At 37.5% G+C, this 57,671-nt stretch carries 50 protein-coding genes and 1 tRNA gene (2 of these 51 cut by a window edge); 17 read left to right on the top strand and 34 right to left on the bottom strand.

Annotation, left to right across the window (positions count from 1 at the left end):
• On the top strand, positions 1-228 hold the 3' end of the coding sequence (locus AC27GZ_RS15550; protein ID WP_487096285.1) for a glycosyltransferase family 4 protein. It extends 987 nt beyond the left edge of the window; the window shows 228 of its 1,215 coding nt (coding positions 988-1,215); its start codon lies beyond the left edge, outside the window; it ends in the stop codon at positions 226-228.
• Positions 221-1,174: a glycosyltransferase family 2 protein gene (locus AC27GZ_RS15545; protein ID WP_487096284.1), complete on the top strand. Its 954-nt coding sequence runs from the start codon at positions 221-223 to the stop codon at positions 1,172-1,174. Before AC27GZ_RS15550 ends, AC27GZ_RS15545 begins: the two co-directional genes overlap by 8 nt.
• Here AC27GZ_RS15545 and AC27GZ_RS15540 read toward each other — a convergent pair whose 3' ends face one another.
• The 15 genes from AC27GZ_RS15540 to AC27GZ_RS15470 form a co-directional block, all read right to left on the bottom strand.
• Positions 1,175-2,086: a sulfotransferase family protein gene (locus AC27GZ_RS15540; RefSeq protein ID WP_487096283.1), complete on the bottom strand. Its 912-nt coding sequence runs from the start codon at positions 2,084-2,086 to the stop codon at positions 1,175-1,177.
• Positions 2,087-2,245: 159 nt separating this feature from the next.
• On the bottom strand, positions 2,246-3,394 hold the full coding sequence (locus AC27GZ_RS15535) for a sulfotransferase family protein (RefSeq protein ID WP_487096282.1): 1,149 nt from the start codon (positions 3,392-3,394) through the stop codon (positions 2,246-2,248).
• Positions 3,395-3,425: 31 nt separating this feature from the next.
• On the bottom strand, positions 3,426-4,493 hold the full coding sequence (locus AC27GZ_RS15530) for a glycosyltransferase family 4 protein (RefSeq protein ID WP_487096281.1): 1,068 nt from the start codon (positions 4,491-4,493) through the stop codon (positions 3,426-3,428).
• Entirely contained in the window at positions 4,493-5,716 is a 1,224-nt protein-coding gene (locus AC27GZ_RS15525; protein WP_487096280.1) for a glycosyltransferase, read from the bottom strand. The genes AC27GZ_RS15530 and AC27GZ_RS15525 overlap by 1 nt, the downstream gene beginning before the upstream one ends.
• Complete coding sequence (locus tag AC27GZ_RS15520; RefSeq protein WP_487096279.1) at positions 5,717-6,670, bottom strand: polysaccharide deacetylase family protein; 954 nt, start codon at positions 6,668-6,670, stop codon at positions 5,717-5,719.
• A gap of 19 nt (positions 6,671-6,689) precedes the next feature.
• Positions 6,690-8,009 carry a putative O-glycosylation ligase, exosortase A system-associated gene (locus AC27GZ_RS15515; protein ID WP_487096278.1) on the bottom strand — a complete coding sequence of 440 codons (1,320 nt, stop codon included), beginning with the start codon at positions 8,007-8,009 and terminating at the stop codon, positions 6,690-6,692.
• Between the two features lie 78 nt (positions 8,010-8,087).
• Positions 8,088-9,245, bottom strand: coding sequence for a glycosyltransferase family 4 protein (locus tag AC27GZ_RS15510; RefSeq protein WP_487096277.1), 1,158 nt, complete (start codon positions 9,243-9,245; stop codon positions 8,088-8,090).
• A complete protein-coding gene (locus AC27GZ_RS15505) occupies positions 9,245-10,423 on the bottom strand; it encodes a glycosyltransferase family 4 protein (RefSeq protein ID WP_487096276.1) in 1,179 nt (392 codons plus the stop codon). The genes AC27GZ_RS15510 and AC27GZ_RS15505 overlap by 1 nt, the downstream gene beginning before the upstream one ends.
• Positions 10,420-12,321, bottom strand: a complete 1,902-nt coding sequence (locus AC27GZ_RS15500; RefSeq protein WP_487096275.1) for an XrtA/PEP-CTERM system amidotransferase — start codon at positions 12,319-12,321, stop codon at positions 10,420-10,422. Before AC27GZ_RS15500 ends, AC27GZ_RS15505 begins: the two co-directional genes overlap by 4 nt.
• The gene (locus AC27GZ_RS15495) at positions 12,321-13,454 is read right to left on the bottom strand and encodes a TIGR03088 family PEP-CTERM/XrtA system glycosyltransferase (RefSeq protein WP_487096274.1); all 1,134 of its coding nucleotides are present in this window, start codon (positions 13,452-13,454) and stop codon (positions 12,321-12,323) included. The genes AC27GZ_RS15500 and AC27GZ_RS15495 overlap by 1 nt, the downstream gene beginning before the upstream one ends.
• Complete coding sequence (gene xrtA, locus AC27GZ_RS15490; protein WP_487096273.1) at positions 13,455-14,900, bottom strand: exosortase A; 1,446 nt, start codon at positions 14,898-14,900, stop codon at positions 13,455-13,457.
• Positions 14,900-16,126, bottom strand: a complete 1,227-nt coding sequence (locus tag AC27GZ_RS15485) for a TIGR03087 family PEP-CTERM/XrtA system glycosyltransferase (RefSeq protein WP_487096272.1) — start codon at positions 16,124-16,126, stop codon at positions 14,900-14,902. The genes xrtA and AC27GZ_RS15485 overlap by 1 nt, the downstream gene beginning before the upstream one ends.
• A gap of 2 nt (positions 16,127-16,128) precedes the next feature.
• The gene (locus AC27GZ_RS15480) at positions 16,129-17,196 is read right to left on the bottom strand and encodes a FemAB family XrtA/PEP-CTERM system-associated protein (protein ID WP_487096271.1); all 1,068 of its coding nucleotides are present in this window, start codon (positions 17,194-17,196) and stop codon (positions 16,129-16,131) included.
• A gap of 55 nt (positions 17,197-17,251) precedes the next feature.
• A complete protein-coding gene (locus tag AC27GZ_RS15475; RefSeq protein ID WP_487096270.1) occupies positions 17,252-18,106 on the bottom strand; it encodes an XrtA system polysaccharide deacetylase in 855 nt (284 codons plus the stop codon).
• Positions 18,107-18,163: 57 nt separating this feature from the next.
• Positions 18,164-19,567 carry a TIGR03013 family XrtA/PEP-CTERM system glycosyltransferase gene (locus AC27GZ_RS15470; protein WP_487096269.1) on the bottom strand — a complete coding sequence of 468 codons (1,404 nt, stop codon included), beginning with the start codon at positions 19,565-19,567 and terminating at the stop codon, positions 18,164-18,166.
• A gap of 280 nt (positions 19,568-19,847) precedes the next feature.
• Here AC27GZ_RS15470 and AC27GZ_RS15465 point away from each other — a divergent pair, with 280 nt between their 5' ends.
• From AC27GZ_RS15465 to AC27GZ_RS15445, 5 genes are all read left to right on the top strand, one after another.
• The gene (locus AC27GZ_RS15465; RefSeq protein ID WP_487096268.1) at positions 19,848-20,489 is read left to right on the top strand and encodes an XrtA/PEP-CTERM system exopolysaccharide export protein; all 642 of its coding nucleotides are present in this window, start codon (positions 19,848-19,850) and stop codon (positions 20,487-20,489) included.
• Positions 20,490-20,609: 120 nt separating this feature from the next.
• Complete coding sequence (locus tag AC27GZ_RS15460) at positions 20,610-22,196, top strand: XrtA system polysaccharide chain length determinant (RefSeq protein WP_487096267.1); 1,587 nt, start codon at positions 20,610-20,612, stop codon at positions 22,194-22,196.
• 3 nt (positions 22,197-22,199) lie between these two features.
• The gene (locus AC27GZ_RS15455) at positions 22,200-23,096 is read left to right on the top strand and encodes an XrtA-associated tyrosine autokinase (RefSeq protein ID WP_487096266.1); all 897 of its coding nucleotides are present in this window, start codon (positions 22,200-22,202) and stop codon (positions 23,094-23,096) included.
• Complete coding sequence (locus AC27GZ_RS15450; protein WP_487096265.1) at positions 23,056-24,660, top strand: TIGR03016 family PEP-CTERM system-associated outer membrane protein; 1,605 nt, start codon at positions 23,056-23,058, stop codon at positions 24,658-24,660. The genes AC27GZ_RS15455 and AC27GZ_RS15450 overlap by 41 nt, the downstream gene beginning before the upstream one ends.
• Before the next feature lies 1 nt (position 24,661).
• The gene (locus AC27GZ_RS15445) at positions 24,662-25,702 is read left to right on the top strand and encodes an XrtA/PEP-CTERM system-associated ATPase (RefSeq protein ID WP_487096264.1); all 1,041 of its coding nucleotides are present in this window, start codon (positions 24,662-24,664) and stop codon (positions 25,700-25,702) included.
• Between the two features lie 140 nt (positions 25,703-25,842).
• Here the strand turns inward: AC27GZ_RS15445 and prsR are convergent, their stop codons facing one another.
• Together prsR and prsK are read right to left on the bottom strand one after the other, a co-directional pair.
• Positions 25,843-27,192: a PEP-CTERM-box response regulator transcription factor gene (gene prsR, locus AC27GZ_RS15440; protein WP_487096263.1), complete on the bottom strand. Its 1,350-nt coding sequence runs from the start codon at positions 27,190-27,192 to the stop codon at positions 25,843-25,845.
• A 39-nt stretch (positions 27,193-27,231) separates the two neighbouring features.
• Positions 27,232-29,256 carry an XrtA/PEP-CTERM system histidine kinase PrsK gene (gene prsK, locus AC27GZ_RS15435; protein WP_487096262.1) on the bottom strand — a complete coding sequence of 675 codons (2,025 nt, stop codon included), beginning with the start codon at positions 29,254-29,256 and terminating at the stop codon, positions 27,232-27,234.
• Between the two features lie 275 nt (positions 29,257-29,531).
• Between prsK and AC27GZ_RS15430 the strand changes: the two genes are divergently transcribed.
• From AC27GZ_RS15430 to AC27GZ_RS15415, 4 genes are read left to right on the top strand one after another with little or no spacing between them, the layout of a single operon-like run.
• Positions 29,532-30,173, top strand: a complete 642-nt coding sequence (locus AC27GZ_RS15430) for a hypothetical protein (RefSeq protein ID WP_487096261.1) — start codon at positions 29,532-29,534, stop codon at positions 30,171-30,173.
• 9 nt (positions 30,174-30,182) lie between these two features.
• Positions 30,183-30,455, top strand: coding sequence for an HPr-rel-A system PqqD family peptide chaperone (locus AC27GZ_RS15425; protein ID WP_487096260.1), 273 nt, complete (start codon positions 30,183-30,185; stop codon positions 30,453-30,455).
• A gap of 38 nt (positions 30,456-30,493) precedes the next feature.
• The gene (locus AC27GZ_RS15420; RefSeq protein WP_487096259.1) at positions 30,494-31,411 is read left to right on the top strand and encodes an HprK-related kinase A; all 918 of its coding nucleotides are present in this window, start codon (positions 30,494-30,496) and stop codon (positions 31,409-31,411) included.
• 1 nt (position 31,412) lies between these two features.
• Positions 31,413-32,576, top strand: a complete 1,164-nt coding sequence (locus tag AC27GZ_RS15415; RefSeq protein WP_487096258.1) for a nucleotidyltransferase family protein — start codon at positions 31,413-31,415, stop codon at positions 32,574-32,576.
• Positions 32,577-32,605: 29 nt separating this feature from the next.
• Here the strand turns inward: AC27GZ_RS15415 and AC27GZ_RS15410 are convergent, their stop codons facing one another.
• The 8 genes from AC27GZ_RS15410 to AC27GZ_RS15375 form a co-directional block, all read right to left on the bottom strand.
• Positions 32,606-35,671 carry an efflux RND transporter permease subunit gene (locus AC27GZ_RS15410; RefSeq protein ID WP_487096257.1) on the bottom strand — a complete coding sequence of 1,022 codons (3,066 nt, stop codon included), beginning with the start codon at positions 35,669-35,671 and terminating at the stop codon, positions 32,606-32,608.
• A 6-nt stretch (positions 35,672-35,677) separates the two neighbouring features.
• Positions 35,678-36,622, bottom strand: coding sequence for an efflux RND transporter periplasmic adaptor subunit (locus tag AC27GZ_RS15405; protein ID WP_487096256.1), 945 nt, complete (start codon positions 36,620-36,622; stop codon positions 35,678-35,680).
• Between the two features lie 288 nt (positions 36,623-36,910).
• The gene (locus AC27GZ_RS15400; RefSeq protein ID WP_487096255.1) at positions 36,911-38,125 is read right to left on the bottom strand and encodes a carbohydrate porin; all 1,215 of its coding nucleotides are present in this window, start codon (positions 38,123-38,125) and stop codon (positions 36,911-36,913) included.
• A gap of 77 nt (positions 38,126-38,202) precedes the next feature.
• On the bottom strand, positions 38,203-39,483 hold the full coding sequence (locus AC27GZ_RS15395; protein ID WP_487096254.1) for a carbohydrate porin: 1,281 nt from the start codon (positions 39,481-39,483) through the stop codon (positions 38,203-38,205).
• 11 nt (positions 39,484-39,494) lie between these two features.
• Entirely contained in the window at positions 39,495-40,694 is a 1,200-nt protein-coding gene (locus AC27GZ_RS15390; RefSeq protein WP_487096253.1) for a hypothetical protein, read from the bottom strand.
• 142 nt (positions 40,695-40,836) lie between these two features.
• Positions 40,837-41,820 carry a metallophosphoesterase family protein gene (locus AC27GZ_RS15385; RefSeq protein WP_487096252.1) on the bottom strand — a complete coding sequence of 328 codons (984 nt, stop codon included), beginning with the start codon at positions 41,818-41,820 and terminating at the stop codon, positions 40,837-40,839.
• 51 nt (positions 41,821-41,871) lie between these two features.
• A complete protein-coding gene (locus AC27GZ_RS15380) occupies positions 41,872-43,206 on the bottom strand; it encodes a metal-dependent hydrolase family protein (RefSeq protein ID WP_487096251.1) in 1,335 nt (444 codons plus the stop codon).
• Between the two features lie 93 nt (positions 43,207-43,299).
• The gene (locus AC27GZ_RS15375; protein WP_487096250.1) at positions 43,300-44,655 is read right to left on the bottom strand and encodes a metal-dependent hydrolase family protein; all 1,356 of its coding nucleotides are present in this window, start codon (positions 44,653-44,655) and stop codon (positions 43,300-43,302) included.
• Between the two features lie 231 nt (positions 44,656-44,886).
• On the opposite strand from AC27GZ_RS15375, the gene AC27GZ_RS15370 reads away from it, so the two are divergent.
• The gene (locus AC27GZ_RS15370) at positions 44,887-45,909 is read left to right on the top strand and encodes an AraC family transcriptional regulator (RefSeq protein WP_487096249.1); all 1,023 of its coding nucleotides are present in this window, start codon (positions 44,887-44,889) and stop codon (positions 45,907-45,909) included.
• Here AC27GZ_RS15370 and AC27GZ_RS15365 read toward each other — a convergent pair.
• The 7 genes from AC27GZ_RS15365 to lptM form a co-directional block, all read right to left on the bottom strand.
• A tRNA-Arg gene (locus AC27GZ_RS15365) sits at positions 45,910-45,984 on the bottom strand.
• Between the two features lie 86 nt (positions 45,985-46,070).
• Positions 46,071-47,324 carry a diguanylate cyclase gene (locus AC27GZ_RS15360; protein WP_487096248.1) on the bottom strand — a complete coding sequence of 418 codons (1,254 nt, stop codon included), beginning with the start codon at positions 47,322-47,324 and terminating at the stop codon, positions 46,071-46,073.
• Between the two features lie 34 nt (positions 47,325-47,358).
• Positions 47,359-49,533, bottom strand: a complete 2,175-nt coding sequence (uvrD, locus tag AC27GZ_RS15355) for a DNA helicase II (RefSeq protein ID WP_487096247.1) — start codon at positions 49,531-49,533, stop codon at positions 47,359-47,361.
• A 112-nt stretch (positions 49,534-49,645) separates the two neighbouring features.
• Complete coding sequence (locus AC27GZ_RS15350) at positions 49,646-50,383, bottom strand: HAD-IA family hydrolase (RefSeq protein WP_487096246.1); 738 nt, start codon at positions 50,381-50,383, stop codon at positions 49,646-49,648.
• 38 nt (positions 50,384-50,421) lie between these two features.
• Positions 50,422-51,108, bottom strand: coding sequence for a DUF484 family protein (locus AC27GZ_RS15345; RefSeq protein ID WP_487096245.1), 687 nt, complete (start codon positions 51,106-51,108; stop codon positions 50,422-50,424).
• Positions 51,109-51,141: 33 nt separating this feature from the next.
• Positions 51,142-51,972, bottom strand: a complete 831-nt coding sequence (dapF, locus tag AC27GZ_RS15340) for a diaminopimelate epimerase (protein WP_487096244.1) — start codon at positions 51,970-51,972, stop codon at positions 51,142-51,144.
• Positions 51,972-52,157, bottom strand: a complete 186-nt coding sequence (gene lptM / locus AC27GZ_RS15335; protein WP_487096243.1) for an LPS translocon maturation chaperone LptM — start codon at positions 52,155-52,157, stop codon at positions 51,972-51,974. Before lptM ends, dapF begins: the two co-directional genes overlap by 1 nt.
• Before the next feature lie 125 nt (positions 52,158-52,282).
• Between lptM and cyaY the strand changes: the two genes are divergently transcribed.
• The 5 genes from cyaY to AC27GZ_RS15310 are packed head-to-tail and all read left to right on the top strand — an operon-like array spanning position 52,283 to position 56,832.
• Positions 52,283-52,603 carry an iron donor protein CyaY gene (gene cyaY, locus AC27GZ_RS15330; protein WP_487096242.1) on the top strand — a complete coding sequence of 107 codons (321 nt, stop codon included), beginning with the start codon at positions 52,283-52,285 and terminating at the stop codon, positions 52,601-52,603.
• 23 nt (positions 52,604-52,626) lie between these two features.
• Positions 52,627-53,562 (top strand): hydroxymethylbilane synthase, encoded by a 936-nt coding sequence (hemC, locus tag AC27GZ_RS15325; protein WP_487096241.1) that lies wholly within the window; start codon positions 52,627-52,629, stop codon positions 53,560-53,562.
• 15 nt (positions 53,563-53,577) lie between these two features.
• Entirely contained in the window at positions 53,578-54,333 is a 756-nt protein-coding gene (locus tag AC27GZ_RS15320; protein ID WP_487096240.1) for a uroporphyrinogen-III synthase, read from the top strand.
• A 43-nt stretch (positions 54,334-54,376) separates the two neighbouring features.
• Positions 54,377-55,624 (top strand): uroporphyrinogen-III C-methyltransferase, encoded by a 1,248-nt coding sequence (locus AC27GZ_RS15315; protein WP_487096239.1) that lies wholly within the window; start codon positions 54,377-54,379, stop codon positions 55,622-55,624.
• A complete protein-coding gene (locus AC27GZ_RS15310; protein WP_487096238.1) occupies positions 55,621-56,832 on the top strand; it encodes a heme biosynthesis HemY N-terminal domain-containing protein in 1,212 nt (403 codons plus the stop codon). Before AC27GZ_RS15315 ends, AC27GZ_RS15310 begins: the two co-directional genes overlap by 4 nt.
• A 14-nt stretch (positions 56,833-56,846) precedes the next feature.
• Here AC27GZ_RS15310 and AC27GZ_RS15305 read toward each other — a convergent pair whose 3' ends face one another.
• Both AC27GZ_RS15305 and fre read right to left on the bottom strand, forming a co-directional pair.
• A complete protein-coding gene (locus AC27GZ_RS15305; RefSeq protein WP_487096237.1) occupies positions 56,847-57,314 on the bottom strand; it encodes a GNAT family N-acetyltransferase in 468 nt (155 codons plus the stop codon).
• Positions 57,315-57,412: 98 nt separating this feature from the next.
• Positions 57,413-57,671: the 3' portion of an NAD(P)H-flavin reductase gene (gene fre / locus AC27GZ_RS15300; protein ID WP_487096236.1), read on the bottom strand. It continues 449 nt past the right edge of the window; the window shows 259 of its 708 coding nt (coding positions 450-708); the start codon falls outside the window, past its right edge — the gene reads right to left on this strand; it ends in the stop codon at positions 57,413-57,415.

The following is a 57,671-nucleotide window of genomic DNA, read 5'->3' as shown; positions in this document are numbered from 1 at the left end:
CATGTTGATGTTATCAATGAAGGAGTTAATGGGTTCTATTTTGATCATGAAAGTGAAGACGCTTTGGTTAAATTAATCAACAATTTGCTTCAAGATAAGGACAAGTTAACTGCAATGTCTGATGATTGTCGAAATACCATTGAGCAATTTAAACTATCTGATAAATTATCTACCTATAGTGATAAATACCAATCATTTCTAAAAACAAGATCCAATCAATATGCTTAATCCACCACTTATAAGTATTTGCATACCCGTTTATAATGCTGAAAAGTTTCTTGCTCAAGCAATAGAAAGCTGTTTACAGCAAACTTACCCTAACATTGAAATAATATGCGTTAATGATGGCTCTACAGATAATTCGCTAGCTATTTTAGAGTCTTTTAAAGACAAGGTTATTATCATAGATGGCGAGAACAATGGAGCTCAAGCTGCGAGGAATAAAGCTTTCGCACATAGTAAAGGTGAATTTATCAACTTTTTTGATGCTGATAATAAGCTCATGCCAACTAAGCTTGCCATACAAGCTGAATTTTTAATTAATGACAAAGCAGACTTGGTTTTTGCCAAGCGGGCAATCGAAGATCAACAGGGTAAAATGCATTATTTGCCTTCACTTCCGTCCCCCGATGGAATTGATCCATTCATTTATTGTTTACAATTTAATTCTCCTGGCGATCGTGTAGCAATTGATACAGATGTGGCTTTACATCGCCGAAGCTTCATCGAGAAAATAGCTGGTTTTCGTGAAGGCGTAGTGAGAGGACAAGATAAAGATCTCGCTTTTAGAATGGCTGCTTCTGGGGCTCGCTTTGCATACATTGATGAGTTTCTAACGTATTATCGAGATCATGAAGGCCCTAGAATTAGTGATATCAAAAAGCAAGGCAACTTTAACGTTAACTATTTTATTAGTTTAACTCAAGCCATACTCCAAGGTGATTGCTATAGTTTATCACCTGCTGCCAAACAAGAATTATGCTCTAAACTTGTTATTACGTCTAAAGAAGCATATCGTTCTGGCTTTAAAAATGAAGCTATAGCAGGCTTCAAACTCGCAATAAATATCGATAGAAATGGAGGAAGAAACGAAAGCTTTCCATATAAAATATTAAGAAAAGTTATTGGCTATCCTGCTACTGAACACTTGGCCACACTACTTATACGGAAGTGATTATTTATATATTTTTCTATAATTTTTTAATGCTACCCAACGAATAATACTTTTTTCAATTAAAGGCAGATCCTCACTTTTAGCTGTAGAACCTACTTTTTTCTTTAAAATACTTGCATCTAAATTAATGTCTAAATATTCATTAATTTCTTGTAATTTCCTTTTATTTTTTCCAGTTATATCTTCATATTTGATAAAAATTCCTTCAACAGAGTCTTTTACATTTAAAAATTCAGACACTAATCTATTCCAATGTTTAACAAATCGATAAGAATTATAAACAGGGTTTAAAGGCCAAATTGAAAACCATGTAGTACTAATCGCTTTAAAAGACTTAAACGATTTGAAAGGATCTCTCACTAAAAAAATGAATTTAGCATTTGGATACAGCCATTTAAGGTACTTAGCTTCCCTTTCACCCCACCTAACTTCCTTTACCCCCCACCTAATTTTTTTATTATCAACTTTATATTCAAATAAGGTATCAAAGAAAATACGATGCGATGCTCTAAGAGCACTTTTTTGAGGGTATAGATTGGCAATCCAGTCATTAGAAATTTGACTTACATCCTTCCCCTTTAAATAATATGACTCTGGGGGCCAATAATCAGATAAAGGAACAATTGATTCAGACATAGAACCTACTATGTTTGATTTGTCATAAGGTTCCCCCCAAATCAAAACATCTTCAGATGATAAAATCAATCGTTGTAGTAAAGTAGACCCTGACCGCCAGCCTGCTGAAAAGATAAAAATTGGCGCCTCTTTATCATTCAATTGGGTATTAGCGTCACTTTGTAAATAACATAGATTCTTATTCTTTTCAGCCCAATCTCTTTCTTTGGCCAAGAGTGCTCTAGATTTCCAAGAACCAAAAAACATACGGAGTATTTCTTTTACTTTAGCTTTCATATATTTTAATTAGCCATAATCTTTTAAATATAACGTTTATTTGAAACAGCGATGCTACTTATGTGTATAAACCACATTTATGTTTCAATATTTAGCACACTCGCACACTATATTTACAGCAATTTTATTTACTTTCTTACTAAAACAAATCAATTAAATTCACTTTTGATAAGAAAAACTAAAAAGTTTAATAAATTCAATGAGTATCCTATTAAAAAAGCTGTATTCTTTAATACAATGATAATTAATATAATAATATTTTTGGGTTTGTAATTTAGATATGATGGTTCGTAATAATAGGCGAATTAAATAACTCGCATCATTTTTAAACACCACTAAATAGCCAAGCAACTCTTCTTTAGGATAATTATGATCAATACTTTCTGTAGGTAATACTTGAGTACTAATCATTAGGTCCCTTAACTCTGTAGATAAACCATTAACTTCCAATTGATTTTCTTGATATGTACTTAATTCATAATTGAAGGTATTAATTGTATTGCTACACAACTGAGATATTAGTGACGAAACCCTACCAGTCATATTTCTTTTCCATACATAACATCTACTTGCATCAAGCTTTCCCGAAACAGATTTTTTCCATATTTCATTTTCGCTCGATACTCGTGAACCACTTTCTTTGGTATTAAGTAAGTCGGGATTATATTCTTCACCTATAAAATGACATAACTTTGCTATTTCTTTCTCTGGATTATCAATTATGTTTTCATAAATAACAGTATATGAGTGGTTATCATTTTGAAAAAAATGTTCGCTAACTTGATACCGTTCTTCAATAAGCATAGCATTTTCAAAAATAGACTTAGAAGCCCAAGGCAACTTACACATAGAAACGGCTGAATCCCGTGGATCTCTGACAATTCGTATAATAGGTGACCCTGGGTATAGCTGACGGATATGATCAATATTTAATATGTGGCTTGGAGTTTTTTCAATCCATCTTTTTTTACCATTTTGTATACAGTGTGTCTCTGTGAGTACTTCTAACATTGCCTGGATGCTTGGTGACTTGCTTTTCAAGTTATCATATAATTCGCTTTCTTTAAGCCCGAACAAAGTAATAACTAGCTTCGATGATAGCGTTAATTCTGAAATTAACTTTGTTGCTATAATTGGCCAGTTTTTATCCTCAATCGCTAACTCAAGAGATTCTTTAGGTATTTTTGCAAAGAACTGAGTTTCAGGTCCAGCATCAATATTATGATGACTGCTTAAGATAGCCGTCAACAAGGTGGTTCCAGACCTAGGCGCACCAACGATAAAAATAGGTAAAGAATTTTCTTTCATTTGATATTTTCTAAATCATGCCATTTAAAAACTAACTATATACATCATTTGTTCGCTTACCCACTTTATCCCAAGTCATAGTGGCCGCTTGTTGAGCATTATAGTCTCCCATAGTGTTCAACTCACCTTGCTCCATCTGACTAATAAGGTGAGTAAGCTCGGCTGACGAATGAAAATATTTAACACCTTTATCGGGTATACAACCAAAGACTTTCGCAGTTTCTGGAACAACTAACGCCTTCCCTTGAGTCATAGCAAGAATAGTTGAGCCTGACGTCAAGGTGTCACTAAAGGGCAAAACAACCGCATCTGCAATTGTTAGGTAATCAATAAGATCTTGATCTGGTAAAAAGCGTATATCCATTTTGATATTCGTATTATTATCAGCCAGTATTGTTAAGTCTCTTAAGTAATTCTCATTTTTAGATGCGCCAGCTATTAAGAGTTTTACTTTACTATTATCCGCACTATTAAAACTCTTAATTAAGGTTTCAAGCCCTTTATAAGGGCGAATTAAACCAAAATACAAAATTATAATATCACCTTGTTGATAATTAAATTTTTTTCGTAATACATCAATGTCATCAGAAGCCTCAGGGTAACAATCTTGATAATTACCATGAAAGATTACTTGTGTGCTTTTTGATATATCACTTTGATATAACTCGCTAATTTTTTCTAATGCTTGCTGGCTGTGGATTATATTTTGGCTAGTACACTTAGCGAGTACTTTACGGATAAGCAGCTCCCTTTTAGCATCAAATTGTTGGTGAGCAAATTTATTGTGAATAGTCCAAACAATTTTAATCCCCCTAGCTCTCACCCTCAGACAGTCAACAACTAGCAATAAAAGCTTGTAACAGAATTTAAATCTACTTGGAGAGTCGGTTATACGCTTAACAAGGTCCGTTATCCAATGAACATGAAGTACATCAATTCCCTTATGTTGCTTAGTTAACAATGAAAAAGGCATATGATTATAAGTAAAATGATCAAACGCTGTCTGCCATCCTTGATTTTTTAGTGCCTTAGCTAGTAGCCGTTGATAAGGATTTCCTTGGCTATAATCAGGTACCATTAATACTTTCTTAGTTGACATTATTTTACTACCTCACACAGTTGTTCTAGTAAAGTAGCAAGCTCTTGCGTTTTAGCATACCGAGAATATTTCATCACATCTCCCCTCGAGGGAAAGCTTTCGCTCATCAATTGCTTTATGCCTGCGGCTATTTCATCTACCGTTATCGCTAAAATACTATTCTGAGCGCTTTCGAGTAACTCCCCTGTTGCGCTCATACTATGGGTTAACCCTAATATAGGTTTATTAGTACGAATATATTCATAGGCTTTCCCCGGTATCTGGTTTTCAAATAATGAACCTTGAATCAATAATAAGGCATCAATTGACATCATCTCTTGTAGAGACTCTCTGTAAGATAACATGGGACGAAATTCGACTAATTCACTGATATTAAACTCTGCTAGCCGCTTATCATACTGGCCATTATTAGTAACACCGCGAAATGCAACAACAAAGTTAGAAGCATCCACAATGTTTTCACGCTTCAGTTGCTGCAAGGCTGCAAACAAAAGAGTAGGATCTCGGCCATTTTCATAAACTGAACCACTATGTAATAAAACAAATTTACTTTCCTGTTGTGGCTTAGCTACCAGCCCTTTAAAGTTTGCTTCATCAAAACCGTTCTCAATGACTTGAAACTTTTTCAATAATTCATCAGGATACAGTCGATGATAAAGTTGTGCCGCCCTAGAAGTGGTATACACAGCTTTTGAGCAGTTTTCGATAGTTTTCTTTTCTATCCACTTAGCTACTGAACTGTATTGCTGTACATTTTTATCATACCGACACTGTAGAGGATCTCGATAATCAGCAACCCAAGGCAACTTGCTATGTTTTTGTAATTTATAAGCAATATAATGCGCAGTAGAGATAGGGTAAGTTGACCAAATAACGTCTGGCTGATATTTATTGATTAACTTTTTCCCTAAAGGTATCGCCGTTATTGCCCAGCTCCACCACTTGTCTGGCACTTTACTCCAAGCAAAATACTTCCCTTTAATAGCAAGATCTCGAGAAGCATCTAATGCAGAAGAGCGATAAACTTTAATATTGTCATCAATAAGCTGTTCTTGATCTACCCTTTGGTGAACATCCTCATTCACGGTTAATACAATAGGTTGCCAACCTAATGTACTTAAATATTCAGCAAACTTTAACGTGCGCTGAACCCCCGCACTTTGACAGGGAGGGAAGTCTAGCGCAACCATTAGAATTGTTTTATTGTGATCAGCTTCTCTCATCTAATTCTTAGCCTTAACCATAAGACTATAGGCTAGCCTCAATACAAACTTCACTTCTTGATGATCCCAAGGTGATAAACGTTTTAATACGAATCTATTATCAGCGAGTTCGCTAATATTCCCCGTGTCTGTTGAAAATGCTGCTTTATAGCCTGAAGCTTCTGCCATTCTCTGGTGAGATAAAGTAAAGTCTTTTACTGACTTACCATTAGGGTAAGCTAAAAAGTCTACAGGTGAATTAATAATGGCTTCTAACCTTTCTTTACAACGAGAAATCTCTTTTAGAGCTATGGTATCACTTTCCATTTTAAGGATAGGGTGATTAACCGTATGCGCTCCGATAGTCATACCTGCCTTTTTCATTTCGATTATTTGTTTGTCATTTAAAAATTGTGGTTCTAACTTAGGCACACCTGTTACGCTCAATAATTCTTGAATCAAGATTTTACGTTCTTCCAAAGTATTATATTTTATAATTTCCAGGACCGCTTTTAAACAGCGTAGCTTCTCGTTATAGGTTGTTAACTTGTATGTTTTATCTTGAAAAACTATCGACTCTTTATCGATAGATATTTGCATAATAGCTTCAGAAACTAGCTCGTCCCATAAGTAGCCTTCCTCAAAGCCAGAAGTAGAAATAAAGAAGCTAGCCAATAGGCCATGTGATTTTAATAATGGGAATATATTTTCATAACTATCTACATAACCATCATCAATGGTTATAACAACGGCTAATTGGGGTAGTTTATTTTCTTCAAGTAATCTTATAGCCTCACCTAAATCTAAGACATTAAAATACTCTGCTAACCAAGAAAGCTGCTTTTCAAACAGTACTTCATCAGTAAATAGTTGATTCTTTATATTATTAATATTTCCGACACGGTGATACGTTAAAACACCTAAGTTTGTTTTACTCGAACACAGCAACAAAACCTTTAAGATGCTCTTCAGCATAAATTTAAAAATCAACTACTTATACTCCATTATGATAGTTTTTCCTTAAATTGTTCGGCGCTTTCGTTAGTTCATCTCTAGCAACAATACTGCCCAAACAGTGTGTTAACGCATAGAGTGCAAAAGACAAATCAAAATAAGGTAAACTCAGTGCCGCTCCGCCGGCACAATAAGCGACTAATGACACTTTTAGCATCCTAGCTAAACCAATAGCCCATTCATCTTGCGAATACTTAACAACCCAAGACAATTTTCTAAACGTTAAGAATAATATAAACAAGAAGATAAATAAGCCAACAACCCCATGATCCCCTAACACTTGAAAATAAATACTATGGGCGGCCTTAGCAAATGGTGCCACATAGTCACTAGTATCAACAATAAAGTCTAACTTTGAAAAATCTGGCTCATAGAGCTTCCACAGGTAATAATTCTGGCCTGCTTTGAAGCCAGCTCCAAATATTGGGTTATCTGCTGCCATTAATACAGCCTGTTTCCAAGCAGCTATACGCCCTAAGAAAGAGTCATCCTCAGTCATATTCTCAATCGTATCCATACGATCAAACCAACGATCAGGAGCAAAAGTGGCCGCGCCTGCAACCGTGATAGATAATAAGAAAACAACTAACAATTTCTTTTTGCTTTGCCAAAAGAAATAACCACCAACCACAATAAGCCCAAGAAGCCCCCCTCGAGAGAAGGAGCCTATAATTGCGATTGTGCTAAAAGCAATTGCACCTATAAGCCCTATCCTTAACATTTTATGCTTGGTTTGGCTTAACAAGAAAATCAAAAGTGGAATTGCCATATTTATCGCTAGAGCAAGCTCGTTGCGATCTTCTAAACGGCTGCCTTCAATACCTTGAAGTACATGACCACCAGCACTTAAAACATATTTAACTCCTTCGCTAGCGCCAAAGTACGACGCCGAAAGAGCGATAGCCCACAAAAAGACATTAACATGATGTTTCTTTTTGATAGTGAGAACACAAAAAATATAGAACACAACTATTTTCATAAATAAGTTCCATTCTCGCCAAACAACATCAGGGTTTGAAAGCGTTATTACACTCGATATAGTCGCCCAAATAAAAAACAAAACGATAGTTATCGTTATTCCTGAGACATCCGTTTTTAATTTATCTTTTTGTATAAGGAATGAAATGATAGTTGCTAAGGCAATCAATAAGTTATATCTAAGGCTAGACGCTATTCCCCAGACCCAGCCATTAGGGAAAAACATACCACTCCATATCCACAAAGAAACCCCTATATAGGGGCGTCTCAAAATAAAGTAGAGCAATATAGGGAAAACGATTAGCATGAATATATCGCGCATTACTTGTCTTCCTCATCATTTTTCACTGCCCAATAGCATAGGTAGGAAATAGAAATTAAATTAACTAAAAAGAGTAAACTATCCACGGTAGCCTTTTGCCTTCATTAATTTTTCAAATTGATTAACAATTTTTATTGCGTTAGCTTCCCACAATAAACCTTGTTGTTGAATTGAATTGAACGAATTTTCACTAATAGTTTCACTTAATGTTGGTGCTTCTATTAAGTGCTCTAGCTTATTGACCATATCTAACAAGTCATTTGAACTAAATAACAAGCCATTCTTCTGATCTTCTATTAGCTCTTTAATATTATCTGAGTCTGGTGCAACTATAGCTAAACCTTTAGCAAAATATTCCATCATTTTTAACGGTGAAGCCCATGGTGTTACCGCAGGCTGTAAGGCGATATCGATTTGATCAAGCCAATAGGGCATTTCAGCTCGTTTCACTAACCCAGTTGATTCAAACTGATTATCAAAGCCTAAACTTATGGCTTGCTGCTTTAGTTCGCCTATTACAGGTCCATCTCCAACCACCAAAAAGAATAAATCATCACGCTTTGTGCTTGCGAGTAGCTGCATAACTTTATCTAACTGATGCCATTCTCGGCAAAAGCCAACAAAGCCAATGACAAGCTTATCTTTATATTTATCGTCACGGTTATCGAGGTTTTTTGTTTTAAATACGTCCGTATCAACACCATTATGTGTGACTGATATTTTCTCTGGTGCTACACCCGCATCTATTAAATAGCCAGCAAGTACTTGAGTTACAGGTAAGGTTAAGTCTGCTTGCTGCCAAACATAGTGCTCACTCCACTTTGCGAGCCAATTAATAGAAATACCCGTATAGGTTGAACGTTCGATATATAAGGGAGAATTCACTTCGAGGATAAAGGGTAAGTTAAACAGTTTTTTTACCCAAATGCCTGACGGTAAATACAAGTTACAGCGCTCGTAAATACAGTCTGGCTTATGTTTTACAATTGCTTTTACCAATTTGAAAAAGTCATAAAAGCAATAAGCAAACTCTAGTAACTCAGAAATAAATGCGGGTAGCTTACTGCGCAATTTGGACACCCAGCCACCATCACTACCAAAATCACTGGTTTGAGCAATATTTGGGGCAACCATCACAATCTCATGTCCTTGCTTTATGAGTTGTTTAGTAATTTCTTCAATATGTACATATTGCCCATCTTTTGAAGCAATGCGGTGATGATATAAAATTTTCATTATGAGTTAATAATCCGCTGAAATATTTCGTACTGACCAACAGAAGTTGAGTGCCAATCAAATTGTTCAGCATATTTTCTCGTTGCAACTCGACTTGGTAAGTTTTCTAATAATTGTTCAATACCTGCTTTAATTCCTACTACATTTCGTTCAACTAAAACACCGGCATCATCGCTTGCTACCACTTCAGGCGTTCCCCAAACTTTCGTCGCCACAACTGGTGTACCTGAAGACATAGACTCTAAAAGTACATTAGCCCAACCTTCTCGACTAGAAGCCAAAACGGTTATATCAGCAGCTCTAAACCACTGATTTAATTCTACTTGCGATAATGCGCCTAAAAATATAACTCGTTCTTCTAAACCAAGCTTTGTTACTTGCTCTTGTAATTTTTTAGCATCGGGGCCATTGCCAGCAATGGCTAAAGTAACATAATTAAGTGATTTAATTGCCTCAATAATTAAGTGGTGCCCTTTGCGTTCAATTAACCAGCCAACAGACATTACAAGTTGGCCACTTATATTTAGCTCACTTTTGAGTTTCCGCTGCTCTTCATTATTCGATGGCTGAAACAATTTAAGATCGACACCATTTCTCAATACCGTAATACTTGAGCTCTTCGCACCTAAGGTCAGCATTTCATCTTTTAATGCCTGGCATACTGTCATCATATGTGCCGCTTGCTTGAAAACTGACTGTATCATACCCTTTGCTTTTGGCTTTTCTGGAATCAGATTAATATCAGTGCCTCTGGCAGTACAGGTAAAAGGTATATTATTTTTTTTGGCAACTTTTGCTATAGAAACACCGTCAGGATAAAAGTAATGACCATCAATGAGATCAAACTGCTTACCTTGAGCTTTGAGTTTTCTCATTGTTTTAGCAATAGCTAAACTCATGAAAAAAGGGGTTAAATACATACCTATTTTCGGAATAACCAGATATTTAGGATGGTGAATTTTAATGTCATGTCTGACTTCTTCTAAGTTAACACCGGCAAATTTTGCATACTCACCAAATTTTGATGATGAAAAGGGAAACCAAGGTACGGGTGCTATCACTGTTGGTTTTATGTCAGGATAGTCGGCAACTAAATTACGTAATCGCGTTTCAATAAAAATACCATGTTTAGGATCTTTATTATTAGGATATAAACTTGAGATTGTCAGTATATTCACTTTAAAGACTCTCTCTCAATAAACTGCCCTAACATCATTAATGTCCACAATGAAGAGGCATGATCTTTTACGCCAGAAACGTGCTCTGTTATCATTTTTTCAATGCGATTATTGTTAAATATGTTCATATCAACAAAAGCCTTTGAGGTGAGCAAATGCTGCATTTTCGCTTTAAGTGGGCCTCTTAACCATTGCGCCAACGGAATACTAAAACCCATTTTTTTACGATACAAGTTATCGTGAGGTACATGTGGTTCAAGTTGCTGTTTAAAGGTTGCTTTCCCCTCGCCTTTTTGTAAATTCATTGACGAAGGTACCTTGAATGCCCACTCTATAAATTTATGATCGAGAATAGGAACTCTAACCTCTAAACCATGCGCCATACTAGCTCTGTCTACCTTGGTATTGATATCGCCTGTTATCCAAGTTTTATAATCTAAATATTGCGCTTCTTTTAACGGATCATTAAAGGTTTTGTCCTGTAATATCTCCTCAAAAACCTGTTTTGAATTATAACCATTAAGCTTGGCAGTAAATGCTTCACTATAGAGTTTTTCCCTTTCATCTACTCTTAACTTACTCATACTGTTTAAGTATGCTTCGCTACTCGATAGTGCTAATGATTGAAAAGTGGTTTTTGCGCGTAAAAACTGTGGCGCCCAATCCAGTTTCGGGTAAACCTTTCCTAATAAGCCAAACACGGGCTTGCGAAAGCTTAACGGCAACTTATCACGTAACTTTTGCTCTGCCATATGTAATTTATATCGCCTATAGCCCGCAAAAAGCTCATCCCCACCATCACCTGAAAGGGCAACTGTGACATGTTTTCTTGCTAACTCGCATACTCTATATGTAGGTAAAGCCGAACTATCAGAGTATGGTTCATCATAAATTTCAGTTAATTGGTCAATTAACTCAAAATCTTCATGGTTCACTGTTTCAACACTATGGTTCGTCTTATATCGGTCAGCAACTAACTTGGCAAAATCTGTTTCATTAAACTGTGGCACATCGAAGCCAATAGAACATGTATTAACCGGTTCGCTTTGTAGTTGTGACATCATGGCAACAATTGCACCTGAGTCAACACCACCCGATAAGAATGCACCTAAGGGCACTTCCGCTTCCATTCTTATATCAACCGCGTCTTTCAAACGTTCTATGAGTTCAGCCTCAACCTCTTCATTGCTTAGCATTTCACTCGCCTGCCAAGGCAGATCCCAATACTGAGTGGACACTAATTTTTGAGGTGTAACACCCTGTTTTAAATGTAGATAATGACCTGCCTCTAGCTTATAAACATTAGCGAATATAGTTTTAGGATCAGGTACATAACCAAAGGTTAAGTAATCTTCAATGGCTTGTGGGTTGATTGTATTTGAACAAAGAGGGTGTTCACGTAACACTTTTAATTCTGATCCAAAAATAACGCTACCATCAGATAACAGACTGTAATGCAGAGGCTTAATGCCAAGTCGGTCTCGAGCAACTAATAACTCTTTTTTATTTTCATCCCATAGAATAAACGCAAACATGCCACGAAAATGGTGTACGCAATCAACACCCCACTCTTCCCAAGCATGGACAATAGTTTCAGTATCACTATTGGTTTTGAACGTATGACCTAAAGCTTTTAACTCATCTGCGATAGCATGGTGGTTAAATATTTCACCGTTAAACACGACAACAACACTATCATCTTCATTATATATAGGTTGGTGACCACCCGCTAAATCAATAATAGAGAGTCTTCTATGACCTAACCCGACCCCCGAGTTAATGTGATAGCCTTGATCATTTGGGCCGCGGTGCGATTGCACATTATTCATTGATTGCAGTAAATCGCTATCAACAACATAGTTATGATCGAAACTGAAAATACCACTAATACCGCACATTATTGTAAACCTAAAGAGTTGTTATAAAGCGTTAAATATTCATTCACCATGTTTTCTTCAGAAAAATTTTCTTCAATAAAACTTCTTGCTGCTTTACCTTGCTGCTCAATTAAAGCTGGTGCTTTTACATAGTTTGCCATAGCTGCCGATAATTGTTCAGCGTTTTGTTTTTCAACTAAATAACCATTCTTCTCCGGGGTAATTAATTCTGCCAAGCCACCAACATTCGTTGATATAACAGGTAAGTTAGACGCCATGGCTTCAAGCACCGTCATGGGAATACCTTCAGCAATAGAAGACAAAACAAAAACATCTGCATTAGCAAGTACCTGCGGAATATCATTTCTTGCACCAGAAAAATGAATACTTTCACTAACATTAAGGCGCTTTGCTAATTGCCTTAATTTCTCCATCTGACTGCCATCACCCACTATGGTTAAGTATACTTTTTTATCTTGTAAATCTGAATGAGCTAATAATGAAAATGCCGTAATCAATCCCGCTTGATCTTTCACTAAATCAAGTCGCGCCACATGAATAAAGTGCACTGTTTTATCTTCTTCAGCTTGTGCAAGTGTTCTTTCTCGACAAAAGCTATGAGTGTTAATTCCATTTCTGATTAACACGACTTTTTTAGGATCAATAGCAACCGTATTTACTAGCCATTGTGATAAGTCTGTCGATACCGCCACGAAAGCATGTACAAAGGGTGCGATGACTTTTCTTAAAAAATTATGTTTTTTATTCAAACCTTCTGGATCTGAATTATCACGACCGTGCTCAGCATGTATATGGCCTTTCACGCCAGCCATCTTAGCTATTACATGGTATTCAAGCGCTGCTAGGTTATACGTGTGTAATATGGCAGGTTTAATTTTTCTGAGTAACTTAAATAACCGCCAATGACTACCCAGATCTTTACCACTTTTTTTATTTAATTGGTAAACATCAACCGAGTCATTTAAATGCTTTGAGAAGTCAGACACTTCAGTTAACGCAATCACAACATGCTTATACTGACAATCTTGCATGGCATTAATACAATTAACCATTACCCGCTCAAGTCCACCAATATCAAATCGGTAAATTAAATGAACAATGATGGGCTTACTTTCTTGTGTTATCGTGCTCAATTATTCACCTTTAGTCAGCAATTGACTTAGCGAATTTTTCAATTGCTGCTCAACCTTGGGTAAATCAATCTCACCCGAAATAAAGACGGCATTCACCTCACTATAATCAGATTGTCTAAATAAGCTTTTTAACGCCTGCATAAGCTTTACTTTCGTTCCAGAAAAGCTTTTAAACTGATCAACATTATACTGGTATATATAGCTTGCGGGTGAGCCTTTAATATTTCTTAAATGCACAATGAGTGCGGGTTCGCTATTAATAAGCACTTGCTTAGAGGCAACCACAGTCCAGCGATCATGATTATGTAAGACATTATCAAAACTAATTAACTCACCTTGCGATTGTTTATTAGCATAGACAGCTTTAAAAATTTCAATGTTTTGTTCGTCTTGCTGAACATGGGAGCGCTCGACACCATCTTTAAAGGTAATTCCCCATGAAGAATCTTTTACTGCCTCTCCAATGAGTGCAGTCTCAGGTGTTTCTGGTTTATTAACAACAGGAATGGCATTGAATAGCCCCCAAGTAATAATTAACAATACCAAGGTTGAAGCGAAACAAGCGTTTTTATATTCTTTGCCAAGTTTCACTTGCTCTGGATTATTCTTTGCTTTTACGGCTTCTGTCTCAGGCTCTTTATCCGCGAAAAAGCCGCCAATATAAAACATCAACATAATTACAACACCAAAAAACAACCAACCGTATATAAGGTGATCAACTCCTGTGGCGTATTTCATATCAGAATAATAAGCAATAGCAACAATACCGTATGCTCTAATGCCATTCGCAAGAATTGGCAAGAACATTGAAAATAAGATAAATATAATTTGTTTATGGGTTTTGTTATAGGTGAGGTACGCAAACAAAGTTCCCACCGCGATTGAGGCGATAAGATAACGAATACCGGAACAAGCTACAGCCACCTCAAACATACCTGTAGGTATTTGTATATACAAACCATCAACATAAACAGGAATACCATTGATTTTTAAGAAAAACACGGTAAACCAAGCGGTGACATCTTGTAACCATGGAATTAAATTCTCTCCCATGGGCACTGCAAAAATTAAATAAGCAAGCGGAAACTTATAGCGCCAAGCCACTTTATTGCCCACCATTAACCACACAATAGCAATAAGCGATACAACAGCCGAAAGCTGCCCTAATACATTGATATCTGCGGCGTAAGAAAACAGCCAAACAAATAAAGAGCCAGCCAAAATAGGCAAAGGTAACCAAGTGCTTTCCACCTGACTTGCCAATAAATTTTCTTTATCTCGCCATAAAAGCCAAATGCTGATCGGTAAGATAAAGTAGCCATGAGCAAACGTATCTGAACGTGCCCATATAGCTTCCATGCCTACAATTGCCTCTTGATAAACAAACGCCCAAACAAAAAGAATGAGTGAAAATAAGAGTAGAAAGCGTTTGTCGGTAATGTTCATCAATTTACTTCCTTGTTTGAAAAATATTGTCCAAGCGGTGCTAACGTTTGTTGCCAAGTAAAGTTTTCTAAAACCCACTGCCGATTTGCTATATTGCTGTTATTTTTTCTATAAAAAGTTAAGCATTGCTCTGCATATGTTTTTGCATCATCTACAATAGCAATATCCTCACTCGCTTGAGCATTGATGCCCTCCATTGCCATACTTGAAACAACAATAGCTTTATTTAAAGACATCGCTTCAAGTACTTTATTTTGAATTCCACGTGCAATTTGCATCGGCGCAACCACACATTGTGCTTTCGCTATATAGGGACGAACATCGTGCACACGCCCTGTTACTTCAATACCGGGCAATTGCGCTAATGCTGTCACTTCACTACTCGGGTTGCCGCCCACAATACAAAAAATAGCTTCAGGCTCCTCAGCCAAAATAAAAGGCCACACTTGCTTAGCAAACCAGAGTACGGCGTCAATATTTGCCCAGTAATCCATAGCGCCCGTAAAAGAAATAAAATGCGTTTTAGGCACTAAAGGCTCATCAGAAAAATCAGCTTGGGGATCGAAAAAGTCAACATCTACACCATTTAATAAGCCGTTAACTTTAGGTTTTTCAGGCTTGGCTTGTCTTTCACGGAATAAGTCTGCTTCGTCAGAAGATACAAACAAACTATAATCAAATTTTGCGCATATTTTATCTTCATAGCGCGCTAATAATTCAAATTCTCGCTGAAATATCCACTTAGCGATGCCTGATTTTTTTTCTGCGTATTGGCGCCACTTATCTGAATCTACATCGACAAAATCAATCACTCGTTGAGTTGCTTGATATTCCTCTCCTTCGCAATATTGCGCCATTGAAGAAGAGTATATAAAAACTTTAGTGATATTTTCCTGCAATAAAGTACGATTACTCCACTGTTGCATACGCTTATCAAAATAATAAGGCAAAGTAATAGGCTTACCCGTTAATAAAGACGTCAAGCCTTTAAGTTTGGCGATGGTTTTATTTTGATCTAAATAAAAAAGACTGGCGCAATATTTCTTTAAACCATCAACATATTGTTTATCAAAGGGATCATCAATAAAACACCCTAAGTGAATATCGTATTGCTCAGTGAGTTTTTTTAAAATATTGAACGAGCGAATTTTATCGCCTTTATTCGGCGGAAAAGGGATACGATGACAAAGAAAAAGTAAGGGTTCTTTTTGCACTGCAGCAGTCATAATTAGCCCAAATACTTAGATAACAAAGGGCCAATGATTTGACTCACTTTCAGCGGCAGCTTTTGCCACATACTAATGAAAAACTTATATTTAGGATTATTTGGGCTCAAATTGGGTAAATCGTCAGCCTTAACCAAATGGTAATAATAGTGCAGAGGCTTCGGCTCCATTCCCCAATTCTTCTTATATTTATAGGGACCACTATCATTTTTGCTGCGACCAAAGTCAAACCAAGTTTTGCCTTTTTCCTGTGCATGACACATTACCTGATAATACATAAAATCTGCGCTTTTAAGGCCTCTAGCGCTGTCGTTACCACCACCATAATAGGGTAACACTTGCTCATTAAAGTAAAAATTTAGTACTGCTGATGAAGGATTATTATCTTTATCGCGAATAACCGTAATATCACTACAATCTTTAAATGTAGTCATAAGATTTTCAAAGTATTTTTCAGTAAATATTGGGGTGCCCAAATTACGATAGCTTGTTGAAAGCAAATGATAAAAATCACTAAAATCTTGCTCAAATGAATCAGATGAATTTGAATTCTCACTGATTGAACAGTTAAGTTCATTTTTCAATGAGTGACGAACAACTGCCCGTTGTTTTTTCTTAATACCGGCAAGAATTTTTTCACTGTCTTCAGCTATTTCGCAACCAAAGGTACTGTGTGCTTGTTTTAATAACAGGGTCGATTCTTGCGCATCTTTATAGCGTAATTCGAGGTAATCAACCTGCAACTGCTCTGCTAAATGACAAGCTTCCTGCTCTAATTGACGAAGAATATCTGTAGAATCTGCAATTGCTCCACCATAAACACAAAACGGTGTAGAAACCAAAGCATGGCCAAATAATTTACTTTTTACTTCAACTAAGGGTAACACCCCACAAATTTCATCATTTTGTTGAGCATATAAAAAATAGCAAGCATGGTTAAAGCTTTTTTCGATAACTATTTGCCAGCCGCTTAAATGAAAAAAGCTGCCTTGTTGATGTTTTTTTACGTATTCATCCCAAAGAGTATACTCTTCAGAAGATAAACGTTTTATTTCACAGTGTTTTGTCAAGTTTTCATTCTCTAATTGTTATTATTACTGACGGTCAAACTAATCTGCACATAAGCTATTTATTCAAATAAACACTTTTCATTGTGTCCCATTGATAATCTTTTAAAAGGCGCTCTACCTTGCCTTCCATAGCCGATAAATTTAAGTAGTGACGTAACTTGGACTTAATCGGCGCCTCTTTTACTTTTGGCTGTAGCGGGTCGATCTCCCACGGGTGAAAATAAAAACTATAAGGCTGCTGTTCTGTTTTTAAATATTTATCAATGCGCTTTTTAGATAACCAATATGGGTAAAGGCGAAAATAGCCGCCACCACCTATACCGGTGTTTTTCTCATTCTTTCGAGTAGTTGGTACAGGGATTTCTATAATACCTTTACCATCCAATGTTTCTGGACGTTGATACATAAAACGCGGCCAATCTGGCACACCATATAAATCATGTTCAACTGGGTAAGTACTTGAGCTATATTCAAAGCCAAGCTCAATTAAAATTTTATAAATCCATGTGTTCGAATCATTAACAGAAAAGCTAGGAGCTCTATAACCAATAATCGGTTGACCAGCAGCATTTTCTAGAATTTGCTTACTTTTACTCACGTCTTGACGAAATTCGGTTTCACTCATAATAGTGGCACGTTGATGTGAATATCCATGGCTTGCTAGTTCATGCCCTTCTTTAACAATTGTCTTGATAAGTTCAGGACAACGTTCAGCAACCCAACCTAGTGTAAAAAAAGTACTTTTAACTTGGTGTTGTTCAAATAATTCAAGTAAGCGATAGGTGTTGCGCTCAACTCTTAACTCTAAACTCGACCAATTATCTCGAGTAATATTTTTTTCAAATGCTGACACATGGAAGTAATCTTCAACATCAACAGTCATTACTTGCTTAACAGGTAAACTACTCATACAACTTTTCCATTCTTTTACACATATCGCATCTTTTACGAATTTCCCAACAACTCATTAACGCCCCTTACCGAATAAAACAATTTCAACTGTTCTAATTAAGATAAGAAGATCTAATAAGAAACTACGATGCTTGATGTAATACAGGTCATATTTTAGTTTTTCGAGTGAGTCAGCTTCAGTAGAGCCATACGGATATTTTAATTGTGCCCAACCTGTTAAACCCGGTTTAACATTATGGCGTTCATTATAATACGGTATAGTTTTAATCAACTGCTGTACAAATTGTGGACGCTCAGGTCTAGGGCCAACAAAACCCATATCGCCACGCATAACATTATAGATTTGCGGTAATTCATCAATACGGTACTTTCGCAAAAAATTACCCGTTTTAGTAATACGAGGATCATCTTCACTGGCCATTTGAGCACCAAACTTTTCCGCATCGAGGCGCATACTTCTAAATTTTACAATATTGAACGGTTCGCCACCTAACCCAACGCGCTCTTGTAAATAAAACACCGGCGCCTTAAGACCTTCATCTAACTTAATTAAAATGACGGTAATTAGCATGATTGGCCATGTCATCAGCAATAAGAAAAACGCTAAGGTGGCATTAAAGACCCAATCAAGGGTATTACGTAAATAATTCGCTGAAGCAAAGCCATTTGAATATATAACCCAGCTAGGATAAATCAAGTTAACAGCAATTTGCCCTGTTTCTTGTTCAATGAAATCTAATATTTCTGTAATTTCTATGCCTCTAATTTTACAGGCAAATAGTTCATCTACAGGTAAATTATTTCGTCGCTCGTCACTGGCAACAACAATTTCATCAATATCATGCTCTAAGGCATAATTGACTAAAGACCCTTCTAGTTCGATGCGGGTCTCTTCTTTTATACCATGTTCAGAGTCTCCATCCATGACAATAAAGCCATGCACTGAAAAATTTTGCCTGTCTACATCTCGGCGCATTCTTCTTTCTATGATAGAAGCACGTTCACCTGCCCCCAACACCAACACTTTTCGTTTATTAAACCCTAAAAAGTTAACTTGAAAAGTGAAATAACGAAATGAACTCACCAACACAAAACTAACTAATGAAGACAGAGCAACCACTTCTATTGGCAAAATATGTTCACCATATAAAGGGTTAAGTAAGGTTAAAATGAAAAATGAAACAGCTATACACATTAATAGACGACGAAAAACGCCGCGAAAATTAACACGTAATTTTGAATTATATAAACCCAGCGCTAAACAACTTAATTGATTTACAATGGCAAAGACGGATGCGTAAATAAAAAAATAATTATAAGGAATAGCATGCGCATTGATAAAACCAACAAGATTGTTCCCGTAAAAAGTTAACGGCAAAGCACAAAAGAATAAAATTAATTCCATTAAAACTAATGATTTACTACTTAATGATAAATCTTTAAATTTAGGACTAGACATCTGAGGCTAGGTTTCCTTCTAATATGACATTATAACTTCTAACAAACACAGGCTTACCTAAACAGTAAGTCAAAATACAATTATTGATAAACTATCTTTCATTAATGAAAATAATAAGAAAATGCATGCGCGATTTTTAAGAAAAATAATTCTATCAAAATTACTGAAAAAGTTAACGTTTAATTTACACTCGTTAAAATGTGTGCATCTATTAAAAAAATACCATACAATCATTTGTTGAAAATAAAAATTAACCATTTGAAGTTAAAAGGGTCGAACCATGGACAAACGTTTTACCAATACATTAAAAATCCTTATTGTGCTAGTTTTTGCGCAGTTTATCTCAGCATGTAGCAGTGGTACCTCATCACTTAAAACAGCCACATTGCACCCTTCTAATACAGCAGATATCAACTCTTATAAATACCTAATTGGTGCTGGTGATGTTTTAAATATTTTTGTTTGGCGTAACCCAGAAGTGTCAGGCTCCTTTATTGTTCGACCTGACGGTATGATTACTACATCTTTAGTTGAAGATATTGAAGTCTCAGGTAAAACACCTACTGAATTAGCCCGTGAAATAGAAAAGATCTTATCTACTTATTTACGTGATCCTGTTGTAACTGTGACCGTAAACAACTTTGTTGGCCCATTTAGTGAGCAAATACGTGTTATCGGTGAAGCTGCAAAACCACAATCTATCAGTTATACACAACACATGACATTACTTGACGTAATGATTCAAGTGGGAGGCTTAACAGAATTTGCTGACGGCAACGATGCAGTATTAGTAAGAATTGAAAACGGCAAGCAAAAGCAATATGAAATCATGATTGACGAATTGTTAAAAGATGGTGAAATATCTGCCAATGTTGACATGCTACCTGGCGATATCATCATCATTCCTGAAGCATGGTTCTAGAAGAAAATTCATATAAAATAAGTAGCTGTTAAACCACAGTTTAAAAGCTACTTTATATCCATTTTAAATTAAGATTATAGGTTACCCCTGTACACAGCAGTCAGGCGATAGAGGTTAGGAATGCAAGAAATACTTGAAGAGATAATTGATTATCTAAAGGGAATTTGGATAAAACGTAGGTATATTATTATATCTACGTGGCTTATTTGCCCAATTGGCTGGTATTTTGTGGCAGCAATGCCAGATGTTTATGAATCAGAAGCACGTGTTTATGTTGATACTCAATCATTATTGCGTCCTTTATTGCGTGGCTTAACCGTTGAAACCAACCCCAATACGCAAATACGCTTAATGGTAAAAACCTTACTTAGCCGTCCTAATTTAGAACGCATATCGCGCATGACTGATTTAGACGTACAGGCTACCAACACAGAGCAATATGAAGCGATATTAAAAAGGTTAAAAGACAATATAAAAATTTCTAGCGCTGGACGCGAAAATATCTATACGTTAGCGATTGAAGATAAAAATCCAGAAATGGCAAAGAATATTGTTCAATCAGCACTTACCGTTTTTATTGAAAACACCCTAGGTGAAACTCGCAGCGATTCTGACAGTGCTCAGAAATTTTTAAATGCTCAAATTAAAGAGTATGAAAGTCGATTAACAGCTGCTGAAGCTAGGTTAACTAATTTCAAGCAAAAATATAGTGGTGTGTTACCTGGACAATCTGGGGGTTTCTATAACAAATTAAGCTCAACAAAAGAAAGACTAAAAGCTATTGAGCTGGAGTTATTAGAAAACAGAACTAAATTAACCTCAGCTAAAGAGCAACTAGCACAAAACCTTTCAAGCAGTACTTCTCAAGAAAACAAGATCACAACAGATAGTTCTATCAGAACAACTTATGATGTGCGTATTGCAGATCTTGAAACGCAGCTCGATAGCTTAAGGCTACGCTATACCGATAGGCACCCTGATGTAGTTGAAGTTTCTCGTGCATTAGAGCTCTTAAATAAACAACGTACAGCTGAAATTGAAAAATTCTTAACCTCAGCTAAAGACGGCAATACAAATTATACCGCTTTGAATAAAAACCCTGTTGTTCAAGAAGTACAAATTCAAGTCAACCAGCTGGAAAATTTGATTGCTTCTCTCAATGTAAGAGCGAAAGATTATAGACAACGTGTACAAGATTTAGAAAGTAAAATACATACCTTACCTGAAATAGAGGCAGAGTTAGTTGCCTTGAATCGTGGTTACGAAATAACTAAAGCCAAATATGAAGACCTGCTTTCTCGTAAAGAAACTGCTCAGTTAGCACAGCAAGCCGATGAAACGACTGATAAAATTCAGTTTCGCGTCATTGATCCACCAAGAGCAGCAACAGAGCCTTCCGGTCCAGCCCGGTTTGTTTTCTTTGGCGGAATTGCGGTGTTAGGTATAGGTGTTGGTGTAGCACTATCATTATTGATGAGTCAATTAACCCCCATAGTCACGTCAACAACGCAATTAAACAAAGCCACAGGGGTACCGGTATTTGGTGTGGTATCAGCTAATCAAAATTTGGGGTTACAGAAGTGGCATAAAAGAAAAACACTCATCTTTATTGGTTCAAATTTATTACTCTTGTGTGTATTAATGATGTTCGTAAGTTACTTTGTATTTCCTGATGCTATCCAAGCACCATTAAAAAGGATATTTTAAGCTGTGAGTACTATAGAAAAAGCTTTAGCTAAGCAAAAAGAAGCGTCACAAAAAAATCAAACAGGCACAGCTGTAACATCTTCAGATAACCAGCAAGTGCCACATGAGGCTAAACAAACAACACCTGATGCTGCTCAACAAAAACTTGTTACTGATAATAAAGGTCAAATCACTTTAAATGGTGAACGTCTAACAGAACGAGGTTTTATTTATAGCCCTGATAGCGCACACCATATTCAAGAAGAGTTCCGCCATATCAAGCGGAAATTATTAAATAATGCTTTTGGTCCAGCAGCAAAGACCTTAAAGCATAGTAACCTCATTATGGTAAGTAGCTCTAACCCCAATGAAGGTAAAACCTTTATCTCAATTAATTTAGCTTTAAGTATTGCTCTTGAACAAGACAAAACCGTGTTATTAGTTGATGCCGATGTACTTAGGCCTAGTCTACAAAGAGAGTTAGAATTTGAAAGCAAGAAAGGCCTGCTTGAATATTTACTTGCTGAAGTAAACTCGTTAGGTGATGTAATATACAATACTAATATTCCGAACCTTAAATTAATTCCAGCAGGCAAACCACATCACTTAACCAATGAACTTCTTGCGAGTGAGCGTATGGCAGAGTTAGCGCAAGAATTAGCACAACGATACCCAGACCGTTTGGTAATATTTGATTGTCCACCAATACTTGGTGTTACTGAAACCCCTGTATTATCGGACTTGGTAGGACAAGCAGTGGTAGTTGTAGAGGAATCAAAAACAAAAATAGATGACGTGAAGCGTGCAGTATCACAGCTTAACGAAGATATTGCCATTGGCTGCGTTATGAATAAGACGATAAGATCGAAAAAGGATGTATATGGCTATTATGGCTATGGTTACGGTAAGAAGAATCAATAAAAAGACCGTTAAAAAGCTAAGTACATTATTACCACTTACTTTAGCCTCATCTGTTGCTATTGCAGGAGAATGGACGTTTGATCCAAAATTGGGGTTAACAGAAACTTACAGTAGCAATGTTGAGCTAACGCCTATTAATCATCAATCTAGTATTGTTAGTCAACTAACTGCTGGCCTTAATGCAAAGTTTGTTTCTCGTGAAGTAGATTTCGCCTTCTCAGGTACAGAGACTTATGCCGCCTATAGCCACGACAGTAGTTTGAATAGTGATTATCAAACCGCCAGTGTTGACGGAAAGTTTTCTTTATGGCGAAATGGGCCCGATCTCATCGCTACATCCCGTTTAACAAATATCAGCCAAAATAGTGCCAATAATTCACTAGCAGATTTAGTCTCTGGTGATACGGTACAACAAAGAGCTCATACAGCAGGTATTCAATATCAAACTGCGACGAGTAATCATCAATTTGATGGCAACATCATCTATAACCTGACAGAAACAGAAGATAATATTGGTGAGAGTCAAGGCTACTCTGCCATGATAAACAGTCAGAATGGTAATGCTGCACGGAATGTTTTTTGGTCTATGAATGGCGTTTATAGCTATAGAGAAAATACAACATCAAATGGTACAAATTACAATATTGAAGCTCAAATAGGGGCAATTACCTCTATTAAATTAAACCCATTTATACGCTTTTATGATGAAGATGTAACGGGTACGGCTGCAGGAACAAACCAAAACACTACCAGCTCATGGGGGCCAGGTATTCGTTGGCAGGCATCAGATCATCTATATTTTGACGTGTCATATAATTATGTTGAAGATAAAAGCAGTAGTGATGACTATATTGCCGCTAACATTAACTGGCAGCCATCACAACGAACATCGTTAGTCGCTGGTTATAACCAACGTTTTTTTGGTGATTCTTATAATCTTGATTTCTCTCACAGAACCAAGCGATTAACAAATAAAATCTCCTATCATGAAACCCTAGAGGTATATGACCGAGATACATTTGAAGAGATCAATTTAGGCGAATTTTGGTGCCCTGTTGGCGGGCCTTTTGATGCCAATAACTGTTTTCCTTCTTCTCAACCTCCAAGCGACACAACCGGTTATATTTTAGTTCCTCTTTCAGGGTTAGAGCCTGTGGAAAGCAATGAGTTTAGTTTAAACAAACGCTTAGCTTGGAACTCAAGTTTAGCACTATCAAGAACAACCTTTACCTTTAATATAGAAAGCAGAGAGCGTGAAAGCTTAAGCACAGGCAATCTAGATGATCATTTAGATGTCAGTTTATCTGTAACCAGAAAGTTAAGCCCACGTAGTAGTTGGAAATTATTAACTAGCTATCGTGAGGCTATTTATGGCAAAAACACTGTTACTAATAACTTGAGACAAGATGATACTTATAAAACTGTCTCCGCAACTTACAATAAAAGCTTAGCATCCTCGTTGTCTACTTATATTACGCTTCAATACCTTGAGCGGGAATCAAGTCAAGCTTCACTCACTTATGACGAAGTTCGCGCCTACATTAATATTACAAAAGATTTTTAATATGTATGAAAGTTACTACGGCTTTACAGAGCGTCCTTTTCAGTTAAGTCCAGATCCTAGGTTTTTCTTCGCCACTAGCCATCACCAACGCGCTCTTTCGTATCTACAATATGGTTTAGATCAAGGAGAAGGCTTTATTGTAATTACTGGGCCTATTGGCACAGGGAAAACCACCATTGCTCGCAATTTGTTATCTACAATTGGTGATGAAAACATTGTCGCCGCTCAATTAGTGACAACAAAACTATCACCTGATGAGCTATTAGAATTAGTCGCGGCTGAATTTAATATTCCACTACAAGGTAATAGCAAAGCCGACGTTCTACAAAGTATTGAAAAGTTTTTAATTCAATTACATCAACAAGGTAAGAGAGCACTATTATTAGTAGATGAAGCGCAAAACTTACCTTCAGAAACCGTTGAAGAATTACGTATGCTATCTAATTTCCAATTAGATGATAAACCGCTAATCCAAAGTTTTTTGTTAGGCCAAGAAGAACTAAAAGACATTATACAAGCTCCGAATATGGAGCAATTTAGACAACGAATTATCGCTTCAGCACACTTAAAACCTTTAAATGTTGAAGAAGTTAAAAACTATATTAACCATCGCCTACAACAGGCAGGATGTGAAAAAGAAGAACTATTTTGTGATAACACCTTTGAGGTCATTCATAAAAAAACCCTTGGTGTACCCCGTAAAATTAATATCTTTGTTGATCGCCTTTTATTATTTGGTTTTTTAGAAGAACTAAGCAACTTTAGTGTCGACGCGGTTAATGAGGTTGCTGAGGAAATGTCTGTTGAACTCACGGGATCTCTCAATGGTAAAAAACTTGAAAGTACTGAAGGTCAGCCTAGCCAGCAACTTGTCGTCAACTCGAGTGAAAATGTAGAGAACATCAAAAATGTTCTACGTGAGGTTGAAGAAATCCTAGACACTTCCATCAAGCAAAAGGTCAAAATGGCGCGCTACGTTGATAAACTGCTTAAACAGAAAAATCGCGAATATGCTCAGGAACAAGTTAAAGCAGAGTCTTAACCTAGATTACTTAGAAGTGTAATTTAGAGCCTAACCTTAGAAGCCGCAAGTAACTATATTTATAGATAAAGTTACTTGCGGCTTCTCACATATTCACAACGAGTAATATTCTCGCCATTCTTACAAGAGGATAATATTTGTTAGATATTGATTCGGATGTCGTATTTTTCGATTAATGAATACAATGTCGGGCGAGTAATGCCAAGTAATTCAGCGGTTTTTGACATGTTACCTTCGGTTAGTGCATAGGCTTTTTGAATAGCAATGGTTTCCGCGTTTTCTCTTACCGTACGCAAATTTAACGACAATTCATATTCTGTATTTTCTTGATCATAAAAGCCTAAGTCAAAAGCGGTGACCTGAGTGCCTGTCGTCATAATAACCGAAGACTTCACTTTATTTTGTAACTCTCGAATATTGCCAGGCCAGCGATGGCTTTTTAACGCTTGTAAACCATCATCTGAAAACGACTTAACATTGCGTTTATACTCAGCAGCATATTGCTGCAAAAAGAAATTAGCTAAAATTATTACATCCTCTTCACGCTCTCTAAGCGGCGGAATATTTAAGGTTATTTCAGTGATTCGATAAAACAAATCCTCACGAAACTCTTTATTTGCAACCATATCTTCAAGATTTTGGTTAGTCGCACAAACAACACGCACATCAACAGGGATTTCAGTCCGTCCGCCTAAACGCTCTATCACTTTTTCTTGTAAGAACCTTAACAACTTAGCCTGTAAATTAAATGGCATGTCGCCTATTTCATCGAGAAATAAGGTACCACCTTGTGCGCATTCTATTTTACCCATAGTTGTTTTATGAGCCCCTGTAAAAGCGCCCTTTTCAAATCCAAACAACTCACTTTCTAACAGAGTTTCTGGAATTGATGCACAGTTAATGGCAATAAAAGGCTTTTCAGAGCGATTACTAACTTTATGTACTGCTTTCGCAGTAACTTCTTTACCAGTTCCACTCTCTCCTAATAATAAGGCAGTAATTTCTGTCGGAGCAATACGTTGTACCATAGTGCGCAATCGTTCAATCTTTTCACTACTACCTATAATGCCAGAATCTGAGCCCACTACTGATTTCAAAGAACGGTTATCCGTCTCTATATTCGCCAAACTAAAAGCGCGAGAAACTATCACGTTAATAACATCGGCATCGACAGGCTTTTGATAAAAATCATAAGCCCCCATTTCTATAGCTTCTAAGGCATTAGTTCTATCATCATTACCTGTAATCACAATCACTTTAGTATGGGGAGCTATTATTAAAATTTCTTTCAATGCCGCTAGGCCTTCCGAAGCATTGGCTTCATCAGGTGGCAAACCTAAATCCAAGGTTACAACTTTCGGCTCATGGCGACGAACGGCAGCGATAGCGCTTTCGCGAGTATCTGCCAAAATAACTTCATAATCAGATAAACTCCATTTTAGTTGTTTTTGTATACCTGAGTCGTCATCAACAATTAATAATTTTTCCATAGCTAAGCTACATCCTTCTTTATTTCAATCCACTTTTGATTATTCACTGGGAATAGTTAGATGAAAAATACTACCCTCATCTTCAAAACTCGTTACCTGCATTGTCCCACCAGCACTTTCAATAAACTGCTTAGCTTCGTATACACCAATACCCATTCCAGCATTGCCTTTAGTAGTGTCAAAAGGCTTAAATAGGCGGTGCTTAATAAAATCACTCGACATGCCACAACCGTTATCTAGCACGGCTAAGTGTAAATTGTCGGCAATGAGTTCCGCCCTAATTTTAACCCAGCCATCATCTGGTGTAGCCTCTTGAGCATTTTGTACTAAATGGTTTAAAACCGAATAAAAGGTCTCTTCATCAATGACCACTTCAATCTCAACCGATACTTCAAGTGTTACCTTGGGTAAAGCAATATTACGTTGTTTTGCTACTTTTTCCATCAATTGATTAACACTTACGCGTTTTTTTGTTGATTCAGCCACTTGCTTATTTCTCAACTGGTTCAACACTTTCTCTAATCTTTCGGTGGCAGAGTCAATCGTTTCAAAAACATCATCAATAAAATCAGGATTATTACGGTGTCGTTTAGCGTTAGCGTTAATCAAACCAAGTTGAGCCTGAATATTTTTTAAATCATGCACTAGAAACGCCGACATACGGTTAAAGGCATCAAATTGTTTAGACTCGGCCAATTTGTCATTAGCCTCATTTAATGACATGTAATTACTTAATTGCTTGGAAATGGCAAATAATAAATCCCTATCTTCCCAATTTAACAGATTACGCTCTTTTGGTAATGACAGTATGAAAAATCCCCAGATATGTGCACTTTTAAAAATGGGAATAATAATATCAATATTTCGTGAACGACAGAATTCAAAATCTAACTCTAAATCAGGGTAGCTATTCTCAATACTGGCAAATTCACGAACATCAATTATCCAACCGCGTTTTTGACAAAAATCATCCGCTCTAGACAAATGATGTAATTCTCGACTTTCTAATGACAGCTCCTGTTGATATAACACTTTATAAGTGCCTATAGAGGCTTTACTGATTAAAGCTCCACGTTCAATATTCAATGACGAACAAATAATTTTCGTGGCTGTTTGATAATAATTATCTGAATTTACATGGCTTAATTGATCTATTGATTTAAGCCACTCAAGGCGATAATCATATTTATTTGCAAAGAAATGCTTAGTAATGAAAACTTTAACTTCTCTACGTAACTTTTCAGTAACCAATAAAGCCGCTAAAACACTGCCACCTAAGATAATAAAAGCGATACTCACCACATCGCCCCAGGCACCACCAAAATAATTTATCACATAGCCTGCGATGGCCAAAAGCAATAAATATAGCCCAGAAATAAGTAACATAGAGCTATAAAAAACCACATCACGCGACACAAAAACATTCACAGACCAGTTTTTAATTCGTCTAGTGCTTACCAAAATCAACGGCATACCAATTGCTGCAATATAACCTCGGGCATACCAATAGCTAAAATCTAACTGGTTTACCATCGCAGCTTGAGCAAATATAACAAAATCAAAAACAGTACTCATGCCCAACGAAATAATTAACGACCATAAGGCCCACTTAATTTTTACATCTGCATTTCGATATAATTGCTCGAGCAAAACCATCAGCCATAGATTCAATAATAAAAATAGTGAAAATATGAACTTAGCACCTTGGGGCTGAAATAATGCACCTAACCAACAAAGGGCAGAAGCAACAAACCAAATGAGTATATACTGTTTAATTTTTGGCTTTTTAAATGCAAGCCTAAGAGAATGGACATTAGCCTGTGTACATAAAATTAATAATGACCAAATAGCAAGTTTAAAGGTCTCAATCAAGAGTACCGTAAATAATGAAAAACCTTGATCAATTTGTAGAACCGCTGCAATTGAGGAAGCAAAAACCAGTGTACTGCCAAGTAAAACTAAACGGCCTGATAAGGTTTTATTGCGTGCAGCTAATAATAATAGAATAAATACCAAATAGGCACAGCTTGCAAGTAAGTACCCTGAAATTCCAATCACTGCCATTCATTATTCCTAATTTTATTATGGTATTTAACTCAATTTTTTTCTATTGTACTCACTCACAAAAGATAATTCGACAAATGTAAGCATTATTTACACATTTACATTAGAATACCGACGACTCTTGATTAAGCCAATGTTTTAAAAGAATTATTACAACTAGGCACAAAAACTGCAGTAAAGTATTAATATTGATATAATCGCTGCTGTTTGTAAAAATAACTGACAGTATGCTAGTTACTGCTGCAAGTAAGCTAAAAGTAAAAAGGATTAATGAAATGTTAGAGCACAACAACAACTCCACGGAGCAAAATACATCGTCTTCAAAAACTGAAGGCTCTACTACAAACGCAAGACGTGGCTTTCTTAAAAAAGCGGCGATTGGCGCGCCTATTATTATTGCTAGTTCAGCTACGCCTGCATGGGGCAGAGGCTGCATGACTTCAGGTAAAATATCTGGAAACATGTCAAACCATGATCATTCTACCGACGATAAAAGTGGAAAAAGTCCAGTATTCTGGGAAAACAGGTGTGTAGATATAAATAACGACGACTACTGCAAAAAAGATCGAAGAGGTCGCGTTGTTAAAAAACGTGGTAAAAGACAATTGGATGACTGGTGTAAAGACAAAGAAAACCAATATTTCTTAGACTTTGGAAAAAGAGGCGATGATAACTTTTCTGGAAAGTCATGCCGTTCAGACTCTCAAATTAGTGATAGCGGCCGAATTAGAAACATGCTTTCAGGCTTAGATGATTTTAATTGTCAAATAGCAGCAGCTATCATTAATTCAAAAGTCAAAAAAGTGAGATACGATTATAGTCATAATGATGTCTCAACAATCTATATTAAAGCTAAAAACAAGCCAAAAGACAGAAAAAGAGTCACGGATATGTTTAAAGCTATTCATAATTCATAATCATTTTTTATGAAGATAACTGTTGGCACTGCCTTAAGTTATAAAGAGTACGAAGACAAAGTTTTAGTGTTTGACCAAGATTCAGGTCAAACACATTGCCTTGATAGCAACACCAAAGAGTTACTCGATTTACTTTCTACTAACAAAGTAAATACGTCATCAGAAGTTAAACAATTTTTTATTCAAGATTGTTCAAATGATGAAAAAGCTATACTAAGTGACTATATTCAGGCTATGATTGACGAACTCTTAACATTAAAATTAATTTACGCTTATTCGTAGCTAAGTCTATTAATAGCCTAATAATTAATAAAAAATCCGTGCCTAAACCACAAACTCTAAACAGCCTTACCGCCAACCAAATATCAGAAAGTTTAAAAAAAGAAGGGCTTGTCCTTGCAGTTGGCCCTTTTGTCTTTTGCATTCAATCTCAATTAACTAGTATTGCTATTAATATACAAAAGCTTTATGGGGACTTCCCATTGTTAAGCCATGATGATGTTATTGATTTTTACATCACTATAAAAGTGGTTGGTGGCATACGCCGGTTTATTAAGCCCCAAATTAACTTCCACTATGACGATACTGTTCCTTTTCTCCCTTTACCCATTAGCCAAGCTTTTCCGTTATTAGAATGGGGGATGAACTGGTGTATAGCACAGCATGCTCATCAATACTTATTACTTCATAGTGCTGTTTTAGAAAAAAATGGCAAATCAGTGATATTACCTGCAGAGTCTGGCTCAGGTAAAAGTACTTTATGTGCACTACTGGCCATAAATGGATGGCGCTTATTATCTGATGAAATGGCTTTGATAGACTTAAAGAAATATCAATTACACGCATTAGCACGGCCAATAAGCTTAAAAAACCAATCAATCAGTGTTATTAAAAACCAGCCTTGTGAGACTATCTTTGGTGAGGTGGTTGATGACACAAATAAAGGCACAATAAGTCACCTAAAACCATCAAAATTAAGTGTTAAACATGTAAAAAAAACAGCTATTCCCACGGCTATCATTTTTCCTAAGTACCAAGCGCAACAAGCTATAAAGGTCAATAAAACAGATAAAGCTACAGCCTTCATGAATGTAGTAGAAAACAGTTTTAATTATGCTGTTTTAGCTCAAGCTGGCTTTGATGCAGTAGCTCACCTTATTGATAACTCGCAATGTTACAATCTTTGCTACAGTAGTACGGAAGAAGTTCTGGCTTTTTTTGAGGAGATAGCTCGATAATATGAAACCTTCTCTACTACTTCAAGTTTTACAATCACCTGAAATTATTAAAAATTTCAATATGAGACAGTGGAATTTACTGCTACGACAAGCAACTAGTTCAAAAATGTTAACTAGGTTAGCCTACAGTTTTGATGCGCTTAATTTAATGAATAATGTTCCTGAGAAAATTCAAGATCATATTCATGTTGAAAAACTAAAAGTAAAGCACTTACACGTACAAGTAAAACAAGAAACACAAGAGTTAAACCAAATGTTTAATTCATTGCATATTCCAATAATATACCTCAAAGGTGCTGCTTACTTACTTTCAGATATGCCTTTAGCAGAAGGGCGAATTTTCTCTGATATTGATATATTACTCAAGCAAGAAGATATTCCTAAAGCTGAAATCGAATTAAAATATTTAGGTTGGAAGTCACAAAAAACAACCGATCATGATCAAGCATATTACCGAAATTACATGCATGAAATACCTCCCATGCAAAATATTTTACGCGGTACTGTTATAGATATTCATCACAACATTTTACCTGTCTGTAATGATAAAAAGATAGATATCAACTTATTAACCGTTGATGCAAAGCTGCTTGAAACGCAAAGAGCCCACGACCTCCCATGCCATGTTTTATCTCCAGCGGCTATGTTTTTGCACAGTGCTATCCATTTATTTCATGAAGGAGAGCTAGAGCAAGGGCTGCGAGGTTTATCAGATCTCTCTCTGTTATTAGAAGACTTTGAGCAAAAGGAAGAAAACTTTACTGAGCAGCTTATCGACTTAGCTAGCAAAATTGATCAGCAGCAATCGTTATTTTATGCCTTCCGCTATTTATCAATGCTACTTCACTATAAACTATCAAAAGAAGTGCAAACCTTTGTTAATCAATACGAACAACATGAGTCACATCTAAAGCTGAAAGACTTTATGTTTAGAGAGTTATTAGACGTACATCACAGCACACGCTCTTCATGGCGATTCTCCCTTAGTGTACAGCTTGCTTACTGGCGAGGTCACCTATTGCGTATGCCACTACGACTACTTATTCCTCATCTCATAAGAAAATCATGGCTACAGTTATGTGAATTTATGAAGAAAGAACCTGACAGTACTAAAAATGTCGAAGCTTTAAATCCTCGTTTTAAGGCTTCAGATAAAGAAGATTAATTAATTCATTATTTAATTCAATCAGCTTCTTAACGCTTCTCTAAGGCTTTATCTCGAGTAAAGGCATGTTCTTCTTCATTGCGAGTAAAGATTTGCGTTAACACAGGTACCAACAAAAAGCTTGATAGTGCTGAAACACATAAGCCAGAAATCAATACCACACCTAAAGGTTGCCATAAGCCACCACCAAGAATAGTTAAAGGCAATAGGCCAACAATGGTGGTCAATGTTGTCAGTAATATTGGGGTAAAGCGTGTAACACTGGCACTTAAAATAGCGTCCAATGTATCAAAGCCACCTATAATGTTGCGATTAGTGGTATCGATTAAAATAATGGCATTATTTACAACAATACCAAACAAGCTTATCAAGCCGATAAAAGCCATCATTGAAAATGACAAACCAGTAAAATATAAACCAATTACAGAGCCTGCCATAGCAAAGGGAATTGAACTGAAAATAATAATGGGTTGTAAAAAAGATTTAAACTGCAATACCAATACACCAAAAATACCAATCGCTGTAATGATCATTATCTGCACTAAGCCTGAAAATGATTCTTGCCTTGATTCTTCCTCACCACCCAATGAAAAGTACATTCCTTGAGGCAATGAATATTGCTGTAAGTACTCAACCATTTGCATGGTTAATTCATTAATTGAGTAGCCTTTAGCCACATCTGCAGACACCTTTGCCATCCGTAATTTCTGGTAATGGAAAAAGTCTGTTTTGCCCTTTTGAAGCCCTAAGGTAACAATCTGATTTAACGGAATATCTTCCCCTTGTTGATTATTGATATAAATATCTGCCAAGCCATCAACATCAGGATTATTTTTACGTACTACAATGGGGTAATCTTCACCGTTGACATCATTAAATCGGCCTACATCGGTACCCGACAAAATTGTTTTCAAGGTATTATCTAAGGTATGAATATCTACATTACTCAAACCTGCTTGATCATAGTTAATATTCAATGCTAATTCTGTATTCGCTAAACCAATAGGGTTATCGATATTAATAATTCCCTGAGTTGCTGCCATTTTAGCCGCTAAGTCATTAGCCACTATCTCTAAATCCTCAAGAGACTCGCTCATTAAGCGAATAGAGATTGGCTGATCGGTAACGGGTCCTTGAGTAAACTCTTTCACATTGATCGTGGCTTCTGACCAAGTCGAAAATTCATTACGTAACGCTTCGACCAGCTCAGTCGCTTTTACAGCATCATATTCTTTAAGTACCACTAAGATCTGTCCAAAAGTGACTCTGCCTCGTTTAGGGATCTCATTGTAATAAATACGAGGATTTGAATTACCAATATTTAAAGCTATTTTGTCAACGAGCGGTTGCGTTTCGACATGAGCCGCCACACGCTTGACAACCTGATCGGTATGCTTAAACGATGAGTTCACAGGTGTTTCAACATCAATTAAGATCATCGGTTTTTCAGCGCGAGGAAATAAGCTCACACCAACCTCACTAAATAAAGAAAACATACCAAACAAACATATGCCAGCAAGTACAAGAACAAACCAGCGTAGCGCTAGTACTTTCTGTAAAATCTTTTGATAAAGACCTTCTGCAAAACCGTTTACATAATGCTGTAACGTTTTAATTTTTGAAGGCTTTAAGGTGAAGAAGTGGCTAGCAATTAACGGCGTCAGTGTTAAAGCAATTAATAATGAAGCTAATAATACCAACACTACAGTAACCGGCATTGATCGAACAAAATCGCCAGTACTGCTGCTCAGCATCAGCATAGGCAGAAAAGCCAACATAGTCGTTATGGTGCCACTCGTCACAGCCCAGCCTACTCTACCTGTCCCAACTTTGGCCGCTTCTCTTAAATTTGAACAATAGCGCTTTTCTCGGTGAATGCTTTCAGTCACCACTATCGCATTATCCACTAATAAGCCTAAGGCGATGATCAAGCCAACAATCGACATTTGTTGAAGACCAAAGCCAGCAAAATCTAACAATCCTATGGCAATTAAAAAAGACAACGGAATAGCGGCAATAACAACGATAGATTCACGTAAACCTAAAAATATTAACGCCAAAAGGCCAACTAACACCAACCCCTGCCCTAAATTTTCAAAAAAGCCATTCACTCTCGTTTCAACACTATCAGCTTGTTGAAAGATTACGGCTAGCTTAACCTGCTCTGGTAAACTCTTTTTAAATGCGGCTATCTCAGCATTCATTTTCTCTGTCAGTGTGAAAATATTACTACCTGAGCGCTGTTCCGCGGTGATAAAAATAACGGGGCGATTATCATAATAAGCGAGATAACTTGGCTCTCTATCTGCGAATTCAACCGTCGCAACATCTTTTAAACGTAGTACAAACTCATCATTAGAAGAAATAACAGTATTGGCAATATCCTCAATATTATTAAAGTTACCACTACTTTTAACATTAAAACGACGTGTATTAGCATCAACAAACCCAGGAGCAATGTTCACTGCTCTACCCTGTAAAACGGCATTAATTGTAGTGACAGAAATACCATAGTGCTGCAATAAATCGAGTTTTAAATCGACAGCAACAATTTGTTGAGGATAGCCCCAAATATCTGCTTTTCGTAAGTTAGCAATGGTCTCTAAACGCTTCTCTAATTGCTTAGCATAAAATTCTGTTACTTTATAATCATTAGGCTCGCTCCATAAAGCCAACTGCATAATAGCGACACTACTTGGCGTAGCTTTTAACACCAACAATTGCTGAATCCCAACAGGTAAGTCGGGTTTTACCGTTGCAATAGCCTGCTTAATTTTATTAAAGGAAGCTTCAGCATCAGTACCATAAGTGAAGGTAACAGTAATTCTTGCAGCGCCGTTACGTACTTCAGATTCAATTTTTTTTATATTCGCTATATCAGCAATTTCTTCTTCAAGAATATCAACCACCAGGGTTTCAATATCACTGGGTGAAGCGCCTGGGTAAATAACTTCAACCATAGTTATAGGTAGGTCAAACTGAGGATCTTCAGAGCGTGGCATGTTCAAGTATGACACTATCCCCACCAAGACTAACAAGGTAATAATAGTTATCGTAAACTGGGCGTTTTTTATCGCTAAGCTAGGTAACTTCATTTGTGATTATTGCTCTGGTAAATGTAGCGAAAGCTTATTCCACCCTTGGGTGATCACAGCTAGCGAAGGAGAGTTTTCATGAGCTTGCAAATACAAGTAATCATTATCAATTTTATAGATTGCAAATGACTCTTGCGCTGGCTTATTATTCTTTTCTATTGCAACCAAGGCTTTACCATTTTTATCCACGGCATTAAGCGCTTCAATAGGTAAACGATAAACATAGTCTTGGCTCTGCGCATAAATTAAGATTTGAGCTAATTGTCCAACGATAAGAGGACGAGTAAAGCTGGTAGCAGGTAAAAGAACTTCGATATTAAACAAATGGCTTTGACTATCTGCCATGGCTGGAATTTTACTAATTCTGCCATCAATTAAGCCAAAATGAGCCAAATGAATTTTTACTTGTTGATTCACATGTACAAAAGCAATTTCTTCACCTGTAAGGGCAACACTGACGATTAAATTATTATCAAGTGCTGCAACATTCAATGCGACTTTGTTAGGTGATTGTAGCTCGCCTAAATCAGTATTTCGTGCCACAACAACACCATCAAAAGGCGCAAATACTTGTGCTTTATCAACATTATAAAAAGCTACTCGATACGCAGCTCTCGTGGTATCAACGGCAGTAAGAGCATCATCCAACTCTCGCTGAGTTGATAAGTTTTTCTTCAATAGCGACTTAATTCGATTTGCATTACGTTTAGCTTGCAACAAACGCGCATATGAGGCATTTTTTTCAGCAATCAATTCTTCTGTATCTAAAGCCGCTAGCAGTTGCTTGTTAGTAAATATATCTCCTTCATCAACATTCAACTGCGTTAAAAAGCCCGCTGTTTTAAAAGATAAATTCACAGTGCGTTTAAAATTAACTTTGCCTGAACGCTTAATTACCTGTGTGTATGGCTCGGGAGAGAAAGTAGATAATTGATAACCCTCTGTCATCATAGTCTGAGCATGACTAGTAAAGCCAAATAAAACGCAGTAGCTGGCAAAAAACAAACAAGTAAATTTAGATTTGGATAAACATTTCAACAAGGAAAGAGGCTGCATTTTCATCACAATAAAAGAGTAAATTTTTCAAAAGATTGAGTATAACTACTACTTTAGGCAGTTTTTTCAATAAAGTACATTAATTATTGAACTCAACGTATGACAAAGTGCAAAGCATAATGTTATGAAATAGCCGCCACTAAAGTTATATTTTTCAACACCGAATTTACTATAAATAGCGTGTTACATTGCTACACGCATTCTTACACCATAAATTAAAGTATTCTCATCCATAGGGTTTAACGCTGGATTGGCTATGTATTGAATATCAGCGGTAACTTCAAAGTAATCTAGCGGTTTCATTATATAAAAAACCTCAGTTGTAACTTGATTGTCGGCGTTATCAACACTCCCCCAGTTTACAGCTAACCCAAGATTATTTGCTTCACCACCAAGCCCATAATAACCAAAACCAGCACTTAAAGATTTTTCCATCAAGGTACCAGCATCTTTTGAATATCCTGCACGGACAAATGGCAACCATTTACCGTCAATTAAACGCGAAGCTGAGAAATTAATACCGTAACCTTTCGTTGAACCTTGCACTTCACTTTCATCAGCATGCCATAATGTTGCGTGAATATTGTCAACGTAGATATGGCCTTGTGATTTAGTCCATCCCAATTCAACACTCTTAAAATATTTATTTTCGGTAAAAAAGGTATCAAAGCCATTGAGGATATCAGTTGGGTCTGAGTTCATATCAGTTAAACTACCAATAATGTAGTATTCATCCGATAACATCATGCCTCCGGCAACACCTAAGGTTGCATCACCTGGCAGAGCCATGGTTGTTGTACCTGTACTAAAAGCAAAGTTCATAAAACCTGTCCACGGGCTCGCCAGCGCATAAACATCGACAAAATCTGTTACATCGAGAAAACCAGCGACGACAGTTGCCTTGCCATCCATTAGCTTTTGTTTGTAATATAGGTTAGTAAAGCGGAATCCTTCATCACTAAATGGCGGAGCAACCAAACCTAGACCGCCGGCCCCAAATTCAAAGCCATTGGCTGAAGTATCAGTGTAGGCATGGCGATGCTCCACTTTCCACACTAAACCACCGGTTTCTTTGGTGCCAACACCGATAGGGTTCCAGCTGCCATAGAAACGAATCATGCCACTGCCAGCATTATCATCAGAGCCTGGTAACACATTACTTGCACCGAGAAATACGGTGGAATAATCTACCGACATTTTTAAGTTGTTTTTTTCTAGTTGCGTTCTAAAGCTTGGTTTTGATTTTTTATCATTTTCAGCAATTTGGTTATCAACCGCATCCGGGCCACCAAAGTTAGCTCCTTTGTCTTCGCTTGCGCCTTCTTGGCCAGCAAATGTTGTTGATGTTGCTAATACAGCAGAGATAGCTAGCGCTGTAAGTGTTTTTTGAAAGAACATATTTACTCCATTAATTCTATTAATCTGCTAATTTAACTGAATTTTTATTTATTCAGTTTAGCTAAATATAATATTTTTTATAGTGTTAAAATTCCGCGTAAGCCCATAACCCAGTTTGTTGATGACTGGTCTGCTAATGACGCAGGATTTTTCAATAGTTGTATATCGGGTGTTAGTGCAAAGTTTTTAGAAAGTTGAAATTTATAAGAAGTTTCAAATACCCATTCACTAGATCTATCTATGCTTGTTGATCTATCATTTAACTCATTCCAAGCAAGGCCAATAGTTAAGTTCTGCGTTGGACTTGTTGTTATATCAACACCAGCACTTAATGACTGGGTTGCCGCCACTCCTGCACCACCGTCAGAGTTGCCATAACGAAGAAAAGGTAATACCCCTTCACATAACTGGTAACTAGCGCTTAATAGCCATCCTGAACCCTTGCTAGTTCCAACCAGTTCTCTGGCATCTTTTTGCCAATAGGTTAGTTGCACGCGATCAGTTTTTTGGTGAGCGGCACTTGGTGTCCAGCCAAATTCAAGCGCCGTTAAGTACTCACCTTCTTGAATGGTATCAAGGTCAAACTCACCGCTCGAGGCGTTGGCATCATATATATGAGCACCTAACCAGATGTTTTCATGAACATAGCCTTTTACTACAGCACCTAAAGCCCCAATGCCCGTTGTCCCCATAGTGGTATTTAAGATAAAAGCTCTGTTGAAAAAACCTCGGCCAAAGGTTTGAAAAGCAAACGCGTCCAAGTAGGCATCAAAGGCTAAGCGACCAATAGCGAGCCCTACAGTATTATTGTTAAATCCTTGCGTCCAGTTTATAACCGACAAGTCAGTAGAAAAGTTATCACTGTAACCAAAACCAGTATTAAATCCACCAGCTATAGCGCCTCCTAGTGTTGCAGGAGCTTGCAATCCACCGAGTTCTGAGCGGTTTTCAACCCGCCAATTTAAACTGCCCGTTGAACCGTCAGACAAGGTTAACGCTCCCCAGCTTCCTTGAAACCGATAAACACCGCCAGCGGCATTAGTGTCATCATTAGCAGACTCATCTGCTTCTTGATATAACCAATAAACACTCAGACCAAAACTTACGTTATGATCTTCTTTAATTTTACGCTTCCAATCAAAGTAAGGTTTAAATGTGGTTTGAAAGGTATTGAACTGATAAATTGATGCGCGCTCTTTATCGTTATCTTCTAGCTCTTCTTTGACACTCGAAGCGCCAGATAAGGTTGCAGAGCTAGCATAGCCTGATTGAGTATGGTCTGGTGACTCAGTAGCATGAACTCCATAAGGTATAGCTAACGTCAATGCAAATGAAACTGCAAAGGTATAGTTATTCATTTTATTTACATTTATTGATTCCAAGGCGCTGAAACCACAGGACTTATTGATATTCTTATTTGGTGCTGCGCTGAGTAGTTTTCGTCTCGGGCAACATTATTCCAATATTGTAATTGGAATTTCCAAGGTCTGCCCATGATGACAGTTGTTTTGGCGATACCAACACCTAAAGGTAAAGTAAGCTTATCTTTTTCTTTGGTGTGGTCATAACTAATATTTGGGCCAGCCGCAAACTGCCAACCGCCACCTAAAGGAAAGGCATACCAATAGGCAAGAGAGGTAATATCTATGTCTGCTTCGCCTGAACCCGCAAAGTCCCATTGATGTGAAAGTAAACCACCAACCGTGCCCCACTTGCCAATTGCGCCTAGTAGTAGTTCCGGACCGGCAGCCCATTTATCTTTTCCTAATAAATCGTTGGTTGCTGTTGGCATGGTGGCTATCATACCACCGCCCCATAAAATTCCTGACTTTTCAGTAGTACCCCATGATAAGTCAAAACCAATATCGCCTAGGTCAACACCCTCTGAAGAAAATTTACCATTGCCTTGCGGTACAGGTTCATTAAAAAAGACAGGGATTGCAGGCCTGAAAAATACGACGCCGTTATCTTTGCCTTGATCGTCTTTTAGTTTAAAAGGAAAAACTGTTTGAAAAACATAGCGCATTGAAGACTGCTCTGAGGCGCCATCTAAATCACCATCAAAGCTAACAAAATCAATATGGTTACCAACAGTCATAACAGGCGAGGTAGGGTTAGATAGTTTGGCTGCTAATTCATCAGCTGTGGGTTTAACTGTACCACCACTGCTAGTGGTTTTAGTCGCAGCAACATTAATTTTTTCACCTTGTATAATAATAATATTTTGTTGACCCGTAGTGGTTTGGGTTACGCGATATTCATTGTTTTTAGCGGTGTTTTTTTCAAAGGTAAAACACTGAAAATCGCCATCAATTTTCACACACGCTTGTTGATTCTCTACCTTCCATTCTCGTTGAAAAGTGTCACCCCAAGCAGATACTTTACCTGTTCCGTCTGCATTGAAAGTAGCGGTAGATTTCACTTTATCAGTTAAGTTGGTTTCCATTTGGGTATCAGAGAACAGCGCTTTGATTGTTGTTTCATCAGATATCTTTTGCCATGACTGGGCATAACTTGAGCTAATGAAACTCAATAATAGTGTTGTAGTAAAGGTTAGTTTTATTAACATAGTACGGAACTCCTTTCTTGCTAAAATGTTAGGCTATTTCTCAGTAATAGCATGATAACATTTTAGTTTTTCGTTAATGTGAATGATTGTCATTTTGCGACGTTAACTTTAACTTTGTGCCTGCAGGTTTATTTTTACAGGCTTATTTTTTGCAGATATCTATGCCGGTGCAAATAGCTTCTCCACTTGTTAAATGTTTCCCCTGTTTATTACGTAAGCCACTTAGGGTAAGGTTCAAAAAATGCGGTTGCTTTTGTTGGTCAGCAATAGATACCATCATAAAATGATCCATATAATTGCCATCGTCAGCAGGCACATGCGCACCACCTGTGGTACCTAATTGAATATAATCTCTTTCAAAGCGTTTTATGTAATGGTAGCTATGAGTATGACCATTAAAAACCGTGTAATCTCGGCCTTGTAAGCTTTGTTCTAGGCTAAGAAAGCCTGAAACTTTGCTTTGTTTCCACAGCGGTTTGTGCATAAAAACAAACGTCCACTTCACACCTTGGTTAGCCTTTAAGACTTGCTGGAAATAATCACTTTGTTGTTTACTAATTTGTCCATATTTTCGTTCAAATAAGTTGGCGTATTCCGTGTTTGCAAATTGCGCAGGGTTTGTTTTATAAACTTCAATGGCGTCTAAGCGCAGTTGTGCCATTTCGGCAAAGCGGTTGTCGGCAAAATCTTCTGAATCGAGTACCAGAAACAAAACGTCTTGATGGCGAAAGTGATAAAACCTCGGGGCGATGTTTTCATGCCACCATTGTCGTTGTACTAGGTTAGCGATGTCGTGATTACCGACCACGGGAAAAAAAGGTACTTTGGTTCGACTAATACGTTGATTAAATAGTTGCCACTCTTTGTCGAGTACATTAATGTCCTCACTACCGCCTTCAATCAAATCACCAATACTGATAATAAAATCTGGCTGTAAAGCGGTTAACCCTTCAACAGCAACATCAAAAACACCGGCACGTTCACCACCAGTTAAGTCTCCAATAATAGCAAACCTAACCGGTTCATTTTGCTGAGAAATCACAGGTAGCTTTGGTGAGTTTGCATAACTAGAATGGCAAACCATAAAGCTTATCAAAACTAAACCGAGTAAACTAATTAATCTCATTTTGTCTCTTATCAATTGCTAGAAACGCATATTTAATTATATTGAGTGATCTTATAATGTGTTTTTATAAAATTCGCCATCTTTAACAATTACTTTAATTTTCTCAGCAAAGTTAGCAACTACTGCAACATCTTTTAATGGGTTACCATCCACTAGCAATATATCAGCGTAAGCTCCCTTTTTTATGACTCCTAATGGACCTAACTTATAAGGGTTTTTTGTACCTGATTTTGCTAGCCATTTAGCTGCATTTGAAGTGTTTTGACGAAGAATTTCAACATTAGAAAACCAACGTTGCCTAAGCACCATATCTTCTGCTGTTTTTTCGATAATACCGTCCTGCCATAAATCAGCACCAGCAAAAGTATCTACTTTATGTTTGGCAATCAGTTTAAGCATATTGTCAGCGCCGTCTCTTACTTGACGACCTTTTTTGATGTTTTCTGGCCCAAACCCCGCCAATTTTTCCGGCGCTTTAAAAATCTCAACTGCAGCATAAGGTTGTAATGACATTACTGCTCCGAGCTTTTTCATACGCTTAACTGTTGGTTCCGTAATCAAAAATCCATGTTCGATACAACGCCCCCCGGCATCTAAGACTCTATTTACTGAAGTATCTGTATAAGCATGAGCACAGACATAAGTACCAAAATCAGCAGCAGCATCTACAATGGCTTTAATCTCATCTTCAGCCATAGTATCAGCATGTAATGGATCAAAGTCTGAGGCAACACCACCGCCTACCATAATTTTAATTTGCGAAGCGCCATAACGTAATAATGTTCTTACTGCAGCTCTGGCTTCTGTTGGACCGGTAATAACATTAGCATCACCACGTTTTGAAAAAACATCTTGATTTGGTTTTTCACTGTACATGGCTAAATCATTATGGCCAGAAATAGCCGTGATAGCACCGCCACTGGAATATACACGTGGACCTTTTAAATTGCCCTCTTTAAGGTGTTTGGCAATGCCTAAGCTATTACCGCCAACATCGCGCACAGTGGTGTACCCCATAGCCATGTAGCGTTCTAAAACACTCATTGCCAGTGCACCTGAGGCTTGTGCATCGTAATCAGTGCGCATAACTGCAACACCTTTGGAGTACATTAAGTGAGTATGCATATCGATTAAACCCGGCATTAAGGTTTTGCCGTTAGCGTTAATTACGGTGGCGGCTTTATTGGCTTTAATGGTGTTGTTAGAAATGCTTTTGATGAGGTTATCTTCAACTAATACATTCATGTTGTTTTGTAGTTTTTCATTAACACCATCAAAAATATTCACATTGGTAAATAATATTTGGCTCGGCTCTTTGGCAAAGGTATTGCCAACAATAACAAAACTCAATAGAGCAGCACTAAATGGGGCGAGTAGATTCTTCATTATATATTCCTCAAATTTTTAATGAATAATAAAAAAGGCACTTACTTTTCAGTAAATACCTTTTTATCTAATTATTATCAATTATACACTGGGTTAAAGTATGTTTTTATGCACTTGGCCATTTTTCATAATCAATTTAAACTTAGTTTTATACTCGTTTAGCACTTCAAGTCTTTCAAGTGGGTTACCGTCAACTAAAATTAAATCAGCATAAGCACCTTTTTTAATAACACCTAAATCACCGTATTTATATGGGTTTTGCCCACCTGACCAACTTAAAACCTTAGCGGCTTCCGACGTACCCATCTTCATTATTTTATATGGACTAGCACCAACTTTTTGCATCCATACCATATTGTCAGCTTGTTGGTTATTATATGCTGGGCCAAACATATCACCACCAGTAACAATAATAATGTCATGTTTAAGTGCCCACTTAAACATTTGCACTGCGCCAGTATAAACTTTAGCTGCTTTAGCTTTCTGATCAGCACTAAAGAAAGTTATCGCTTCAGGATTGGCAAAAGCTTTTAATGACATTACAGCTTGTGCAGAAAGTGCCACACCTTCTTTTTTCATGCGTTTAATGGTTTTTTCTGAGACTAGAAAGTTATGTTCAATGGTTCTAACACCAGCATCAATTGCACGGTTTACACTGCGATCATGATAAGCATGTACAGTTACATAAGAGCCATAATCTTTTGCTACTTCTACAGCAGCTTCAAATTCTTCTACTGAAAACTGTGTTGCGTGTAATGGGTCAAATTCACTGGCAACACCGCCACCTGCCATCAATTTGATGTGCGTAGCACCCGCTCTAAAGTTTTGACGCGCTGCACGGCGTACCTCTGTTTTACCATCTACAATATAACCAAAACCATGTTTTTCTAAATCATCTTCCGCGCCTGGTTGATCATTAAAGCTACCGGTATCGGCATGACCACCGGTTTGACTTAAAAAGCCACCTGCTGGGAAAATACGTGGGCCTTGCAATAAACCATTATTAATTGCTTTAGCTATACCTAAATCATTACAACCAGCACTTCTTGCCGTGGTGAAACCCTGATCAAGATATTGCATCATAGATACGTGAGCACGTGCACCCATTGTCATTTGATCATAGTTATCACGACCAACTAACATGCCTTCTTGTATACAAAAGTGAGAATGCATATCAATAAGGCCGGGAATCATGGTTTTACCCTTGCCATCTATTACTTTCACATCGGCAGCTACGGCAAGGCCTGTGCCGATAGATTTAATTAGCTCACCTTCTATAAGTACATCTTGGACCTTACTAAGGTTCTTTGAAGTTCCATCCCAGACTTTGACGTTTTTAATTAAAGTTTGCTCTGCTGCAAAAACAGCTGAAGACAAAGAAAGTGCGATAGTTGCGGTAACAATTACTTTAGCTATTGCGCTTCTTATGGCGGATTTTTGTGAAGTCATTATTTGTCCCTTAATAAAATATGATGTTGAGTTATTTTGTACCGTTTTGAGTATAGGCCATATTAATTTTTTATTAATAAAATATGATTTATGTACCTATGTAACTTATGTATTTACTCGTAAATACAATTTTGTAACACTATATATTAGTTTCGTTTTTTTTAATTTTCTTGTCATTTTGCGACCAGAAGAGTATGTTAATTCTTACTAAAAGGCTTTTAATAAAACATTATGGATAGCCCCTCAAACTCTGAAATAACTGTAGTAAAAGCCAGCCATCTACAGCCATTTATTACTTTTCTTGATGGTGTAAATGCCCCTGTTGAAACTTTGCTTGAAAAAGTTAATTTGCAGCGTGAATATTTTAATCACCCTGATAACTTAATAGCAGAGGCTCCTTTTTATGAGTTTATTGAGTTAGCCGCTATAAATCAGGGCATTCCAGATATAGGATTTCGAATTACGGAACAATTATCTCTTGATAACTATGGTGTTTTTGGTGCTAAAGTCATGCAGGCCGATACGTTATACCAAGCACTAACAACATTTATCGCAACTATGGGGCAACAATCTAATTGTCCCCCTTTTTGGTTAAAAGAAGAGAAAGGCTATTTATGGTTCTGTCGATTAGGTACGCAAGGTATAAAAAAAGGACACTGGCCAATAGAGCAACATGTCGTTAGTTTAATGGTGCAATTAATAAGGTGTTTTACGTCACCGAAGTGGACTCCTACTAAAGTGCACTTACAAACTAATTGCCTTGAGGGTGTTGAAAATTCAGATTCATTACGCGGCAGTTTGATTAAGATTAAAATGCCAGTGACTAAAATTTCTATTCCTTCAACACTATTACTTAACGCTAATTTATCAGCTAGCAATCGCTTTGATCAAAAGCTCAAATTATCTTATGAAAATATAAACAAAGATGTTAAACAGATAATTAAAAGAATATTAAAACAAAAACCTTCGGCCAATCTTTTTACTGTTGATGATGTTTCCCATATTTTAGGACTAACCACCCGACAGCTACAGCGCATGCTGAAAGCAGAAAACTCCACTTTTCGAAAACTACATGATGAAGTGTTATTTTCCCAAGCGAAAGATCTGCTGAAAACAAAAGGCGTATCTGTGTTAGAGGTAAGTCTGGAACTTGGTTACACTGACGCAGGTAATTTTTCTCGAGCCTTTAAACGTTGGTCAGGTTTAAGTCCGAAAATCTTCCAACAAGAATATTGTTACAAGCTCAGAATATAATGGCGCTCCCGGCAGGAATCGAACCTGCGACTTAGACTCCGGAGGTCCACGTGATATCCACTTCACCACGGGAGCGCAATGTGCGGCAGGGATTCTATTAAAAATCACACCGCATTGCTAGCGACTTATGAATATCAGTGAATAAAAAACCTTTAAGTGACTTATTCTTCAGAGCCAGAAATAATCACTTGGTTTCGACCATGATCTTTCGCGTAATATAATGCTTTATCAGCTTCGTTCATCTGCTTAGATAACTCATCATTACTATCGAAGACCACACCAATACTGATAGTAATGGAGATATGGACATCACCTACAGGAAAGGTTGAAACTGAAATATCTCGTCTAAAATCATCCAGTTTATTATAAAGCTGATCGCTATCAACACCATGTAATAAAACAGCGAACTCTTCGCCACCAAGACGCGCAGTTAACCCAGCGCCAAAATGTTTACGCATGTACAAGGCAACAACTTTCAATACTTGATCGCCAACATCATGACCATAGTTATCATTGACCTTTTTGAAATGATCAATATCGAGCACCGCTAAACAATGAGGGATTGTACGCTTTTTATATTCAGATATACGTAAACCTGCATTATTAAAAAAGGCGCGACGGTTAGACAAATCAGTTAAATAATCAGTGCTTGCTGCATGTTGAATTTGTGCAATATTATTTAGGCTTTCTATATTTTGAGTAATACGACAATAAAACTCCTCAGGACAAAATGGTTTACGTAAAAAATCATCTGCGCCATTTTTAATGAATCGCGCTGAGTGAATACCGTTTTCAGCCCCAGAAATACCAATAATCGCTAACTGCTCTCGCGAGTATTTTTTACGTAATTCATTAGTGAGATCAATACCATTCATTTCAGGCATTTCAAGATCGGTAATCACCATTTTTATCGCTTTATGCTGTTGCATTTTTTCGAGTGCTTGTACACCATTATTGGCCACATGCACCGTGAAATTTCTACGCTTAAGTAATTCAACAATATGATTACGTGCTGCTGAAGAATCATCAACCACTAAAATAGCGTTATTACTATTAGTTTGCTGCCAATGTAACACACGCTTTAAATACAAAAAGGCTTGGCTATTTTCTTTTGGAATATAATCAATAACAGGTTGAGAAAGAATTTTTTGTCTGGTGTCATCATCCATCTTTCCTGTCATTACCACACTTGGAATACCGTGAGACAACACACAAGCTATCGCTTCGCCATCATTAGCATCAGGTAAAGCATAATCCACGGTTGCAGCAAAAAAATCTGTGTCGCCAGATAATATTTCTTCAACTTGGGCTAAATCGGTCGCTAATACCACCTCATAATTTAATGATTGCGCTATTTGCTTAATTACTGTTGCTATGGGTTTACTGTCTTCTACAACTAATAGTCGTTGTGCCATAAGCTATTACCTAATCTCTTTAATATTATTAAAATTAAACTGCTTGTAAGTTTGCGTATTCAACTACCAACCACTTACAACCGACATCGTCAAAATTCACTTGAATGCGTGCTTGAGCCCCACTACCCTCATAATTTAGCACTACCCCTTCACCAAATTTTGCATGCTTAACCTGTTGCCCTAGCTTAAAACCACTATTTTCAAAGGTTTCTAAGGTAAAAGTATTTGAAAATTTACCCGCAGGCTTTGGTTTAGATACCTGGCTTTGCATACGTATTTCATCAACACAGGCATCTGGTAGCTCACGTAAAAACCGGCTGGCTTTATGGTATTTTTCTTGCCCATAAATACGACGGCTCTCAGCATGGCATAAGTATAGCTTACTCATGGCTCTTGTCATGCCGACATAACATAAACGTCGCTCTTCCTCTAAACGACCAATTTCCTCAACGGATTGCTGTGAAGGAAACATGCCCTCTTCTAAACCCGCAATAAATACCAAAGGAAATTCTAAGCCTTTTGCTGAGTGCATCGTCATTAGTTGCACAGCGCTCTCATATTCATCTGCTTGTGATTCACCCGATTCTAAAGCGGCATGCGTTAAAAATGCCGTTAACGGTGTTTGCTCTTCCACTAACTCCGGATCGCTTTCAAAAGTTTGACAAGCGGTTACCAATTCATTCAAGTTTTCAATACGCTGCTCTGCTCGCTCACCTTTTTCTGCTTGATACATGGCTTTTAAACCAGAATGTTGGATAACAAAATTGGCTTGTTGATCCAAGTCTAAGTTCGTTGAATCGTCTTCTAACTGGTCAATTAAATGAATAAAATTAGTAATTGTTTTCGCGCTACGGCCTTTTAATTGCTCTGTTTGTATCATTTGTTGACACGCTTGCCATAAGGTTACCGACATACTTCTTGCAGCATCACGCACTAAGGCCACGGTTTGGTTGCCAATACCACGGGTAGGTGTATTGATAATACGCTCAAAAGCTGCGTCATCATCGCGATTATTAATAATGCGCATATAAGCAAGAGCATCTTTAATTTCTTGGCGTTCGAAAAAGCGTTGACCACCGTATATTCTGTAAGGCAACTGCCCTTGCAATAAGGCTTCCTCTAAAAGACGTGACTGGGCATTAGAGCGATATAAAATGGCGACTTCATCCAATTTTCCTCCCTCATCACGCCATTGCTTAATGCGGCCAGCAATAAATCGTGCCTCATCAATTTCATTAAAAGCGGTATAAATTGAAATCTTATCGCCTGCTTTATCATCAGTCCAAAGTTCTTTTCCTAAGCGATTATTGTTATTACTTATCAGTTTATTTGCCGCATTCAATATATTGGCGCTAGAACGATAATTTTGTTCAAGGCGGATGGTTTGTGTATCGTTGAATTCCTGAGTAAAACGTTCAATATTTTCAATACGCGCACCACGCCAGCCATATATAGATTGATCATCATCCCCTACTATCATCACGTTTGACTGCGTTTTGCCCAGTAAGGTTAACCAAGCATATTGAATTGCATTGGTGTCTTGAAATTCGTCTACTAAAATGTGTTTAAAGCGTTGTTGATAGTGAGCTAATAGTTCCGGATTATTCAACCAGAGCTCATGGGCACGTAGTAATAATTCTGCAAAATCCACCAAACCCGCTCGATCACAGGTGTCTTGATAGGCTTGATAAACCTTAACAAATACCGCCTCGCTTGGGTCAAATTGCGCATCTATGTGTTGTGGACGCAAACCTTCATCTTTCTTACCATTGATATACCAAACAAACTGTTTGGCAGGCCACTTTTTCTCATCTAGCTCTAATGAGCGAACAATACGTTTAACTAAGCGTAATTGATCATCACTATCTAGCACTTGGAAGCTTTGTGGTAACTTAGCTTCTTGAAAGTGCATACGTAATAGGCGATGTGCTAAACCATGGAAAGTACCAATCCACATACCATGCGTATTACCGCCAACTGTCTGTTCAACCCTTGCACGCATTTCTGCTGCAGCTTTATTGGTAAACGTTACCGCTAAAATTGAGTGGGGAGCTGCTTGCTCAACTTGCATCAACCAGGCTATACGCTGCACTAAAACACGCGTTTTCCCTGAGCCGGCGCCGGCTAATACCAGCATATTTTGCAAAGGTGCTGCTACCACTTCCCGCTGTTTATCATTGAGAGAGTCGAGTAATTCAGAAACATCCATAGCGGGAAAACCTTATTGAATTGATTGTTAAGTTTGAAAAATAATTAAAACCCAGCAAGTATAACACTGGTTTTATATACAGCAAACGCTTTTGAACTGCCACTAAACAAGATTAAAGTAGCTCTAATTGCTCTAATGAGGTGAATTCAAGGTGTGGTAATACTTGAATAGGTTTGCCAACATCGTAGCAAGATAGCCATGCGGCCTGACAGCCATAGTTTAATGCCCCTAAAATATCAGCACGACCACAATCACCTACATGTAATAATTCACTTGGCTTTATCGCTAATTGCTTACACGCTAAGGCAAACATATCAACTGCTGGTTTTTGCTTGAGTAACTGCGGACTTGTTTGCCAACCCGCATGGTAAATATATTGAAAATACTGGGAAAGGCCTAACGCCTGCGTATCAACATTACCGTTACTTATTGCCACAAGCGGGTACTTCTGACTTAATTTTTCCAGCAACTTTTTACTACTTTGCGGTACAGTAAAGTCACTTCTTAAGCTGATAAAATATGCCAGAGCTGCCTGAGCTAATTGCTTGGCCTGCACTGATGAATAGCCTAACGATTCAATTCCTAGGCAGTATGTAACTAAGCGAATTTTTACCACATCATGTTTTAAATCAGCATCTTGTCGAATGGCTTGTTTTCTAAAGGGATACCAATACTGATGATCAAAAAGTGTATTGGCTTTTTTCTCTTGATGCTGATAGCTCAGCACAGTTGAAAAATAGGCGATCATTTTTTTGTCAATTGCCTGCATAACAGGTTTATTGCTGTATAAGGTATCGTCTAAATCAAAGCTAATCGCTTTAATGGTTGATAAGCGGCGGTAAAATTTCATATTCAATGACTTAGTGCTCTATAACAGCACAATTTACCTTATAGCGATAAATGTTGCTGTAAAAGTTTGGCAACCAAACGCTTAAATTGGCTCAATAATAGTGTATCCATGCGCGGATCAAAATGATGGGCATCGTCACTACTTATCGCTAAGAATCCTAAATCATCACCTTCATGATTAAGCTTTACAAGCACTACAGAGCCAGTACAAGCTTCATTGAATATCAATGTTTGCTCACTATTTTGTAGGCGACCAAAATAGTAATCACTATTCTCTAAACGATTCTGCATTATTCCCTGACAATCATTGGTAGCAAAACTGCTGTGCTCAACATCAACAGGCTTACTCAGCCATAATTTAAACGCCGATAAAGATAATAACTCAGTGGTTGTTTGCGATAAGCAATCTAACAATTCCTTCGCTGACTGACAGTCAATAAGACGTAAATATAAATCACTATAAAGCATAAATAAACTTTCATTGTGACTAGCAACAGACATTAATTGCGTAATTTCATCTTCGAGGTTGTGTACTTTTTGTCGTAACTGTTGCTGTTGTCTTTCAACTAAAGACACAGTTCCGCGATGCGCATCAGGTAGTCTCAGGCCAGAGAGTAACTCATTATTACGCGAGAAGAAGTCAGGGTTATCTTGCAAGTAGGCACTTACCAACTCATCAGTTAAAGGTAACTCATCAGTGTTTACAGCATTTTGTTCATTCTTCATTTGATTCTCTAAATTCTAGGTTACTTCTATTTTTTATATTGATAACTGGCCATCAAAAACATGCACTGCAGGACCTGACATTTTCACCGGATGACCAGGGCCTTTCCAATATATTCTTAATTTACCACCGGGTAATTCCACGGTAACTTGTCGAGATAATTTCTTTTGCATTTGGCCAATCACCACGGCGGCACATGCACCACTACCACAAGCAAGCGTTTCTGCGGCTCCGCGCTCATACACACGTAATTTTATTTGATTAGGAGCAACCACTTCCATAAAGCCAACATTGGCGTGCTCAGGAAAACGTTCATGTAATGAAAGCTCTTTGCCTAAACGCTCTACAGGTGCTGTTAATACATCATCAACAGTTACTACACAGTGAGGATTGCCTAGCGATACTGCGCCACACAATACGGTTTCAGACTCACTACGTAATATGTATGTTCCTTCAGACTTTTGCGCTGTAAAAGGTATCTTTTTCGGTTCAAATTGCGGCACCGGCATGGTGACAGAAATATTACCATCTCGCTCAACAAATAATGTCATTTTCCCTGAGGCAGTAGAGACTTTAATTTTGTTTTTCGCACACAAACCTTTCATACGAACGAAACGGGCGAAACATCGAGCACCATTACCACATTGACTGACTTCACTGCCATCAGCATTGAAAATACGATAATGAAAGTCTAAATCCGGATCATAAGGCGGCTCAACCACCAATAACTGATCAAAGCCTACACCAAAGTTCCTATCCGCTAACTTTGCAATTTGCTCGTTAGACAAATAAACATTTTGTGTGACATTATCCAGCACTAAAAAGTCATTACCTAAACCGTGCATTTTGGAAAAATTAACTAACATTATTGCTCTTTATTTTGGGGTTGCATCTGATCTTCTGAGGTAGTATTTACATCATTTTCTACTTGTATTTCAGAGGATTTCTCCACTTCGGCATGATAAAGATCACCTTTTGAGCCGCAAGCAGAAAGTAAGACAGTCGCCGAAAAAGCAACAAGAAATACAGAAAATTGTTTAATTTTGTTCATGATTCGCTATTTTTGCCATGAAAGACATCTAAATCAAGCTTTGACCTTAACTTAGTTGTTATATTTATCTCAGTTGATTGGTATTATACTCACATGCTGATAACCCAAACAACAAAAGAAAGCTAATGAACGATAGCCAATATAATTTAATTGCCGATGATCTATTACTTGCCATTGAAGAGGCCATTGAAGATTGTGGGGTAGATATAGACTATGAAGGCACGGGTGGTTTACTCACGCTAACCTTCAAAAACGCCACAAAGATCATCATCAACAAACAAGCGCCTCTGCATGAAGTATGGGTGGCGACAAAGTTTAATGGTCATCATTTTTCACTGGTTAATGAGCAGTGGATAGATAAGCGTGGTGGTGATGAATTTTGGCAATTTTTATCTGAGGCCGTTAGCATACAAGCTGACGAGAAAGTAACACTAGCTGCAGAATAAGTAACTCTTTTGGAACGAGATAAATGACAACAGTACGAATAGCAACACGTAAAAGCGCACTCGCGCTATGGCAAGCTGAATACGTTAAAGCGCAATTAGAACACTTTCATCAAGATATTAATGTTGAATTAGTCCCAATGACCACAAAAGGTGACGTGATTTTAGACACACCATTAGCCAAAGTGGGTGGTAAAGGGCTTTTTGTTAAAGAACTTGAAGTCGCAATGTTAGAAGGTAGAGCAGATATTGCTGTACACTCCATGAAAGATGTTCCTGTTGATTTCCCTGAAGGCTTAGGCTTAGAAGTTATTTGCCCCCGTGAAGATCCTCGCGATGCTTTTGTTTCAAACACCTACACTGCACTGAGTGATTTACCGCAAGGCGCCATTGTTGGCACTTCAAGTTTACGACGCCAATGTCAATTAAAAGCAAAACGTCCTGATTTGGATATCCGCGATTTACGCGGCAATGTTAACACCCGTTTAAGAAAACTTGATGAAGGCCAATACGACGCTATTATCCTTGCTTCTGCCGGCTTGATTCGTTTAGAAATGAGTGAGCGTATCTCGCAATTTATTGAACCTGAAGAAATGCTTCCCGCCAATGGACAAGGTGCTGTAGGCATTGAATGTCGCACCAACGACGACACCATTAAAAATTTATTAGCGCCACTTGAGTGTAGTGAAACACGTAGCCGCGTATTAACTGAGCGCGCCATGAATAAAGCACTTGAAGGTGGTTGTCAGGTGCCTATTGCAAGTTACAGTGTAATCTCAGCCAATGGCCAAGACATTCATTTACGTGGTTTAGTTGGTGCAGTAGATGGCAGCCAGCTGATTGAAAGTGAAATTACCGGTCCTATAGAGCAAGGTGAAGCACTAGGCAATAGCTTAGCGCAAGAGTTACTTAGCCGTGGTGCCGATGTGATATTAAAGCAGGTTTATGCTGAAAACTCATAAGAGCGACCCTTCCTTATGCTCAATGTGTTAATTACTCGTCCCGATAAAAAAGCACAGCAGCTTGCCTTGTTGCTAAAACAACAAGGCATAGCTTTCACGAATCAACCCTTATTCAACTATCAAGCCCATAATAGTGTCGACAACTATAAATCCTTACTCACCACCAGCGAAATACTCATTTTTGTTAGTGTTGCAGCGGTTGAATTTGCACACACTGCTCTTCCCGCAAGCCAGTGGCGATATACTCAACTTTTTGCTGTTGGCCGAGCAACTCAGGCCGCATTACACAAACTCGCCATCAATAACGTCATAACGCCTAACCAAGAGAACAGTGAAGGTTTACTAGCTTTACCTGAACTACTAATGCATTCTGAAGGAAGAAAGATCACCATTGTTCGGGGTGATGGTGGTCGTGAACACTTAGCTCAAACACTCTCCAGCCGAGGTAATCACGTTACTTATCTTGAAAGTTACCAGCGCGTATGGCGAACATTAACCAAAGATATCAGTGAACAATGGCATCAACAGCAAATAAATTGTATTGTCGTCACCAGTAACGCTATATTAGAAAAACTAGTACAATTAACAATAAAGCAACAAAATAAGCAGGCACTTGTTGATTATTGGCAAAAGCAGTGCTTATGGGTGGTAGTAAGCCAACGTATTGCTGATAACGCAAAACAACTAGGTTTATTACAAGTAACAACGTGTTCAGGAGCAAGTGACCTTACGCTCTGTAATACATTAAAATCACTACAACTCAAAAATTAACAATACAAATTCAGCAATCATATTCAATAACGGAATGAACAAGATGACCGAGAATAAAAAGCCAACAGCCAAAGATGAAGCCACTCCCCCTGAGGCTAAGAATACTATCGATAAGGTCACTCAGAAAAAGCTTGCTGACAAAAAAGCGACTACCGCTAAAGAGCCTTCTTCAACCAATAAATCGACTCAATCCCAAAGCATATCTAAGCTAGCAGTTTTTGCCATTCTCATAGCCATTGCAGCACCTTTAGGGCATTTTTATTGGCAACAACAGCAAGATTTAGCTTTAAACGCGCAATTAACAAGTAAACTTAACCAAGAAAATCAACAGAATTTACGCCAATTTCAAACACAGCTTCAACAGGCGTTGCAAAAGCAACAGAGTAGTTTTGCTGCTCAATTACAAGAACTAAAAGAACACACAGCCTCAACGAGCCAACAAAGGATAACCGCATTAAATAATACAGTCACTCAGCTAGAACAACGTATTAAGCAACGCCAGCCTAGCGACTGGTTATTGCATGAAAGTGAATATTTAATTCGTGTTGCAGCTCGCACATTATGGCTAGAGCACGATACAACCGCAGCAATTGGCTTATTAAAAGATGCCGATGCCCGCTTAACTGAATTAAATGATCCTGCCTTTTTTTCTGTACGCGAGCTAATCCATCAAGATATCAAAGCACTTGAATTATTACCAAAGCTACAAACAGATGACATTGTCTTGGCGTTAATGGCAATGAACAAACAAGTCAATATATTACCATTAGCGGTAGAAGATACCGCTAACCAAGATGCTCAAGCTGATGATATCGCTTTATCAGACGACATCAGTGACTGGCAAAGCAATTTAAGTAAAACCTGGGAAAAGTTTCTCGATGATTTCATTCGTGTTCGTCACAGAACAGGAACCATTGAACCACTCATGGCTCCTGAGCAGCAAGAGCATTTAAAACAAAACTTAAGTTTGAAAATTCAGCTTGCTTTATGGTCTGCTAGCGAGCGTAAAGGTGATATTTATTATCAAACGTTAACAGATATAGAACTATGGCTTATTGAATTTTTTGATATGAACCACAGCTATAACCAACGGTTTATGAAAGCATTAAAGACCTTACAAAAACAACACGTAAGTTATGATTATCCAAACCAACTATCGTCTTTATCGGCTATTCGCTCAGCCATGAAAAGGCTCCCCAATCAAGTCGATTCAAAGCCAGCAAACTCAGAGCCCGTATTAAACGAAAAAGATAAAAAAGACAGCAACAATGATGATGAGGGTATATTATGATCCGCTTTATCATCATTATTGCCCTATTCTTTGCTGTTTTAGCATTAAGTCCGTTACTGATTGACGAAAAAGGTTATATTCTAATCGCCATGGGCGAGAATATTATCGAGTTGACAGTATTCTCAGCAATAATACTCCTAACTTTATTCGCCATCGCAACCTTTATCATCATCAAATTATTACGAGGTGGTTTCAAAATAAGTTTTAAAGCGTGGAACAAAGTCGCTTTTGCCAATAGAAGGCGTGGTATTGCAAACTTTAATAAAGGTTTAGCCGCATACATGTTAGAAGATTATCAAACTGCTGAGCAATTATTTGCAAAAAGTGCCGAACCTTCAAAGCGCCAACAAAGTGCTTATTTGCTTGCCGCCGCTGCATCTTCGAAACAACAACTTAATGCTAATACTAATCATTATTTAGAATTACTCGCACAAGAAACCGCTAAAATTTCATCGGCAGATATTGCTAGCATTATTGTTAAAGTAAAACTGTTAATGAATCAAGATACCGAAGAAACAGATAAAAAAGCCCGTCAACTCATTGATGAAAATCATAAGTTTATCGGTCATGATGCCAGATTATTAGCACTTGAAATTGACTTATGCATTAAAGAAAAACGCTTTGAAACTGCAGTGGATTATTTATCTGCCGCCCGCAAAGAAAAAACCATTCATGAAACTGTGATACTCAATTGGGAAACCAAAGCTTATTACGGAGCTTTTTCAGATATAATGCGTGAGCAAGATCAAGCTAGCCTTAGCGCTTACTGGAAAAAACTTAGCCGGAAAGTGAAGCAGCATAATGTTGTGCTATTTGCTTATTGCCAAGTACTCGCTGAAAATAACATTACTGAACCGCTGATTACGTTATTAACGCCGGCATTAAAAGCACAACCCGATAGTGATTTTTTAAAGCAGTTACGTACCCTGCCCATCAAACAAAGTGAACCATTAATTGCTCTCGCACAAAAACATTTACACCAAAATAAACACAGTGCCAAATGGTTGAGCTGTTTAGGACATTTAGCGGTGATGGGTGAACAATGGTCAATGGCAGAGAAAGCGTTTGGAAGCTTAGTTAAACTTGAAGCAAACCAACAAGCAAGGCAATACGATAAACAGGATTTACAAGCTTTTGCCAAAGCATTAACTGCGCAAGATAAACACCAAGCAGCAAACGAAGTGTGGACTAAAATCAGTACCTTATAACTAACTGATTGAACTTACTTATCAATGACGTTTGGCTTTTGGTAAATATCTGGGGTCCATAGTTGCATAAACATTTTGTCGTCGGTAAGTGCTGTAAAACCAAACTGCTCATACAAACCATGAGCATCGCGCGTAGCGAGCATGATCCGACGTAACCCTTGTAATTGAGGATATTCAACAATTTGTTGCATCATTCGCTTACTCAGCCCTTTATTTCTATGCTCTTCAAGAATATATACGTCGGCTAAATAAGCAAAGGTCGCCGAATCGGTAATCAAACGAGCAAAACCAACCTGCTTTTCATTTTTGTCCTGCCCATTTTCTCCCTGTTCAGCATAGATAACTGCAAAACAGAGTGAATTTTCAATCGCCTTAGCCACGACACTTTTAGGCACATTTTCAGCCCAATATGATCGAGACAGATAAGTATGCACTGCATCTATATCCATCTCATCTTTATTGGTTGTTATGCGATAACTCATGGTTATTTAAAGCCTTCAAGCTCTTAATTAAGTGTGGGATAGATTCAGCGTAGGGTTAATTCAAAGTAAAGTTTCACTGTGAAGCTGCGCACTAATCTCTAAATAAAAGCAAAAGCGTCCGCATACATATGTTCAACTAATGCGCCATGTTCAATAAAATCGCCACGTATAGCGCCGACCATTTCAAAACGTCCGGCAAGGTATATATCATAGCTATCAAAGCTAGCAATATCATCCATAGCAGCTTGATGAACTAAGCCTGTTTTCCCTTGCCATGTCTGCGATGGTTTTTCTACCACAGGGATAAAGCTAGCATCGTTAAGTTTCGCAATTGTTGCTGACGTTTCTTCTAACTCA

The organism is Colwellia sp. SU-HH00943 (assembly GCF_057546125.1).
The sequence above is the reverse complement of the archived record's forward strand: the minus strand, read 5'-3'. Positions and strand labels throughout refer to the sequence as shown.

Excerpts from the sequence above, each read along its gene's own strand:
- AC27GZ_RS15545 (WP_487096284.1), top strand. The coding sequence starts at position 221 with ATGCTTAATCCACCACTTATAAGTATTTGCATACCCGTTTATAATGCT.
- AC27GZ_RS15540 (WP_487096283.1), bottom strand. The coding sequence starts at position 2,086 with ATGAAAGCTAAAGTAAAAGAAATACTCCGTATGTTTTTTGGTTCTTGG.
- AC27GZ_RS15535 (WP_487096282.1), bottom strand. The coding sequence starts at position 3,394 with ATGAAAGAAAATTCTTTACCTATTTTTATCGTTGGTGCGCCTAGGTCT.
- AC27GZ_RS15530 (WP_487096281.1), bottom strand. The coding sequence starts at position 4,493 with ATGTCAACTAAGAAAGTATTAATGGTACCTGATTATAGCCAAGGAAAT.
- AC27GZ_RS15525 (WP_487096280.1), bottom strand. The coding sequence starts at position 5,716 with ATGAGAGAAGCTGATCACAATAAAACAATTCTAATGGTTGCGCTAGAC.
- AC27GZ_RS15520 (WP_487096279.1), bottom strand. The coding sequence starts at position 6,670 with ATGCTGAAGAGCATCTTAAAGGTTTTGTTGCTGTGTTCGAGTAAAACA.
- AC27GZ_RS15515 (WP_487096278.1), bottom strand. The coding sequence starts at position 8,009 with ATGCGCGATATATTCATGCTAATCGTTTTCCCTATATTGCTCTACTTT.
- AC27GZ_RS15510 (WP_487096277.1), bottom strand. The coding sequence starts at position 9,245 with ATGAAAATTTTATATCATCACCGCATTGCTTCAAAAGATGGGCAATAT.
- AC27GZ_RS15500 (WP_487096275.1), bottom strand. The coding sequence starts at position 12,321 with ATGTGCGGTATTAGTGGTATTTTCAGTTTCGATCATAACTATGTTGTT.
- xrtA (WP_487096273.1), bottom strand. The coding sequence starts at position 14,900 with ATGAACATTACCGACAAACGCTTTCTACTCTTATTTTCACTCATTCTT.
- AC27GZ_RS15485 (WP_487096272.1), bottom strand. The coding sequence starts at position 16,126 with ATGACTGCTGCAGTGCAAAAAGAACCCTTACTTTTTCTTTGTCATCGT.
- AC27GZ_RS15475 (WP_487096270.1), bottom strand. The coding sequence starts at position 18,106 with ATGAGTAGTTTACCTGTTAAGCAAGTAATGACTGTTGATGTTGAAGAT.
- AC27GZ_RS15470 (WP_487096269.1), bottom strand. The coding sequence starts at position 19,567 with ATGTCTAGTCCTAAATTTAAAGATTTATCATTAAGTAGTAAATCATTA.
- AC27GZ_RS15465 (WP_487096268.1), top strand. The coding sequence starts at position 19,848 with ATGGACAAACGTTTTACCAATACATTAAAAATCCTTATTGTGCTAGTT.
- AC27GZ_RS15460 (WP_487096267.1), top strand. The coding sequence starts at position 20,610 with ATGCAAGAAATACTTGAAGAGATAATTGATTATCTAAAGGGAATTTGG.
- AC27GZ_RS15450 (WP_487096265.1), top strand. The coding sequence starts at position 23,056 with ATGGCTATTATGGCTATGGTTACGGTAAGAAGAATCAATAAAAAGACC.
- AC27GZ_RS15445 (WP_487096264.1), top strand. The coding sequence starts at position 24,662 with ATGTATGAAAGTTACTACGGCTTTACAGAGCGTCCTTTTCAGTTAAGT.
- prsR (WP_487096263.1), bottom strand. The coding sequence starts at position 27,192 with ATGGAAAAATTATTAATTGTTGATGACGACTCAGGTATACAAAAACAA.
- prsK (WP_487096262.1), bottom strand. The coding sequence starts at position 29,256 with ATGGCAGTGATTGGAATTTCAGGGTACTTACTTGCAAGCTGTGCCTAT.
- AC27GZ_RS15430 (WP_487096261.1), top strand. The coding sequence starts at position 29,532 with ATGTTAGAGCACAACAACAACTCCACGGAGCAAAATACATCGTCTTCA.
- AC27GZ_RS15425 (WP_487096260.1), top strand. The coding sequence starts at position 30,183 with ATGAAGATAACTGTTGGCACTGCCTTAAGTTATAAAGAGTACGAAGAC.
- AC27GZ_RS15415 (WP_487096258.1), top strand. The coding sequence starts at position 31,413 with ATGAAACCTTCTCTACTACTTCAAGTTTTACAATCACCTGAAATTATT.
- AC27GZ_RS15410 (WP_487096257.1), bottom strand. The coding sequence starts at position 35,671 with ATGAAGTTACCTAGCTTAGCGATAAAAAACGCCCAGTTTACGATAACT.
- AC27GZ_RS15405 (WP_487096256.1), bottom strand. The coding sequence starts at position 36,622 with ATGATGACAGAGGGTTATCAATTATCTACTTTCTCTCCCGAGCCATAC.
- AC27GZ_RS15400 (WP_487096255.1), bottom strand. The coding sequence starts at position 38,125 with ATGTTCTTTCAAAAAACACTTACAGCGCTAGCTATCTCTGCTGTATTA.
- AC27GZ_RS15395 (WP_487096254.1), bottom strand. The coding sequence starts at position 39,483 with ATGAATAACTATACCTTTGCAGTTTCATTTGCATTGACGTTAGCTATA.
- AC27GZ_RS15390 (WP_487096253.1), bottom strand. The coding sequence starts at position 40,694 with ATGTTAATAAAACTAACCTTTACTACAACACTATTATTGAGTTTCATT.
- AC27GZ_RS15385 (WP_487096252.1), bottom strand. The coding sequence starts at position 41,820 with ATGAGATTAATTAGTTTACTCGGTTTAGTTTTGATAAGCTTTATGGTT.
- AC27GZ_RS15380 (WP_487096251.1), bottom strand. The coding sequence starts at position 43,206 with ATGAAGAATCTACTCGCCCCATTTAGTGCTGCTCTATTGAGTTTTGTT.
- AC27GZ_RS15375 (WP_487096250.1), bottom strand. The coding sequence starts at position 44,655 with ATGACTTCACAAAAATCCGCCATAAGAAGCGCAATAGCTAAAGTAATT.
- AC27GZ_RS15370 (WP_487096249.1), top strand. The coding sequence starts at position 44,887 with ATGGATAGCCCCTCAAACTCTGAAATAACTGTAGTAAAAGCCAGCCAT.
- AC27GZ_RS15360 (WP_487096248.1), bottom strand. The coding sequence starts at position 47,324 with ATGGCACAACGACTATTAGTTGTAGAAGACAGTAAACCCATAGCAACA.
- uvrD (WP_487096247.1), bottom strand. The coding sequence starts at position 49,533 with ATGGATGTTTCTGAATTACTCGACTCTCTCAATGATAAACAGCGGGAA.
- AC27GZ_RS15350 (WP_487096246.1), bottom strand. The coding sequence starts at position 50,383 with ATGAAATTTTACCGCCGCTTATCAACCATTAAAGCGATTAGCTTTGAT.
- AC27GZ_RS15345 (WP_487096245.1), bottom strand. The coding sequence starts at position 51,108 with ATGAAGAATGAACAAAATGCTGTAAACACTGATGAGTTACCTTTAACT.
- dapF (WP_487096244.1), bottom strand. The coding sequence starts at position 51,972 with ATGTTAGTTAATTTTTCCAAAATGCACGGTTTAGGTAATGACTTTTTA.
- lptM (WP_487096243.1), bottom strand. The coding sequence starts at position 52,157 with ATGAACAAAATTAAACAATTTTCTGTATTTCTTGTTGCTTTTTCGGCG.
- cyaY (WP_487096242.1), top strand. The coding sequence starts at position 52,283 with ATGAACGATAGCCAATATAATTTAATTGCCGATGATCTATTACTTGCC.
- hemC (WP_487096241.1), top strand. The coding sequence starts at position 52,627 with ATGACAACAGTACGAATAGCAACACGTAAAAGCGCACTCGCGCTATGG.
- AC27GZ_RS15320 (WP_487096240.1), top strand. The coding sequence starts at position 53,578 with ATGCTCAATGTGTTAATTACTCGTCCCGATAAAAAAGCACAGCAGCTT.
- AC27GZ_RS15315 (WP_487096239.1), top strand. The coding sequence starts at position 54,377 with ATGACCGAGAATAAAAAGCCAACAGCCAAAGATGAAGCCACTCCCCCT.
- AC27GZ_RS15310 (WP_487096238.1), top strand. The coding sequence starts at position 55,621 with ATGATCCGCTTTATCATCATTATTGCCCTATTCTTTGCTGTTTTAGCA.
- AC27GZ_RS15305 (WP_487096237.1), bottom strand. The coding sequence starts at position 57,314 with ATGAGTTATCGCATAACAACCAATAAAGATGAGATGGATATAGATGCA.